The organism is Chitinophaga sp. (genome assembly GCF_035761305.1).
Classification (GTDB): Bacteria; Bacteroidota; Bacteroidia; order Chitinophagales; family Chitinophagaceae; genus Chitinophaga.
On record NZ_DASTRI010000155.1, the window covers coordinates 1 to 54,425 of the forward strand.

The window sequence follows — 54,425 nt, forward strand, 5'->3', positions numbered from 1 at the left end:
GCCCTTATTGTGCCCAAAGTAGAGCGCTACTCGCAGGGCGCCGCCATCGACTTTTTAATACAGCGGCAGGGGGAAGACTGTTACATCACCACACTCGGCTACTGGAGCTATGCCCCTTTCTTTTATGCACAAAAAGAAAAGCCCGCCAATCCCAATTCCTATAACGAAGCATGGCTGCTGCACGGCCATATTGACAAACCGGTGTACTTTATCACCAAAGTAGACCGGGTGGATATTTACACGAAAGGCAATCCCGGATTAAAAGAGCTGTACCGCAAAAATGGGTTTGTGTTTTTGAAAAGAGAGTAACCTTTCCCGTCTTTTCCAGGCATTGATAAAAATATTTGTACCTTGTTGCCACTTTCTTCGCAGCACAGCATACCACACTTATATGCAGGTACTCAGTTTAACCTACCACCTGCCGTTCATTGGACTGGCCGGTCAATAAGAATGACGAACCAATTTGAGATATGGAAAATAAAAATCTGACTATTGATCCGAAAAGCCAGGAACCGCAAAAAAATGCGGAATTAATTGCCTGGCATTGGTATGATTTCACTTGTCCTTTTTGTTATGTAAGTAAAAGCCGGAACAATATACTTAAAGAAATAGGGTTCAATTTAGTGCAGCTGCCTTTCCAGGCGCATCCCGATGTACCCGCAGAAGGCATTTATATGGGCGAACGGCAAGGGCCCATGTATGACCTGCTTGCCAAAGAAGCAAAAGAGGCCAATTTGCCTCTCCACTGGCCGGTTCGCCTGCCCAACAGCCGCTATGCTTTAGCACTGGCGGAACAGGTACGAAGGCATAGGCCCGGGCTTTTCATCAACGTAAAAGACCGGTTATATGCCGCACACTTTGCACTAGGAGAAGATTTGGGTGCAAAGGAAGTGGTTCATAACTGCCTGAAAGAATCCGGCATAAAGGAGCAGGAACTAGAAAAATGGCTGGAAGGAGATAAGGCTTTTGCAAATCTTTTGCTTTCTCAAAACAGTGCTGAAAGCATAGGTGTAAGGGGAACGCCTGCGTGGGTAATAGCGGGCCAACTGGTCATAGGATTACAGTCCCGCGCATACTTTCAGCAATTCAGGAAGCAGGTTTATGAACCGTGATCACTTTTTCCCGGACAGCCACCGCAGCACGTTGCTCACGATCTTGTCATTAGATCCCAGCCAGCCTTTTATCTCTGTATAAACGGCCACCAGGGCGTTGTCCAGCTTTACCATGTATTTCTTTTTGCCTTCGCCAGGGCGGGCCATGTAGTGGGTAGCCCTGCGGAAAGGATGCGTTTCAACCGTATAATAATACAGCGCTATGGAACGGCGGAACTGGCCTTCGGGGCAGGTCATAGGTTCCGGGTGGCCGTGGTAAGAGTCGGCATCCGTATTAAAAATCACGCAGCGGTTAAACACAGGCAGCACCTTTTTCTCGCACGCAGTCATATCCGTGTTCCACAGCTCCAGTTTACCGCCCCACTCCTCCTGCCAGTCTTTATTTAAATATACCAGCACATTTACGCGGCGCTGCCAGTTGCGGTGATGCGGGTGCACGGTAAAATCGGCATGAATGTTCAGGTAACCGCCCCTGCCCGACTGGTGAATGCCGCCGCCTTCGAGCTGGTCATCTTTCTGCAGCCCGCCAATGCCGGTAAGAGCGCCCAGGAACTGCAGGAATGCAGGCGAGTTCAGCTCGTTGATAGTGCGTTTAATGTTGTCGGGCAATATATCCAGCTTGTTCAGCCCTTTCTTTTTTTCGTTGTAATGCACGTAGTTGATCCAGCCATCGGTTTGGTTAAGCTCATTGAACTCTGTTATGCAGGCATCCAGCACGGCAGGGTTCAGGAAATTTTCCAGCACAATGTGCGGGTAAGGACTGGCCTGCTGGTATTGCCGGCTAAGAAAAGGCAGATCGCTGTTCCATTTTTCCAGGTCAATCACCTGCTGCGTATCAGTGTAGGTTGCTTGCAAGGCCGAACGTGTTAGTTTAGTAATATATATACCTGTGCGCCATTGGGCAAAACTTCAGGGGCTGAAGATATAAAAAGAAATTACCAGGCACAGGTTGTCTTTATGTTAACAAATAAAGCATTGTAATGTTCATTACAATGCTTTACAGGATGGCTGTACTTATGCCGGCCAACCACCTCCTGCCGGCGGCGGCCATGATCAGCAGGCCGCCGCGGCTTTTATAATTGAAATACAGGCAGATGAGCTGGCGGAAGGAGCTGCCTTTAAAATTTGAGGCTGAAGTGGTGGGCTGCAAGCCTGAAGCCTTTGTTCAGGTACAGGCGGTGCGCATCGTGCAGGGTAAAGCCACTGTCCAGTATCACGCTGGTTTTACCGGTTTCCCTGGCCAGCGCATGTATATAGTCGAGCAGCGCGCCGGCATAGCCTTTACCGCGGAATGCAGGCAGCGTGCAAAGATCGTCTACATAAATAAACCGGCCGGCGAATAATGAGTACAGGTTACGGTAGCCTGCAAACGCGGCCACGGTATCATTATCCGCTATGTATAGCATATGATACCCCTCTTGCTGCATATCCTTCACCTGCTGCAGGTAATCCTTTTTTTCGAGGTGCGGCCGCAGCGTATGCACCACATCCCAGCAGGCATTGATTTCTTTTTCGCTTTGCGCAAATTTAACCGGATGCATATACGGTGCTTTAAAGTTCAGGGTGCATGTTTAATGATACGCCTATACGGTTCCAGGCGTTAATGCCAATAACCGCCATAATCACCTGTGCGGTTCCTTCTTCGCCAAACAGGGCTATGGCTTTATTATACAGCTCATCGCTGAGGCCATGCTGGTGTATAAGGGTAATTTCTTCGGTAATGGCCAGCAGCAGCTGCTCTGCTTCGCTGAATACATTGGGCGCTTCCCGCCAAACACCTACCAGGTAAAGCTTTTGAGGGTCTATGCCTGCCTTCAGGGCATCGTTGGTATGTTCGTGCACACAATAGGCGCAACCGTTAATTTGTGAGGCGCGTATCTTTATCAGCTCCCGGTGTTGTTTATCAATGCCGGTAGTTTCCAGGTATTTGTCCAGGCCAAACATGGCGGTGTAAGCGGCGGGCTGCACTTTGCCCATTTTTAATCTTGACATCTTCTTTCTTTTTTAAGTGTATAAAATATTAGTGGTTTAATATGCTGACGTGTGCCGGCTGCGCAGCGCATCTATGCTCCACCGGTAGCCCGGCAGGCAGGCAAGCAGCAGGCTGGCGGCGCTGGCGGTGAACACGGAGTAATTCAGCGGCGCCTGTATGCCCAGGGCCACCGTCATGCACAGCGCAAAGGTGAACAGCAGCAGTCCGCTGCCAATAGCCGCTATGCGGGTGTACAGGCCAATGATCAGCAGCACGCCAAAAACAATTTCCGCACCGGAAGCAATGCCGGCCAGTAAAGCAGCCACGTTGCCCGGTAAAAAGAACATTAACTTGCCGGCATATTGCATAAAGTTGCTCCAGCTGCCCCAACTCACATGCGGGCTGCCGGGCGGGCCCCATACGCCAAAACGGTCGAGCCCTGCCAGCAGGTAGCTGGCGCCGGTGGCTATGCGCAGGTACAGCTGTATGTATGTGTAATTGTTTTTCATAGCACAAAACTATTACGGCGTTGGCCTATCTTTATAGTCCAGATATAACAAACACGATAGTCCAGATGCTACCCTTTTCCACCCTGCTTCCCATTAACAAGGCATCCGCAATGCCGGTGTACCAGCAAATTGCCAACGGCCTCATTGGCCTTATCCGCGACGGCGTTATAAAGCCCGGCGCCTCCCTGCCTGGCAGCCGTGAAATGGCGCAGCTGCTGCAGGTGCACCGCAAAACCATTGTAGCTGCTTACCAGGAGCTGTTTACGCAGGACTGGATCACCACCATCCCCCGCAAAGGCGTAATTGTATCGGAACGCCTGCCTGAAATAAAGCCGCGCACTTTTAAGGCAGCCGCTAAAATACCGGCGTATGCAGGCAACACCGGTTTTACCTTTAACAAAATAGGCAGCTACCCGGGCGCGCCGGCCCGCCCGGGCGAACATCGCCTGATCATCAACGACGGTTTTCCCGATTACCGCATAGGCCCTGTTGACCTGCTCATACGTGAGTACCGCAGCCTTTTTCACAGCCCCGCTGTTAAGCATTACGCCGCCTATGGCGGTATGGCCGGCCCCCTGAGCCTGCGTAATGAGCTTACACAGTTCCTCACCGAAACCCGCGGGCTGAACATAGGCCCGCAAAATGTGCTGCTTACACATGGCGCGCAAATGGCCATCTATATCGCCGCCAGGCTCATACTGCAGCCCGGCGCCACCGTGCTGGTGGGCGAGCCCAATTACTTTATGGCGGATATGATATTCCAGCAGTTTGGCGCTAAGCTGGTACGCATACCGCTGGACGAAAACGGGATAGATGTTGACGCTATCGCCCGCATCTGCAGGCAGAAAAAACCTGCCCTGCTGTATATTATTCCCCATCACCACCACCCTACCACCGTAACCCTGAGCGCCGACCGGCGTATGAAGCTGCTGGAGCTGATACGCCGTTACCGGCTGCCGGTGATAGAGGATGATTACGACTATGATTTCCACTACAGCGGCGGGCCCATACTGCCCCTGGCCAGCGCCGACCATGAGGGGAATGTGATATACATCGGCTCCCTGGCCAAATCGCTGGCTACGTTTGTACGTGTAGGTTATATGATAGCGCCGGAGCACTTTATTAATGAAGCGGCCCTGATGAGAAGGATGATAGACATACGCAGCGATAACCTGCTGGAGGAAGCGCTGGCCGTGCTTTTCAGGAACGGGGACATGCAGCGGCACCTGAAAAAATCCGTAAAGCTGTACCATGACCGGCGCAATCACTTTTGCAACCTGCTGGAGCAGGAGCTTAAAGGCATTGTGCAGTTTCAGCAGCCGGCAGGGGGCATGGCCGTATGGGCGCAGTTCCATAAAAAACATCCTTTACCTGCCATTTCAGCCAGGGCCGCCGCCAAAGGCCTGCTTATCAGCAACGGCAGCGCCTACAGCTACGGCACCGTAAACCATAACGCGCTGCGCATGGGCTTTGCATCGCTGAATGAAAAAGAGCAGCAGGAAGCAATAGCAATATTGAAAACAGTAGTGTAAATGCAGCAGTTGGGATAAAAAGGCTAAATTAGTATAATGATGAAAACGCCTACCCCTCAAATATCCACGGTGAGCAGCCGCGTTATTGATCCATCTGAAAAAGGGCGCAGCAGGCCGGCCGTACCGGTTACCCTGAACGCCAACCCTGTTATGCAGGCAGCCCTGCCGGGTAAAGCGCCGCCGCCTTTCCGCCAACAGGCCGTACCGGTAAATGCGCCTTTACAATTTGCATTACGCGATGCCCGGGATTGGGTAAAAGCGAACAGCATCCAAACCGGCTATCCTGTGGGGTGGGCTCCCAACCCTACCGCGCCGGAAATGAGGAAGTATATAACAGCTAAAAAAGCGGGATGGAAAGACCTGCAGGATGCATGGAAAGCGCCGGGCCAGGGAAACGGCACGGCCAAAACCACTAAACCCAAAGCAAAAAGCACCACTCCTAAAACAAATACCACTACCCCCTCCAACGGAACCAACGGCCTTAGCGCCGCTGCTATAAAATGGCAGGAACGTAAGCAAAAACTGAGCGATAAAGTAGATGCAGCCAATGATGCTATTAAAAAGGCCACCAAAAACGTGGATGATTTTTATGAAAAGCTGCTGAATGTTCCGGCCAACATCCGGGTAAAGATTAATGACCTGGTAGATGCGGCAAAGGTAAAGCTCGACAAGGAACATTCACGGCTGGCCTATTTCAGCACTTCCATACTGGCCATTACCAAAGAAAAATCATCGCCTGTAAAAAAAGCAACTCCTGAAATACAAACCGCTATAATAAAGGATAGCAAAGGCGCATTAAGCCTGAAAATATCGGGCAACAACAGCAATGTTAACAACTTCCTTTCTGCTGAGCTGGGCGGTAAAACCCTTGAACAAGGCTACCAGAGCACCGTACGGCCTTTTCATGTAAAAAGAAAGGCCAGCGCGCTGGAAGATGGCTTTAAACAGCAGAAACCGGAAAGCTTAAAACGGATCAAGCTAACAGAGCTGCCAAAGCAGCCGAAAGTAGGCGACTTTAAAAAAGATAAAAAGAAGGACGTATTTGTTTTAAGGGACGGGTCGGGCAAACCTTATACGCCCAAGGAGTTTAAAAAAGCAATTAAAGAAGCTTTTGCCTATGACCTGCATAAAAGCACTAAAACACAATGGCAAAACCGCCAGCGCAAAGGCGCCCGGCACTTTGTTAAAAAGCACCGCAACAAGCAGCTAAACAAAGCGCCCGTAAGCGTGCCTAAGAACGCACTGGATATTCACGCGGAATCGGCCATACTGGAAGAATTAAAAGCACAGGCAAACAAAGCCATTATTGCGGTGGGCGGCACCAAAGTGGCCTGCACCGCCTGCCAGGCGTATTACACAAAGTATAAGCACGAAGGCCTGCTGGGCGATAACACCAGCTTTGCCTGGCTGTCCGAATCATCCATTAACCAGCTGGGTTTTGATGCCGATGAAGTAACGGAATACCTGGTTGCAATAAGGGAGATACTGGAAAAACGCCTGGCCGATCTCCGTTTCTTTGAAGGTAAATCCGGCACATTCGGAGAAGAGAACCTGGTAGAGGAAAGCGATATAGACACCGACTCTGAAGATGAAGACGCTATGGAAATTGCCACCCAAAGCAGCACGCTTAATAAATTGGCAGATGACGTAATGGATTTGCTGTAGTGCTCCTGCTGCACAACATCCTGCAGCAAGACCTTAACACGACGGCACAGCCGGGGCAGGCGGCGCTGCTTACAATAGGACTTACCGCAGGTTTAAAACCAGCTTTTTATCCAGCGTTTAAAACGGTATTTGGGCTTATTGTACTTTTTCCATTTTGCCGCCAGGCCAAATTCACGGCTCATGAAATAATAATCCGCATCTTTTTCCGGTATCACATATTTTGGATGGGTAATGTTTGTTAATGCGCTAACCGGCCGGTTGGCATTATGGCTTTCTTTCCACAATGTATGCGTGGCATTTTCCCCGAAACCTATGTTGCTGATGAGGTTTACATTGGGCGTAATGCACAGGCCATTTTCAAAAAGGGTGATCAGCTGCAGCTGGTGGTCCCATGCCTGCACACGGTGCGCTTTCATATCGTCAAAAATACCGGCCCATATGTCAACCAGGAAAGGATCACTGAATATTTTCCGCAGCTGTGGCTTTACTTCTGCTGTATCATAGGCACGCAGGTCCACATCATACTGTTTCCATACGCGGCGCCAGGAGGCCCACCCCCATATACTGCTGTGCTGTGAAAAGTAATAGCTGGCAGGGCCCCATGTTTGCCCGTCCTGCGAGTTGGTGCCGGTTACAATATACATACGCGTATCATAACGGTATTTTTCCAGCATGGCGTCGCAAAAGTAAAAGAAGCTGTTATGCGGCACGCAATCATCTTCCAGTATGATCCCTTCTTCCTCCTGCTCGAAAAACCAGTTAATGGCGGCTACCGGCGCACGCATGCTGCCCAGGTTCTGATCATGGAAAAGGGTTTGCACGGTACAGGGCCAGTTCACCTGCCGGATTATATCCCTGGTTTGCGCGCAAAGCGCAGCATCCGTAGGATGTTCTTCCCGTGGCCCGTCTGCCGCTACATACAACCGGGCAGGCTGCGCTGCTTTTACCTGGTCAAACACCTGCTGCGTGGTATCGGGGCGTTTAAAAATGATGAATAAAACCGGCGACTGCACCTTGTAGTTAGACATGCTGTTGCTTTTACGCGACAAATTTAATTTTTTTAATTTAGCATTCAATTCAGCATAAACAGCATCCACTTGATCAGTATTATTATTGCCACTTTTAACGCAGGAAAGTATATACACGATTGCCTTACTTCCATTATTGAACAAACAGCGGACCTTGAAGTGATTGTGATAGACGGCGGCAGCGCCGACGATACCGTTGCCATATTAAAATCGTTTGAGCGCCGCCTGCGGCTGCAATGGGTAAGCGAGCGGGATGCCGGTATTTATGACGCCATGAATAAAGGCGTACAGCGCGCCACCGGCAGCTGGATTTATTTCCTGGGCGCGGACGACCGGCTGCTGCCGGGCTTCAGCGAGCTGGCCGCCCTGCTCAAAGATGAGCATACGGTGTATTACGGCAATAACCTGCCTTACTATGGCAACCAGGAGCCCAACCGGTTATGGCTAAACGGAAAAATAGGCCGGTATGCCCTTGCCAAACGCGGCATCAATCACCAGTCCATTATCTATCCCGCAAAAATATTTGAGAAATACCGGTATGAGCTGCGCTACCGGGTGTATGCGGACTATGCCCTGAATATAAGGGTATGGGGCGACCGCGCCTTTAAGAAAAAGCACTTCCCAATTACCATTGTACGTTACGATATGACGGGGTTTTCATCCATACCGGACGACCGTGCCTTTAAACAGGACCGGCTGAAGATCATCCGCGAGAGCATGGGCTGGGGCATGTACCTGCGTATGCTGTATAAACGCTGTAAAGAAAAATTGCAGGGCGAAGGCGGCTACTGGGATGCATAACCCTTAACCGTGAAACAGCTTCTTCCATAACTTACGCCCGGGCTTGCGGGCGTTTTTCATATCCTCTGTGCGCGCCTTGCGCAGTAAAGAATAACGGCTTTCAAACTGCTGGTAAAAGGCGTGGCCGGCTGCTTTCAGCGCTTCGTTGTAAGCAGTGTACAGCGGCTGCAGGTCGGGCCTGGCGGCCAGTGTAAAACGGTTGTAGTAGTGCAGGGGCAGCTCGTTGCCGTCTACCCTGAATGAGCTGAAGTGGTAAAACAGCAGCGCTTCGTTTTCATTTACCACGTACTTACCCTGCTGCAGGCTCAAATACCTTTCGTGCAGGTTCCAGGGCGCCATGTTTGCGCCCCTGTGCTGCAGGATGTGCGCGGTGTTGAAAAAAAGCGGCGCATGGTTCACCGGCAGCTGGTCTACAAAAATTCCTTTTTCCACTGCAATAAAACCTTCTTTGTAGGTATGCGCTTTCCACCAGCTGGTAAAGCGGTGCGCCGTTTCGCGGTTGCTTACGCCGGCAAATCCCAGGTTATAAATGCCGTAGTTGAGGAAGGTATGTTCGGCCGGTGTTTTACCGTCAATGGGAATGGGAGTATAAATATGGGGGGTTAGCAGAATATCGGCCCTATCCAGCGCTTCATATAATATGGTCAGCGGGCTGAAAACCTGTATGTCAGGATCCAGGTACAGCACTTTGTGCATATGCCTTTCGTGCAGCAGGTATTCAATAACGCGGGGCTTTATGCAGGTGTTCAGCTCTATTATATTATACTTCAGGGCCAGCTGCTGTATGGCAGGTTCTATATCCGCAATGGGTATTACCGCATCGGCCAGGCTGCTGTAATCTATTTCCGGTATTTTTTCATCACATAAGAAAATATAAAAGGGATCATCCGGCTGATGTTCTTTTAACGACATGCCCAGCACTTTGGCCTGTGCCAGGTAGTTGTTGGAGCATATGGTGAAAGCAACCTGCATATTTAATGAAATGTATTTATCTTTAACGTTCCAATTGCTTACATGAACTCAAGTATTGACGTTGTTATACCATCTTTTCGGCTGAACGAAAAGTATATTCTGCCAATGCTCCGCCTACGAAAGCCTGCGAATGTAAATATAAAATTTTACCTGGTTGCAGATAATCCTTCCCTGGTGCCTTCACCGGCCATACAATCAATGGTGAACAACGGGGAAGTGTTCCTGTTTGTAAACCCGCAGAACCTGGGCTCGGGGCTTACACGCAACAATGGTATGCACCAGGGCAGCGGCGAATGGATCCTGTTCCTGGATGATGATGTAGTAGTGCCCGATAACCTGCTGGAAATATATGCCGAAGCAGCCCTGCGCTACCCGGAGGAAATTGGTTTTATAGGGCTGGTGCACCTGCCCCCGCCGCATACTGCATTTACCAGGGCCCTCACCGTCGGCGGATCACTGGACATATTCAGTATTGCGGCCCAAAAGCCGTCGTTCGCATGGGGCGCTACCGCCAACATGATGATACGGCGCAGCGCCATGGGCAATGTGTCATTTACCGGCAAAATCCCTAAAACCGGCGGTGGTGAGGAAGTGGATTTCTTTTTAAAAGTGCGCGAGCGCAACAGCTACCGTAACTATAAATGCCTGCCCGAAGCTGCGGTACAGCATCCCTGGTGGAACAACGAGCGGCCCAATTTCAAAAAGCCTTTTTATTACGGCAAAGGCAACAGCTGGCTGGGCGACCTGAACCCCCGGTATGCCTACTACGATTTTCCCAATACACCCGAAACACTGCTGCTGTGCGCCCTGGCGCTGGTAGTGCTGCTGCTGGTAAAACCCGCATGGGTATTGCCTTTGCTGGCATTTATGGCCGGCGTTGTAATGATAGAGCTGGCGGCCAGCATAGTGCAGGCGCTTAAAAGAGGCGCCAGGGCCAGCGCACAGGAAATGCTGTATATTATTACACTGCGCCTGGTATATGAAACAGGCGTGTTATGGGGAAAGCTGTCGCGCTACAGGTTTTGGAAAATAGGCGAACGGTTCCACGACGATGGCATCATCAACAAAGTATACTTTTACCGTTCCAACACCTATAAAATTGTGAAGTGGGTATTATACCCGCTGCTGGTGCTTTATCTCCTGCAATATTTCCTTTAAACTTCGGCATAACCGTTCATGCAAAATACCAGCTTGCTGTTCAGCGTTTCGGTATAGCGCAGCTCATTTACCGTTACCTGCGATTTGTTATGGTATTCATGATACAGGTGAAAACAAACAGCCGCCAGCTTCAGGCGTTTTTTGCGCACACCGGCATGTATAAGGCGCGCGGCAAACTCACAGTCTTCAGAACCCCATCCAAAGAACAGGTTATTATACCCGTTAATGGCAATAAAATCTTTTCGCCAGAAAGCCAGGTTGCATGCTTTGGTATTATCAGAGCTGTAAGGGTTTGCTTTTACAATAAAGGAAAGCGCGGGTAAGCGCAGCGCGTTAAAACGGCTTTTGATGCCTTTGGTGAGGAATCCTAACCGCGTGCTTTTGCTTTGCAGTATGTGCCGCGTGGTGGCCTCCCCTACCATGGCGCGCGCGCCCTGTACAAAATGGCCTTTCTCCGCTTCTTTTATATGATCTTCTATAAAACGCGGATGCATTATAATATCGCCGTCAATCTCAATAATATAATCCGATGTGGATTGTTTGATCGCTTTGTTAAGGATGATGCCCTTGCGGAAGCCCCTGTCTTCGTGCCAGGCATGCTTTAAGGGGATGTTCAGGATGCTGCGGTACTTATTGATCACGCGCGTGGTGTCTTCTGCAGAACCATCATCGGCGATCAGTATTTCATCCGGTAATTGCGTTTGCTGTAACAGGCTCAGGAAAATTACTTCCAGCGCTGCCGGCCAGTTATAGGTAGCAATTAATAATCCAACTGAGAAGTTCCTTTTCACCATCCTGTTTCGGGTTTTGGTTCAATAAAGAATTTGCTAGCAATAGCGCGTTCATAGAATCGCATTACAATCCGGTTTATGCTTACAGTTACGGGCAGCTTATTAAGCTGCCTTAATTAGTACAACGTAGTACAATTTAATTTGTTACACCTGTTTTTAATTTGCGCTGAAAGTCTGCATTTCTATCAGCTTACGGTACAATCCATCCTGCTCCAGCAACTGCACATGGGTACCTTGTTCAACAATATTGCCATTATCCAGCACAATGATATGGTCTGCATTCTGGATCGTGCTTAAACGGTGCGCAATTACCAGCGATGTACGGTTTTTCATGAGATTGTTCAACGCATCCTGCACCATTTTTTCCGACTCTGTGTCCAGCGCGGAGGTTGCTTCGTCCAGCAACATAATGGGTGGATTATTCAACACTGCGCGCGCTATACAAATGCGCTGGCGCTGCCCGCCTGATAGTTTAACGCCTTTATCCCCAATATTCGTCTGGTAACCCTGCTCGGTTGCCAAAATAAAATCATGGGCATTGGCGATCCTGGCAGCAGCCTCAACCTCTTCCATGGTGGCCCCTGGCTTACCAAAGGCGATATTGTTAAAAATGGTATCGTTAAATAAAATTGACTCCTGGTTTACAATGCCCATTAACGCCCGCAGCGAGTCGGTGGTAACAGACCCGATGTTCTGCCCATCTATCAGTATGGCGCCGGACTGCGGCTCTATGAACCGCGGTATGAGGTCCATAAGGGTTGATTTGCCCGCGCCGGAAGGCCCTACCAGCGCAATGGATTTTCCTTTGGGAATGGTAAGGCTTACATGGTTGAGCACCATCCGCTCGTTATACGCAAAGCCTACCTGCTCAAAACGGATGGCTTCCCGGAACTGGTGCACGGGTTTGGCGTCCGGCGCATCTTTGATCTGTGACTGCTGGTCTATCAGCGCCAGCACCCGCTCTCCTGCGGCCAGGCCGGAGTGGATGTTGCTGAACGAGGTAGAGATGGCTTTGGCCGGCCGCATGATCTGCGAGAACAGGGCAATATAGGCGATGAAGGCCGCCGCATTCAGGCTGCCGTTGTTGGACAGCACCAGCGAGCCGCCGTACAGCACAATGCCCGATACCATAACAATGCCCAGGGTTTCAGATACCGGCGACGCCATGTGCTGCCGCCTGGTCATAGATCGCATGATGCCGGAATAGTGCAGGTTCTCTTCATGGAAACGCTTTTTTATGTAAGGCGTTGCGTTAAAGGCCTTGATGATCTTAATACCGCCCAGGGCCTCCTCCAGGTAGCTGATCATGGTGCCGTAAGAGGTATGCGCTGCGGCTGCCTGCTCTTTCAGGCGCGAAACAATCCTGGAAATAATGAACCCGGCTATGGGTATAATAACCATGGATGCCAGGGTAAGCTTGTAAGAGATAATGAACAGCATTACCAGGTAAGTAAGCAGCGTTAAAGGCTCTTTGAAAATCACCTGCAGGGTGCCGGTTACGGTGTACTGCACCACCTGCACATCTGCCGCTATTTTGGCAATGATATTCCCCTTGCGCTCCTCGTTAAAATAGCCCAGGTGCAGATCCATTACATTATTAAACACGGCTTCGCGGAGGTTCAGCAAGGTATGGATGCGCAGGTTTTCCATGGTGCGTTCGGATAAATACCGGAATATATTCCCGATCAACACCGATACCACAATGGTAAGGCACACGAACTGCAGCGTCCGGAAAAGCCCATGCTCGGCATTGATCTTCATAGAATAGTAATTCAGCATTTTAAAAACATCGTAGAAATGCTCCGGTTTGGCTATTGCCGCCGCGTTTTCATGCTGCCCGAACAGCGTGGTCAGCAAGGGGGCCAGCAGGGCCAGGTTTAAAGCGCCAAACAGCACTGCCAGCAATGTATAAATCACATACGGGATAGCATACCGCCCTATTGGCCTGGCAAATGATAATAACCGGAAATACGTCTTCATCTATTGATTATTATAAATATATATATAAAACTCAAAAATTAATAATTATTTAACCCGAAATATAAGGATAAAGGGCTGCGATAAGCAGGAACTTTCCGGCCGGGTTGTAAAAACAGGCTGGTTGCTGCAGGCGTCAGGACAATACAGCCCTGCACTTTTGGATAAAGTTACCGGAAAGCCCGTCCCTCGAATTAAACGCGTGGTAAATGGCATTGTTGTAGGTAGTGCCCAGGCCAAACTCAGGATGCTCGGGGTGGTACAGCCGCCACTTTACTTCTTCAATAGCAGTGGGCCACCAGTACCTGGTATGGCCGCCGGCGCGGGTAATATGCTCGGTAAGGTTTTGGCCCGCATCCATGTCGGGTGTGGGCCGCATGTCGGGATAATGCAGCTCTTTCAAATAAGCGGTGGATATGGCAAAAAAGAAGGGAGAAACGTACAGATTTTTCCCGTTGCGCAGGTGGTTGGCGGTTTGCGCGGCTCCCACAATAGTGCGGGGTTCCAGCAGGTCGGCCAGCAGCAGGGCCAGCCACTCCCGGCAAGTGGGAATACAGTCAATATCAAAAAACAGCAGGTAGTCTGTATCTGTTACTGTTCTGCAAATGTGGTTCAGGAAATCGCCGTGGTCCAGCTTTTTATCCATTACCTGGTTCACGGTAAAACCAAAATGCTTAAATACTGCCCGCTGGTATTCAGGCACCTCCGGGTTGATGTTATGGTTATAAAATGAGAATATTTTAAATAAAGCCTGTTGCTGCTGCGCCTTTTTTCCGAATAGCATATTATTATTTAGTGCTGTTAATAAAATCCTGATTGGGTATAAAACGCTGGTTGGCAACGTTAAGTTACTTTCAGATACTTTAAAATTTTATTTACCGGTTCCGGCAGCGGTTTATCCAGCGCCATGTAAACCCCGGCATGCACGCTGATATAGTTGATGAGCGCCGCGGTTTTAAAGAAACTGGCGCGCCACCGTGACCGGAGGAATTGCTTAAGCGCCTGGCGGGAGAATTTGGCGGCCGGCAGCAGCCGCTGCTCCAGCTGCTGCCGGTGCTCCGGGAACACCTGCAGCAGGCAGGTATCGTAACAAACCCCCGTGCCGTAGGCCAGGCGGTGCAGGTATTGATAGCTACAGCGTTTGCCGGGTATCATGTGCTTTATTTTCAGCAAGGGGGCAATGCCGGCTGCATATCCTTTACTGATGCAAAGCAATACCATCTGCGTATCGTCGCCGCTGCTAAGCAGCCTGCCTTTACGGCCCGGTAAGGTTAGCTGCCCCTCCCGGATGCCGGCTACATATGCTTTCAGTAAAAGCGTATGTATGCACAGGCCTGTACCAAAAGGATAGCAGGGCTGCCATCCCGGTAAGCGGGCATAGGCGGTTTCCCCTTCATGCCGCTCCTGGAATGCAACGCGGGCGTAACGCTCAATATCGGCCGCAATGCCGTCAATAAACTCCACCCATACGTGGCCGGGGCCCCAGGCGCCTACGTTCGGGTACAACGTGTGCAGCTGTTGAAGGCCCTGCAGGTAATCGCTGTCGGGCTCATTATCATCATCAAAGAAAACAATGTGCCGGCCGGCAGCTGCTTCAATGCCGGCTATACGGGCATATTTAAGGCCCTGCTCCGGCGCGTGCAGCAGCCGCATGCCCGGTATTTGCCGCAGGTGCGCCTGTACAAAGGGCAGACTGGCCACCGGTACGGTGCTGTTATTATCTACCAGTAAAACTTCTGTTGAAATATTATGGCGGTTAAGCTGCGCCACTGCACGCAGGCAGCGTTGTAGTAAGCGTTCGTCAGGATTATAGGTACAAATTACGATGGAGTAATCTATATCACGGTTTTCCAATACCATCTGCTGTCATTTTCCGGCGGCAAGATAGTAAAAAAACGAGATGCCGGGCAGTTTTTGCCCGGCATCCCAGCATAGCTATACTGCCGGCTTCCGGAAAAGCCAGGCATAACATTACTACATGAACGGCTATACGTTAAGCATTCTTTTTATTGGAGCCTATCAGCAATACCACGCCTACTATAGCTACAACGCCGCCGGCGTAGGTAGGCCAGCCCACCCATTTGTTCTCTTTCTTATTCACTTCCACAGGTCCAAGATCCACCACCTTTTTTTCCGTTTGTACGGAAAAACCGCGTATTACGATCATGGCAATACCGGCAATAACGAGAATAATGCCTAATGTTTTCATAACTGGTTGTTTGTTTGGCAATGTATATATCAATCGCTATGCCATAAGCAGCCTATTCCCTTACAATAGGGTAATTCCGGAAATTTCGGAAATGCTGCTTAATTTTGAAACACAGCGCTTTAACGCATACTTATGTTTGCACCACTTTTTAATTACCTGTCATCATTCCAGCCCATTCCGCCGGCAGACCAGGTGCTCATTAGCCGTTACATTCACAGCCGCAGCGTGCAGGAAGGCGGGCTATTGCTGCAGGAAGGCAGGCTGGCGCGGGAAATGTTCTTTGTTTGCCAGGGCATACTCAAGATTGTATCTGTTAACGGCAAGGGAAATGAGGTTACACAGTTTTTTGTAAATGAAAACCATTTCTGCACCATCCTGAACAGCTTTAATAACGAGGTGCCGGCCAATGAAAGCATTAAGGCCGCCTGCCCGGCAGATCTTATTGTATTTCCGCGGGAGGGCCTGTGGGAAATATACCGGCAGCTGCCTTATTTTCAAACGCTCATTCACCACATTACGCAACAAACCCTGCTGGCTAAAATAGCTGTACGCAATGCATACATGGGGGAAGATGCAGCTACCCGCTACCAGCATTTCATGGAGCGGCAGCGCGATATAGCGTTGCGTGTATCGCTTACCGATATAGCCGCTTACCTGGGCATTACGCCGCAGTCGCTGAGCCGCATTCGCAGGCAGCTGCGGTAATGCATAAAAAAAGGGGCCGTACAATAGGTACAGCCCCTGCGAATTATAATGGGTAAGTAAGGTACAATGTTTTTCCTGGCACCAAATTAATACAATTTTTGCATTTGCGTACTACTTAATAATGATAGTTGTTCATAATTGAACCTCCCCGCACCTTATGGCATAAAAAACCACGCGCAGCGATCTGCGCGTGGTATACCTGTTATTCATCTATTCAACGCTAACGGATGCGTTGCTCTTCGGCATCCGCGCCGCCTGTTGAGCGGCTACGCTTTTCATACGTTTTGCCAAAATTGTAAGTAAAGGTCAGCTGCGCAACACGGGAGTCACCTTTATTGCGGTAGTGGCCCGTGGCGTTGGTAAGGTTATTAATATCGCCGTAGTTAAGCCGGCTGTAGAAAATATCGTTTACCGACAGTTTCAGCGAGCCTTTCTTTTGCAATATCTTTTTTTCCAGCGCGCAGCCAACCGCCCAGAAATCGCCGAGCACAAACTGCAATGCAGTGATCCTGCCGCGGTAAAGCCCCTGCAGCTCGGCATTCCAGGTACCTGAAAGCTTACCCTGCAGGGTAATGTTGGTCACGTAGTTCATGCCATCCACATCCAGCACATTGCCATACAGGTTTCCTTTAAAACGGGCGTACTCCCCTATGCCAAACCAGTGCAGCGTAAGCCATTTTAAAGGCTGCAGGTTGGCATTGGCCGACAGCGATACGTAATTGCTGTTGCCTACGTTAGCCGGGCGGCTGTAAAAACGGTCGCCGCGCGCTTCTATGGTTTCCCCCTGCTCGCCGGTGTAATGGGAATAGTTGAGCTTAATGGTAAGCTCATTACGGTACACCCATGAAAGATCCAGCGAATGGCTGATAACCGGCTGCAGAAAAGGATTGCCCACGTAATACATAAACTTGTCCAGCGGGGATATGAACGGGTTCAGGTCATTAAACCCCGGCCGCTCTATGCGTTTGCTGTAAGAGAGTATAAACTGGTGAACAGCTGCGGAATCGGTTTTATACGACAGGTACACGGTCGGGAACAGGTTGGTATAGTTGCGTTTAAATGCCGAGTCGGATTTTACCGCGTTGCCCAGCTGCCGCCCCTGCATAATAGTGTTTTCCAGCCGCAGGCCTGTTTGCAGGGAAAACTTTGCCCACTCTTTACTGAAGTTGATATACGCCGCATTAATATGCTCCTTATACAGGAAATGGTTGGTTTTATCGTAGTCCGGCGCGGTAATATCTTCAATGGTAACTGAATAATCGGCCTGGTTATCTGTATTGATATAACTGGCTTTAACGCCGCCTTCTATTTTGGCGCTCTTTTGCAGCGGATGCGTGTAATCGGCTTTCACGCTGTAAATATTAATAGCAGATGGTATGCTGCCGTTCAGCTGATCCTTTCCCTTCAGGGTGCTATCTGCATAATAGCTGGCGTTTTGAAACAGCTGGTCTGTTTGCGACTGGTTGCGGATATAATCCAGGTCAACACCCAGGGTGCGGCCGGTATTGCCGTACTGGTGCCGGTAGTTAAGGTTGGCAGCACCTCTTTTAAAAGTGCGCACATCCCGGTTGTGGGCAGTAACCAGCGAGTCCAGCGTATGAACGGGGCTGTACAGCGAACTGTTATTGGTTACCAGGCCGGTTGCTTTATAGTAGCTGCCGTTCAGCGCCACACCAATGGTGGTGTTTTTATCCATATAATAATCCATTCCTGTTTTCAACGAAGGGGAACGGTTATAGCGGTTAATGTAGGAGAACTGGTTAAAGTACGACCGGGGACTGCCGTCATCATTACGGATGCTGCGGGTGATCAGCAGGTCGGAGAAATTATGGTTATAACTATAGCCTGCGCTTACAAAATAGTTAAAGGCATTGTTGCGGAAATTGAGGTTCAGGCTGTTGAAGTTCTTGGGGTAAAAGCCCTGTCCGTAAGTAGTGGAAAGGTTGCCGTTGAAGCCGCGCTGTTTCAGCTTTTTGGTGCGTATATTAATAACGCCTGCATTGCCGGCGGCATCATAACGGGCAGGCGGCACAGGCATGAGCTCAATAGCTTCGAGCGTGCCCGAAGGCAGCGACCGCAGGTAAGCCGCCAGCTGGCTGCCGGATAAATAGGTAGGCTTATCGTCAATATAAACAGTAACGCCCGATTTACCCAGCAGGCTAATGTTGCCATCCTGGTCAACCAGCACGCCGGGCGATTTTTCCAGCACATCCAGCGCGCTGGTGCCGGCATTGGAGATAAGCGCATCCACATTCACAATAGTGCGGTCAATGCGGGTTTCCACAAAAGGCTTGCGGGCGGTTACCTGCACATCTTTCAGCTGTGTGGCGGCGGCAGGCTGCAGGGTAATGTCGGGCAATACGCGGGAGGCATACAGCTGCAGGGTATCGCTGTAATAAGCAGCATAACCAATATATGTAACGGCTATACGATAAATGCCCGGCTGCTGTACCGGCAGGCGAAACCGGCCCTGCCCGCTGGCTACAGCCGCCTTTACCAGCATAGAGTCGGCGGCCTGCAGCAAGGTAACCGTGGCGCCTGGCACGGCCTGGCCGGCGGGGTTTTTCAAACGGCCGCTCACCTCAGGCATTTGCTGCGCGTAAAGGCAATATGGTAGCAGCGCCATGCTGCATAGCAGCAGGCAACGGATTAATTTCATAAAGGGCGGTTTAGCGCGGGCAAGGCAATGCCGGTTCACCCGCGGATGAATGAATGGGAATTGTAAGTAAAGGCTGTTGGTTAATTATCAATGTACACGCTTGCAGTAGTGGTGCCTCCGGACTTACTAAAGTAGATATTGTCGTTAGGGTGTTTGATATATTTTTTCTGGTAACGCCTGGTAACTGCCTGGGATTGCTTTTTACCGTTTATAATGAACTTGTCGTTATCCAGGCGAAAAGACACTTTGTTCTGTTCTTTTACCAATCCTTCGGCCGCCAGGTCATCCAGCAGCTGCTCTGCCAGTCCCTTCTGCGGTGCAACAGGCGGCTTGGGATTAAGCGGGGCCTGTGCTGTTACAATAGGGCGGGTATTTGCGTTGACAGGGGCCTGGGGGCTCAGCGGAGCTGGCAGGCTTAAAGATGTTTTTGTATTTAAGGGAGGCCGGGCCTTCAATGCCTGCTGGTTGATTGTATGTTGCTGTTTTTCGCGGTCGCGTTCCGCTGCATTTTTTTGCTGTTCCGCAGCCGCCGCGTCCATTTGCCGTTGGTGCGCCTGTTGGTTCATGACCTGTTGCTGCTTTTGGCGGTCGCGCTCCATAGCCTCTTTTTGCACTTCAACCTGCCGGCGGTCACGGTCACGCGCTGCATCATCTGCTTCCATTTTCCGGAAAATAGCATTTACATCGGCGTATTTAAAGGGCAGCTCATTGTCCGGCACTTTCACACCATCTATCGCTAAGCCGGTAGTACGGTTATCATCAACATATATTTTATACTCCTTTCCGCTGTAGGTGGTTTTAATGGTGCCGGTGTAGGTAGTGTTGGGCTTGTGCAGCACCGGTACGGTATCGTACTGCGCGTTGTATGGCTGGTAGCGCGCATCGTATGGCTGGTAGGTTTGCCGTGGCTCTTGGTAGCGCGCTTTATAATCAGTAGCCAGTGTTTGCAGGGCAGCGCTGTAAGGCGCTATCTGCGCGGGGTTGTCGCCCGCGCGGTACACGGTTTTCCCGTTCACTTTCAGCAGCACTATTTGATCAGTCGCATCTGTTTCTGCCTGGTACAGCACCTGCGCGCGTTTAAACAGGTATATCATATAGGGCTGCCCGTTACGCTGTTCCGCAAACTGCAGTGTAGTGCCTTCGGCTACTCCTTTGGGGTCCGGGGAACTAAACCGGTTCTTATCTTTTTCATTACCGGCGGCAGCGGCAACCGTACCGGCAGCAGCCTGGCTGGCCTGCGGCTGCGATGCTTTATGGTTATTATTGCGGTTATGGTTAACGGCGGCAACTGCCGGCGGCATTGCTTTCCTTACTACCGGGTGGGCAAACACGATTCCCAGTATGCCGATAAAGCTGAAGCAAACCAGCAGGAAAGATTTCTCCGCCCTGTTCAGGGTATTGTTATGCTGGCCCAGGATGCGCTTTACACGCGCCAGCAGCTGTTTCTTTTTACCGGGAAAAGCCATGGCATACGGCGAGCCGGTGGCCAGGTGCAGCTCCTGGAAGCTAACCAGCGCCTGCACATATCCTATTTTGCTTTGCGTGGCGGCAATGGCCATATCATCACAGCAATGCTCACGCTCTTCACGGATGCGGGCAGAAAGCCATAGCAGGGCCGGATTAAAAAAGAAAACAGTTTCTGCAAAATGCTGCACCAGGTTTACCAAAAAATCGCGGCGGCGAATGTGCGCCAGCTCATGCAGCAGCACGGCCTCTACCTGCTCCGGCGGCAGCTGCGCCATTAAGCCCACCGGCAGCAGTATTAACGGCTTTAACATGCCCAGTACTGTAGGTACCTTTACCATGGCCGACTCCAGCAGCTGAATGCGTTTGCGCAACCGCAGCCTGGCAGCCAGCTGCTGCAGCATGTTTGCCAAAGCTGCATCGGGAGCAGTAGTTTTATAATAGCGGATGCGCTGCATAGATACCAGTCCGCCGAACAGCCATAACAGCTTACCGGCAAAAATGATAAACCAGGCCATTACCAGCAGCGGCGCATGCTCATTAAAATAGGTGATAAACTTTTCAATAAAACCAGGTGCTGCAGGATCGTTAACAACAGGCGTGATTTGCGGAATGGCGGCGGCCGCAGGCGTTACGGGTACGCCAACCGCTGCTGTTTGCTGCAGCGGCGCAACACGGGTTTTATGCAGCTCATAAAAAAAAGTACCTGCTGCGCTGCCTACCAGCATAAAAAACAGCAGGGTAAATATATTATAACGCAGCGCAGGCTTTGCCTTACGGGTGCACAATATCAGGATGCCTGCCACCATGGCCAGTATAAACCCCTGCCATAAGGAGTGTACAAGGGTCCAGCCAATAGCGCGGACCATATCGGTTGATAAGGTGTGCATGTTATATTGATTTACAGGTTAAAGCTTATCCGGGTCAATTTTATTCAGCAGGGCCTTTATTTCATCCAGCTCACTCTTCGATGTTTTCTTATTGCCAAGCAGTTGCAGCAGCAGCGTAGTGGCGGAACCGTTAAACGTAGCTTCCATGAAACGGTCCAGCAGCAGGCCTTTGGTAGATTTCTCCTCCAGCAGCGGGCTGTAAACGTGCTTCATGCTGCGTTCGTCCCGGGCCAGCATGCCCTTTTCCGTCATGATCTGCATGATTTTCAGGGTAGAGGTATATTGTACCGCGCGCTTGCCATCATTCAGCTGATCATTCACAAAACGTACGGTGGAAGGGCCGTGCTGCCACAACACCTGCAGTATTTCCAGCTCGGAGCGGGTAGGCTCCGCAGGCGGATTGGGTTTACGATCTTCTTTCATGACCCTAAGGTACGAATACATTCGTACGAAACAAGTATAAGGTTGGTTTTTTTTAAAAAAAGTTACCCCTCTCCCCCTCCCGGGGAATTAATAATGAATAATTAAGAATTAATAATAAGAGGGCGATGTTAAACAGTGGAATAACGGTGGCTTTACAATGCGGTGATGGGGATGGGGATGGTGATGGGGATTGCTATTCCGGCGGTTTCTTAAGCGGTTTATATAAGCTGAATGCCGGATCAGGAGAGGGTCGGGTGACGATGATATGCTGGCGATGCGGGGCTGTATGGTGGTAGGCTGCCTTTTAAATGAATATAAGCCGTACTTTTATTCCTTTAACCCGGTTCTGCGCCAATGAAAAGATTATATGCCTGGCTGTTGCCGCTGCTGCTGGTAGCTGCGGCAGCAGGCGCACAGTCGAAAATAGACTCGTTTGACATTCATGTGCTGCAAAACATTGCAGCTGCCCGCACACCGGGACAAACCGGCTTTTTCAGGTTCATATCCAACACCAACGACTATATGAATGTAGCCATACCGGCCGGGCTGCTGGTAGGCGGTATAATAGACCATAATGCCGGTATGCGGCAAAATGCCCTGTACGTGGCCAGCAGCACCGCCGCCACTACCCTGCTTAATACTGCTTTAAAGCTCATTTTCAAACGGCCCCGGCCCTTTAAGCTGCATGTAAGCTTTACGCCGGTGTACATGCCCGGCGGCTACTCCTTTCCATCGGGGCACACCTCCTCTGCTTTCAGCACTGCCACGGCCCTTTCCAGGGCCTATCCCAAATGGTATGTAATTGCGCCGGCTATGCTGTGGGCCGGCACCGTAGGCTATTCCAGGATGTACCTGGGCGTACATAACCCCTCTGATGTTATGGCCGGGGCACTGCTGGGCGCAGGCACGGCCTTTGGCCTGGGATTTATACGGCCGTAGCACCGCTGAACCTGCCTAACTTAAACCAGGTGCGTAATACGGCGCTCCTGCCCTGCTTTTTCCTCCCCTGCTTTTTCCGGATCGCGCAACTTTTTTTCCGGATTGGATTAGCTGCCCCGTTTTTTCATACCCACCTTTGCGCCTTGAAATATTTCTATTACCATTCAGATGAAGCAACAGTTTTTCTTAGCATTCTTTTTACTGGGTACGCTGGCAGCGGCTGCGCAAACCGGCGCCATTAAAGGAAAAGTACTTACAGCCGACGGACAGCCGGCAGGATTTGTAACAGTAGGCATTGTAGGCACCAAAATAGGCACTATTACCGGCGAAAGCGGCACTTACCAGGTAGACCGCCTGAAGCCAGGCACCCATACCGTGCGCGTAAGCGCCATAGGCCTGGCTGCACAGGAAAAACAGGTAACCGTGGTTGCCGGACAAACAGTGGCCGTAGCAGATATTATACTGGAAGAGTCGGCCTCCAAGCTGAAAGAGGTGGTAATTGAAGGCCAGAAAACAAAGTATAAAGCCAGCGAACCCTCCAACACCTTGCGGTTAAAAACTTCGCTGCTGGAAACACCACAGAACATACAGGTGATCAGCGGCAAGCTGATTGCCGACCAGCAGATCACCGACATGCTGGAAGGCGTAACCCGCAACGTAAGCGGCGCTAACAGGGTGGAGCACTGGGATAACTACGCCCGCATTTATATGCGCGGTTCCAACATACCGGCCTTCCGCAACGGCATGAACGTATCTATGCCCTTTGGTCCCATGACCGAAGATATGAGCATGGTAGAGCGCATAGAGTTTGTGAAAGGCCCTGCCGGTTTTATGATGGCCAACGGGGAGCCCGGCGGTTTTTATAACGTGGTTACCAAAAAACCTACCGGCATTACAAAAGGTGAGGTAGGCCTTACCTTTGGCAGCTACGACCTGTACCGCGCCACCATGGACCTGGACGGGAAGCTGAGCAAGGATGGCAAGCTGCTGTACCGCCTGAACCTGATGGGACAGTCTAAAAACTCGTTCCAGCAATATGACTTTAACGAGCGCTACTCGGTAGTACCGGTGCTCACCTATAAGCTGGACGACCAGACCTCCCTCACCGCAGAATATACCTACCAGTACTCAAAGGTGCAGATGATTGGCGCCAACTACCAGTTTTCCCGCAAGGGCTATGCCGACCCGGATTTACCGCGCAGCTTCACCACCACCGCACCCACGCTGGAGCCGTCTAAAACAAACGACCACAGCCTGCTGCTGAACTTCCATCATGCCTTTAACAACAACTGGAGCATAACCGCACAGGTAATGTATGAGAACTATAAGCTGCGGGGCAGCTCTGTATGGCCCGGCGCTGCGCCTGACCTGGCCGGCAATATGCAGCGCGCCATGACCATATGGGATGTGGATGCCGTAAACCGCCTGGGACAAATGTATGTAAACGGCGAAGTGCGCACCGGCGGCATTACCCACCGCATACTGGGCGGCATTGATGTAGGTGAAAAGAATAACTACTCCGATTACGGGCAGTTTAAGCTGATAGATGCTGCCGCCACTTTTAATATTTATGACCCGGTGTATGCCGCTACCGCAGATATAACGCCGTTTGACCACAGCATACCGGTACGCCAGCGCACCGGTCCCAACACCTCTGTTTTTGTTACACAGCAATCCTACAAGGGGGGTTACCTGCAGGATGAGCTGCGTTTCCTGCAGGACCGTGTACGCTTAACCGTAGCCGGCCGCTACACCTACTCAAAAGATAATGACGGCACAGCCGTAGAGTCAAAGAAATTTACGCCGCGTGTAGGCTTGAGCGTTTCTGCAGACCACAATACATCCATTTATGCACTATATGACCAGGCTTTTGTGCCCACTGCCGGTTACGACAGTTCCAAAAGCCGGTCTTTTGTACCTGTAACCGGTGATAACATTGAAGTAGGCCTGAAACGCGACTGGTTCGGCGGCCGCTGGAACAGCACCCTGGCTGCCTACCGCATTTACCGCAACAACACGGTAACCGCCGACCCGGCTAACATTAACTGGTCAACCCAGCTGGGGCAAACCCGTACACAGGGCATTGAGCTGGACATCCGCGGCCGCCTGGCAAGGGGGCTGGATGTAACCCTTAACTACGCCTATACAGACTCTAAAATCACCAAAGACACTGATAAAGGCAAGATAGGACAGGTTACACCAGGCACTATCCGCAACATTGCCAACGGCTGGCTCTCTTACCGGCTGGAGAGCACCCGGCTCAAAGGCCTGGGCATTGCCCTGGGCGCGCAGTACCAGGCCGGCCGTTTTGCGTGGTACTCCTTTAGCGGCGAAACCCCGCTGACCGATTACTTCCGCATGGACGGCAGCATCTCTTACCAGGTATCGCGCTACAGCGTTAGCCTGAATGTAAATAACCTGCTGAACAAATACCTGTATTCAGGCTCTACCCTTACCGACAACAGCGGGCCTTACTACTTCTGGATCCCGGAAGCGCCGCGCAATTTCCGTTTAAATGTAGCATACCGCTTCTGATAGCAGGGGGTTATAAAATAAATGAGCGGGGGTATTCGATGGAATGCCCCCGCTTTGTGTTAAACCGGCCTTCATCCGTGCATTAAAAAGTAAAGGCCGGCCCTAATGGCCAGCCCTTTTGTTTATCCCCCACGATTTGCTAAAAAGTTACATGCGGTGTCGCACGTTTTCACTGTTCTATAGAAAAATAATTTTGTTCAAAGCGCTGCATAGTCCCTCGGGTGATCGCAGAACACTGCATGATAGCGTACCTGTTTGGCCGGCGCCGCCCCGGGTTGGCAGACCAGTTCTATCCACACACCCGGGCCGTCAATCCTCACATAATCGGTACTGGTGGTAAAGAACAAGCCTGCGTTACCGGTTACAGCACTCTTGTTGTTAGCGTAGGTTACATAAGTATCGGGCAGTTCACCGGCGTAGGTACGCAGCAATAAAGCTGCAGCAGCAGTGTCTAAATTACTGAGCCAGGGCTTTATAGCAGCCAGCACTTTTGCCTGCGATGCGGGGCTGAGCATTCCCACTTTCACGCCCTGCCTGATACATGGCAGGTAGCTGTTCTCACCCGTTGTCAGCAACACATCAGTAAAAGTAGTGGCTATTTTTGCATTGGTAAGCTGTTCAGGCGTAAAGGAGGCCAGCATGGCAGCCAGCACATTCTTTTCCTCTAAAAGCGGCACATTAGCCGTGTCGTTGGATGTCCATGACACCGGTTGTACAACCCTGGCTGTTCCTTTAAAAGCGTTGTTGGCATCAGCCGTGGCGGATAAGGTAACCGCACCGCCGCCCGGCGCACTCGCTGCTGCACGGTTCACCTCAGTATCACCATCCTTCTTTGAGCAGGCAAGCAGCAAAGCCATGGCAACAATCAGTGGTCCTCCTTCAAATGCCAACACGCTTTTAATTTTCATAACACCTTTTATTTAGCGTAAAACCATTCAACCGTTCACTAACTTCTAAGTACATACGCTATACCGGTTCCTAATGCCATTCAAATGATTCCGGAACAAAGATGACTAAAAAGGAAAAGCAGCTGGAAATAATTGGGGTGAATGTGCCCTATTCTGTGGTAAGGGAGCTAACGGTTCATCAGGTGCATAAAGTCGTTCTCATAATTGCTGCCCAGGGGTATCTCTTCTCCGCAATGCAGCGCAATCATTTTATTACGCACCGCGGCTACCTGTGAAAGGGGTACAATAAAGGAGCGGTGCACCCGTGCAAAGGCCGCGGGCGGCAGCTTTTCCAGGATGGTCTTCATGGTCATCCGCACTACCAGGGGCGTTTTATCTTTCAGGTGAATTTTAAGGTAGTTGTCCAATCCTTCCATAAAAAGAATATCGGCAAAAAATATTTTCACCAACCCGTAATCAACTCTTAATGTAATGTGATCGCTGCCTGGCGCAGCGGCGTTTTGCCGCAGCTGGTGAAAGGAAACGGCTTTTTCCATTGCCTGCCTGAAACGTTGTAAGGTGTAGGGTTTTACCAGGTAATCCACTGCGCTCAAGTTATAGCTTTCTGCTGCGTGCTCGCTGTGGGAGGTGGTGAATATAACCATCACACGGGCCGGCACACGCCGGTAAAAGTCGAAGCCGTTTATGGAAGGCATGTGAATATCCAGCAGCAGCAGGTCTACCGGGTATTTTTCCAGGTATTCAAATGCTTCCCCGGCTTTGGTAAAGGTTTTTTTTAGAGCTACTTCAGGAATATTGGCGCAAAAACCTTTAATAATTTCTAATGCAGGTGGTTCATCATCTAATGCTATCGCAGTTATCATAGGAGATCCATTCTCAGTTTTACCAGGTAGTGGTGCGCATCCTGGGAAATTTCAAGCAGATGTTTTCCGGGATATAGCAGCTCCAGTCGTTCCCTGGCATTGCTTACTCCTATTCCGCTGGAAAGCACCTGGTGCGGCAGCGCTACCTTATAGTTATGTACTGATAAATGTAACGTTTTTTTGTACAAATTTAAATGAACAGATATGGCGGAAGCTGCCTCGGGGTTAACGCCGTGCTTAAACGCATTTTCTATAAAAGTAATGAGAATGAGGGGGGCAATGCCCGCTGGCGCCGGCTCCTCCTGCTGCACAGTGCTGTGTATAATGGCAGTATTACCCAGGCGGAAGCGCTGCAGCGCAATGTAATGCTGAATATATTCCAGCTCGTCCTGCACGGGAATGGCCGGCTGCCGGGCATCGCTGGTAACATAGCGCATTAAGCCGGACAGGTGCACGATAGCATCCGGCGTATCGTCATCTTTCCGTACTGCCAGGGCATAAATGCTGTTGAGGGTATTAAATAAAAAATGCGGGTTGATTTGTGCATGCAGGTTAGCCATTTCCGCTGCATAATGCGCCTGTTCGGCCAGGTACCAGCGGCTGCGCACGCGCAGCAGCAGGGAGCCTAATACCACTACAACGAACAGGGAAATATGATGCCTGACGGCTGCCGGCTGTAAAGGATTGCGGCCGGTAAGCGCTGCGGGCAGCAGGCAAATCACTAAAAAACCAGCCAGCACCGATAGCACGTATAACAGCCGCCGCTTATTAAAATACAGCCTGGGAATAAGGATAAAATAATGCAGGTAAAAAAAGCCAAGCATCAGCACATTGGCAATTACCTCCCTTTGCATGGGCTTTGAAAAAAAGAAACCTGCCTGTCCTGGTGATGCATTGGATAGCCATACCGGCAGGCTTAAAAACAAAATGCAGCCGGTAATGTGTAAGATGGCATAGCCGATCGTATGCTTCATAGCACTGTAAAATGCGGCTATTCTGCGGTATTTTCCCGGTTTTGGGGTGAAATGGGGAAATGTTGGGGTGGCGGTAATTGCTGTAAATAATATAAGGCCGCACCGAATGCGGCCTTATATAACCTATTAAAACTCTACTTTACTTAGTCTGTTTATATTACAGTGCTTTCTCAAATTGCTGACGGGCGTTTTTGCCCCGAAGGTGAACAGTTGTAGCTGAAGTACAGGCTATAACAATTAGTTCAGCAGCGTATTGATACACTGGCAAAGCTGCGATTTGGTGAACGGTTTTTCCAGGAAAAGGTCGGCCCCGTTCTCAATAGCCACATCTTTTGCGGCAGCGTCCATGCCGGAGATCATAATAATTTTGGTGGCGGGATATTTATCTTTCAGGAAACGGATAAAATCCAGCCCCAAACCATCCGGCAGGCGGTTATCCAGCAATACTACAGCCGGCGGGTGTTGTTGAAAAAACTCCACAGCATCGGCAATTGTTTTTACATGCTCAATCTCCATTTCGCGTCCGTCGAGCAAAAGATTGATCAGTAAACACATTTCACCTTCGTCTTCAATAATTAAAAGCTTTTGCTTGTGTGTAACGGCAGTACTGGTATTGGTCATAAAAATGGTTTTTAGAAGTTAGCAGAAGAAGTATATAAAAAACCGTACCAATACCAACAGGCTTTAAAAAAGCCAAACCCCGTTCATCATTGCTACCCCGCAGGTAGTTTCAAAAGAGTTTACATAGTTATCCGGCGTGCGGTGCCACCACTGCCCCCACATAAGACCGTTGGAATTGCGGTAGGCCCAGGCTTGCGCGGCGTTGTAGTTCAACCATGATGAATAGGTGCTTTGATAGCCCTGGTCGTGCACAAACTTGCAGGCCCAACGCGCAAAGATGGCTTTAAAGCCCTGGCAGTCGTCCGTATCATATTCATCCGGCAGCAGGCCCTGTGCATTGCACATACTGTTTTTGGTATAGTCCATGGCTTTGGCGGCCATTGTTTTGTAGCCACCGGATGGATAGGCATTTTGCAGCAGGCTGCAGGCGCCTATAAAAGTGCCCTGGGTGTAGGTGCGCGCGCCTTCTGTAATAGTGCCTGCGGCATTTATAGCGCCCCTTACTTCCCCGGTGCCGGACGCATACAGCTTGCTCACCATCCAGTCAGTGATCATCTTCGCTTTATCGCGGTAGCCGGCGTCGCCGGTAGCCTGGTACAGGTACATGGCGCAGATGGCGGCAGGCGCATTTACACAGGCGTTCTTGGTGGTTTTGCCAGTGGTCCACCAAAGGCCGCCGCCCAGGTTAGTGTCCCATGCACGGGACCATACCATATCAAAGTTGTTTTTGGCCATATCCTTCATGCCGCCGTCGTTGGTGATCTGGAAAGCGCGTATGCACATCAGCGCTCCCCATATTACATCATCGTTATAAGTATTAGAGGTCCATAAAAGCCCATAGGCGTCGCGCATACCGTTGTACAGGTACACCATCTTGTTCCGCAGGTCCGGGTCGTTGTTAATAGTGTAGGCGTCGATCACGGTTTCAATAGCCTCTGCCTGCCGCCAGAAGTCCATACGGCCGCTGTGCGTTACGTCTGAATAAAAATAGGCTTTATAAGAAGGCCCATAGGTGCCATACTCATGGTAAAAGGCGTTGTTGTAGCATTGCATGGCCAGCAGCGCTTCTGACTTTGTTGGCTGCGCAGCGGCGGCAGTTGACGCAACTTCGCTGGCATTGCCGGCTGGCATTTTTTCCAGCTCTTTTACGTCTTTTTTTGCACAGCCAAACAGGGCAAAGATGATTAACAGGGCAGCCAGGCCGTTGCTGCAGGTGGACTTTTTTACACAATGTGGAATTTTCATGGTTTTCAATTTAAGATGTGAAGAAATGTGCTCCGTAATAAGTGCGCTGACAGTACTACCTGGTTAACAATAACGCAGTATCATAACAGTGGAACCGGGTTTTCTGGACAGTCTAACCATAAAAGACAGCCGGCAGCTGACAGATTACTTACAGGGAAAGAAAAAATTTTTCCGGTACAGGCAAACGGTCAGCTGCTGCATAATATGAATATCCTATACCGGCCGCAATATTTCTAACCGCCTGCACAGCCTTATGTTTCCGTGCCCTTGCCGGGCGGCAGGGCTGCACACCCAAACGCCATTAAACGATCCATCCAAAAAATATTTTCATCCGGCTATTGCGCAAGTAAATACTTGCGCTTATATTTGCAAGTAATTACTTGCGCATTATGAAAGCCAGAAGAGATGTGTACCAGGCCATAGCCGATCCTACGCGGAGGGCTATTATTAATATGATTGCGGCTAAGCCGCAGAATGTAAACTCCATTGCGGAGCACTTTAATGTAACCCGGCAGGCTATATCGCTGCATGTGAAAATACTCACGGATTGCGGGCTTATAGTGATCCGGCAGCAGGGCCGCGACCGGTTTTGTGAAGCGCAGCTGAACAGGCTCAGTGAGGTAGCTGCCTGGGTAGACCAATACCGGCAGCACTGGGAAAGCAAGCTGGATGCCATGGAAACTTACCTGGAAAAACTAAAAAAAGAAAGATATGGAAAACAGAAAAAGTAACACCGCCGACCGGGAGCTGTTCCTGTCACGCACACTGAATGCGCCCATAGCGCTTGTTTGGGAGGTATGGACGCAACCGGAACACATTGCCAACTGGTGGGGACCAAACGGCTTTACCAACACCATTACCACCATGGATGTAAAGGCCGGGGGCGAATGGAACCTGGTGATGCATGGCCCCGACGGAACAGACTATGACAACAAAAGCATATTCCGCGAGATCATTCCATATAAAAAGATCGTTTACGAGCATACCTCCTACCCGCATATTATCGCCACCATTGAGTTTGAGGCCCGGGGCGAACAAACGTTTCTTACCTGGCATATGCTCTTTGACTCAGCTGCAACATTTATGGAAGTGGTAAAAACCCATGGAGCCGATAAAGGCCAGCAAGAGAATGTAGAGAAGCTGAACGCGTACCTGGCGCAGCTAAAAGCCGGCAAACCTTAAACCCCTGTTATATGCACCGTATTATTCACCGCCTGCTGGCGGCATTATTACCTGTTATTACTGTACTTTCAGCAAACGCACAAACAAACACTATGGAAAAAGCAAACACCACCGGCCATGCACCGGTAAATGGCATCAGCATGTATTATGAGATTTACGGCAGCGGCAATATACCGTTGGTGCTTATACACGGCGGCGGCTCTACCATTGAAAGCTCTTTTGGCGCCCTGCTGCCGCTACTTTCAGGCTATGGAAAAATAATTGCCGTTGAGCTGCAGGCACACGGCCGCACCAGCGACCGCAATGCGCCGGAAAGCTTTACACAGGATGCAGACGATGTGGCCGCACTGCTGCAATACCTGAAAATAGACAAGGCCAACATCCTGGGTTTCAGCAACGGCGCCAGCACCACCCTGCAAATTGCCATCCGCCACCCCGAAGTAGTGAACAAAATAGTAGTGATCTCCGCCGCCTTCCGCAGGGATGGGTTTATACCCGGCTTCTTTGAAGGCATGCAGCACGCCACCCTGGATAATATGCCGGCGCCCCTGAAAGAGGCATTTTTAAAAGTAACGCCCGATAAAGACAAGCTGCTGGCAATGTTCAATAAAGACCGCGAACGGATGCAGCACTTTAAAGACTGGAGTGATGAAGCAGTGAAATCCATCAAAGCCCCCGCGCTGGTAATGGCAAGCGACCATGATGTAATAACAGTAGCACATACCCAGCAAATAGCGCAGCTGATACCGGGCGCGCAGCTGGCAATACTGCCCGGAATACATGGCGCATTTATAGGCGAGATATGCACGGCCGAAAAAGGCAGCAAGCTGCCGGAGGTGACCGCCACACTGGTAAAGGAATTTTTAAAGTAACGCACAAAAGAAACGCCGCAATAGACATTGCGGCGAATACTACACCTAGTGTTCAAATGGATCTAAACCGAAAAATTTACCGGCCTCCGGGCAGCAGCATAAACTGCAGCAGGTTCTTTTCCGTAAGGTAAAGGCTTGCTGCCTGTTGCATGGCGGCCGGGGTTAACGCATCCAGGTTCTTTTGTACATCCTGCACCTGCAGCAGATCCTCACCGTTTTCCAGCTGACCATCCAGGTAGCTCAGCCACCAGCCGTTATCTTTTAACGCCAGCTCAGTATTGCGGATCACAGCTGCTTTTACCTTCATAATATTGTCTGTTTCCACCGGTGTGGTCCTCAGCGCTTCCATTTCCCGGCGCACAAGATTTACCAGGTGATCTGCATTAGCCGGTGCGCAGCCAAAGGCAATTATAAAGGCATAGCGTTCCCTGGGCTGCTTGTTGAAGGTGAATTGCACAGTAGGGCTGTACACTTCCCCTTCTGCTTCCCGGAGGTTTTGCAGCAGCCGTATCTGCAGCACCTGCGCCAGCGCATTCAGCACCTGGTTATTTGCCGGGCTATAGCTGTAATCGCCGCTTACGATGAGCCGCACCAGGGCTTTATCGGCCTTGCCTGCCTTTACTGTTTTTACAATGCGCCCGGGCGGAATATGTATGCCGCGATCAATAGCCGTGTCTTTATGCCCGGCTGCAGGCAGCGCGCCCAGGTATTGTTCCAGCAGGGGTTGTATAGCGGCAGTGTTAAAACTCCCCACGAATACGAATGTAAAGCCGGTTGCATCTGCAAAGCGCTCGCGGTAAATATCATATACCTTATCGAGCCCTATCCTATCCAGCTTAGCCAGGGTAGGCGGCGAGCTGCGGTAGCTGTAGCCACCCATTACATACGCCATGGTATCATTAAATATGTTATTGGGCTCCGCATACCGGTTAGGCAATACGGCCCGTGAGCGGTTAATGATGTTGTTATACAACATTGTGTCCTTACGGGGATGGGTAAACTGCATATACACCAGCTGCAGCGCAGTTTCCAGGTCCTGCGTGGCACAGGCTCCATGCACGCCGGCTGTGCGCTTATCAATAAAAGGCGCTACCTGTACTACCTTGCCGTTTAATGCGCTGTTCACCTGTACGGGCGAAAGGCTGCCTAATCCAAAACTGCCGATGATGGCGGCAGCGCTGGCAGCAGCGTCGTAGTCACTATCATTATACAGGGAGGCGCCGCCCGGTGCAAACCCTTTAAAACGGATCTCATCATTCTTAAAGGTGGTAGGCTTTAATACCACTTTTACGCCGTTGCTGAGCGTGAGCATGGTTACGCCTATTGCTGGCAGGCTGTCTGCTGCGGTAACCCTGCCCCGTTGGGGAAGGACTGTGAGAATGCTGTGCACCAGCGTATCTTCCACATAAGGGTCCAGGCGCATGCCCTGCATTTCGTTCAGCCATGCAGTAACCGTGTCTTCTGCAGGAAGGCTTTGCTTTTTATCATCCGGCGCCAGTATAAGTATATCGCGGTTGATGTCCTGTATGTACGCTGTTGTTACGTTGTTGATGTCCTGCAATGTAATTGCCGGGAGCTTTGCTTTTGCAAAATTGTATTCCCACTGTATGCCGGGGGCCGCCTCCTGCTGCAGGAAAAGGCGCTGGTATTCCTTTACAAAGTCAACAGAGGGCGTGCGGTCCTGCTCATTCAGCAACTGCTCAAGGTTGCGCAGGTATTGCTGCCTGGCCCTGTTCAATTCTGTTTGCGTAAAGCCATAGCGCCTTACCTTTTCCACAACGGACCATGCCTGTTTGAATGCAGCCGGCAGTTGGCCTTCTTTAGCGGTTACAGTAAAGGAGAAGGCATCCAGCCCGCCCGGCAGCGGGGATATGGACATACCTGCGCTTACCATGGCAGGATTATGTTCGCGGCTGGTTTCGTTATAGCGGCGCGTATTCAGCAGCTGGTTAAACAGCGTTCGTTTTACCAGCGCCAGGTAATCTGCTTCTGTGCGTATGGCCGCTGCTTTGTGCTTTATGTAAATATCCAGCTCTGTGGTTGCTGTTTCGGGGTCTGTTACAACCATAAACTGGTTTTTGCCGGTGAGCGGAATGGTGTAAGCCGGCCGCGCTCTTTCATGCACCGGGTTCTTTAGCGTGCCGAACTGCGCCCTGACCATCTTTTCCATTGCAGCCGCATCTATATCTCCCACCACGATCAATGCCTGCAGGTTAGGACGGTACCAGTCGCTATGGAACCGTTTGATCACAGGGCGCTGAAAATGCAGCAGCACACTGTCGGTACCAATGGGCAGGCGGTTTGCATAGCGCGAGTTGTTCAGCAGCATAGGCAGGTAGCGGCGGCTCATGCGTTCTTTAGCGCCTTTGCCCAGGCGTTCTTCTTCCAGCACAATGCCGCGTTCCTTTTCTATCTCCTGCGGATCCAGCGTAGCTTCCTGCGCCCAGTCGCGCATGATCTCCAATGCAAGCGTAAGCATAGCCGGGTCATCAGACGGCATGGGCAGCTGGTACACAGTTTCATCAAAGGTGGTATAGGCATTGAGGTCGGCGCCAAAGCGCACGCCTGCTTTTTGCAGGTGGCTTACCAGCTCATTGCGCGGGAAGTGCCTGGTGCCGTTAAAGTTCATATGCTCCAGGAAATGCGCCAGCCCGCGCTGGTCGGCATCTTCCAGCACAGAGCCGGCCTTGTTTACCAGGTAAAACAGCGCCCGGTTGCGCGGCTGCTCGTTATGGCGGATGTAGTAGGTGAAGCCGTTGGCCAGCTTACCGGTACGCACTGCGGGGTCCAGCGGCACATGCTGTGCAATAACAGGCTGCATGGCCGCCATACCGGCAGCCGCCATCAATACATATATAATTTTCATACAGGCTTACTGGTTATAGATCTTTTTCAATTCATCGCTGAGCGCATCGCCCCGCAGGCTTCTGGCAATAATTTTACCGGAAGGGTCTATCAGGAAATTCTGTGGAATGCCCTGTATGCCGTACAGCTTTACAGCGCTGTTGTTCCAGTACTGCAGGTCCGACACGTGCGTCCATGTAAGACGGTCTTTACGGATGGCTTTCAGCCAGGCATCTTTTGCGCCCGGCTGGTCCAGCGATACGCTGAGTATATCAAACCCCTTGCTATGGTACTGCTGCCAGGCTTTAACAATATTGGGATTATCGGCCCGGCATGGGCCGCACCAGCTGGCCCAGAAATCGAGCAGCACATATTTACCGCGGAAACCAGACAGCTTTACCATGTTGCCGGCTGTATCGGGCTGCTCAAAATCAGGCGCCTCTTTGCCTATTTCCACGTTGGCGAATGCAGCGCGGGTGCTCATATGGTCAATCACGGCTTTTACCTCGGGATTAGCGGCTACGCCTGCAGGCAGCTGCCCGTACAGTGCGCGCACCTTTTCGTCATTTTTACCGCCCAGCGCCTTATCATAGCGTTTAAAGGCGTATATGGCTACCGGTGAGGACGGATGCTGCCGGATAAAGCGCACATACGCTTTTTCCAGCTGCTCATTCCTGGCAGCTTCCAGCTGCCGGAGGTAAGCAGCCACCGCATTGTTGTTTCCCATGCCGGCGGCGGCAGCCTGCTGCTGTTCCAGTATAGCTATCTTTTTCTTATAGCTGCTGTACACGGCATTCACATGCCGGTATTCCTGCATAGCCTTTGTACCAGATACAGTGGCATTTGAAAAGGTTTGGCGGTGCGTAATTGTGATTGTTTCCCCTGACAGGAACAGCAGCACAACGCCCACCATTCGTTTGTCGCTGAGGTTATACACTTCCAGGGTCGCTTCTCCCCCGCCGGCTATGGTATCGTGCAGGAAATAAGTATTATCGGCGCGCACATGCGCAGTATCTCCCTGCGGCACACCGCCGTTATCATAAGTAAGATTGATCACGTAATTACCCGGGGCAATATTCTCCAACCTGCCTTTTATTTCAAAAGGCGCCTTATCCTGGGCCATGAGCACCCCGGGCATTGCTGTCAGCAATGTCAAAAACCATTTTTTCATAATACTGTGTTATGGATTACTAAGCAAGGTTCACTTTATCACTTCTGCCAGCTTTTTCTCCAGCGCATCGCCCCGGAGGTTTTTTGCAATGATGATACCTTTTGGATCTACCAGGAAATTCTGCGGTATGGATGATACGCCGTATAGCTTTGCAGCGGCGTTGTCAAAGCCTTTGGCATCCCATACCTGTGTCCAGGTAAGGCCGTCTTTTTCAATGGCCTTTTTCCATGCGTCCTCCTGCCCCTGTACATCAAGCGATACGCCCAATATATCAAAGCCTTTATCCTTATACCGGTTATAGGCTTTCAGCACGTTGGGATTTTCTGCCCGGCAGGGACCGCACCAGCTGGCCCAGAAATCTATCAGCACATATTTACCCTTAAAGGAAGAAAGGCGCACCTGGTTGCCGTTCACATCCTGCTGTGTGAAATCATGCGCAGGCGTGCCTAAAGTGGTTAATGCTTCGGCTGCAGCTTTTGTTGCTTCGGCTGCTTTTTTGGCGGCTATCCCTTCCTTCATGTTTTCCATTACGTAAGCCTGCGTAGCGGGCGGCATCAATTGTATAAGGCTGTCTACCCGCGCTGAAGGAGTTGACTTGTCGGTTATTAATGTTCCCAGCAGTTCCGGCGCAATGGGCGATGCAGGATGGGCTTTTATATAGGCGGCAGATTCGGAAATCATGAGGTTCATGACATCGCCCAACAGCTGCGAAAAAACAATGCGCATGCCGGGCGAGGTTTGTGCTTCTTCGGACTGCATAATATTGCGCACGCTATCTGCCAGCACCAGCACTTTCTTCATAGCATCGCGGTAGTCCAGCTCCGCGCGTGTGCCGCTGCCGGAAATGGTGTTCTTAGCAAATGATCCGTTCATTACAATATTCATTTCCCCACCCTGCAAATGCACGGCGGCCTGGTCTACAAACTGCAAACCTGTATTGCTCTTTGGCCGGAAACCATACAGTGTTACATTTGCCAGCCCCGGAAACGTTCCGGTAAAACGGAAATGGTTATTCTTTACCAGCGCGCTGTCTACCTGCAGCGTTTTCTGCGCGTTCATTTCCTTATTCAGCACGCGGGCTTCCATGTACACCTTGGGCGGCGGCACTGCAAAGTTTTTCAGCGTGCCGTTGATAACATATCCTTTTTGTGCGGCAGCGTGCTGCCATATGCCTGTTAATAAAACGGCTGCTATAAGCGGTAATGTTTTCATCTTTTTCATCATTGATAACCTTCAGTTTGAGTGAGATGCGGGTTTGCAAAAATATCATTGGTGGGTATGGGCCACCATTGCATGAACGGCTGCCAGCCGGCGCCGCCTTTCTGCGGCGTCAGCGGCGTCATTACTGCATTTAGCCGGCCGGTACGCCTGAGGTCAAAAAGGCGGTGCCCTTCTTCTGTAAACAGCTCGGTGCGGCGCTCTTTCATAATAGCGTCCAGCAGGGCATCAGCGCCGGCTGCAGTAACGCCTCCCAGGCCGGCGCGGGCCCTTACGGCGTCCAGGTCCTGCTTGGCTGCGGTTAGCTTGTTCAGCCGCACACGCGCTTCTGCACGTATGAGGTATTGTTCCGCCAGGCGCAGCATCACTATATATTCGTCGCCGTTAGTTCTTGATTTGTATTTGTCGGGAAAATAATAGCTTACGGGTGCAGCAGCAGTGTCGGTTGCTTTACGGGCCCAGGTAACCAGTCTTTCATCGCCGGGCTCAAATGCATTTACCAGGCTGCTGCTCATAGCTACGCTAATATTGCTGGCGGGGAACGCGGGTACTATGGCTGGCATACCGTTATTGTACACGTTATAGTCCCTTACCCAGCTGTTGGCAAGCGGCGCCAATGCATACACGGTTTCGAGGCTTGTGTGCAGGAAAACATCTGCCGGCCGCGGCAGGCTAAACACAGGTTGCGCTATTACCAGGCTGGCCTGTGTTTCTGCATTGGCCCAGTCTTTTGTGTACAGGTATACCCTTGCGAGTAAGGCGGTGGCTGCAGCTTTATTAGGCCGGCCGCGTTCCGTGGTGGTTAACCCGTTACCGTCTTTATATTCATCTGTTAACAGGCTTTGCGCCTGCTGCAGATCTTTAATGATCTGCACGTACACATCTTGCGGCGTGCTGCGGGGCAGGCTGTTATTTACGGCATAGTCAGAGCTGGTAACTATTACGGCGTCGCCATACAGGTTCACCAGGTAAAAATGCAGCAGGGCGCGTATAAAATAGGCTTCACCCAGCCATTGACTGCGATAACGCAGCGTAGCAGTGGTAGTGGGCGTTACGCCTTCTATCACCAGGTTGGTGGTGTACAGCTGCTTGTACAAGAGCGTCCAGAGGGCGCCGGTATTATCGCTTTGCACGGCGTTCTGGTAATATACCCTGTCTGCGCTGGTAGGGTCGCCTATGCTCTGCAGCTCGTCTGCATACAAGCTGGTGCTAAAGCCAATGCCGCTGCCATCAAACAGCTGTGGAGCGCCCATTAACCTGGCGTAAATGCCATTAAGCACAGCGGCGCTTGATTTATCGGTAGTATAGGCGCTGCTGCCGGCAATAGTGCTCAGCGGCAGGGGCAGGTCAAGGTACTTTTTACACCCGCCCGTCAGCAGCGCAGCCAGGCAAAGCAGGCCGGCTGCACAACAGCGTAATGATCTATAATAATGGTTTTGCTTCATGTGCGTTAAGTTTACAGGTTCACGTTAAAGCCGGCGGAAAAAGTGCGCAGGGGCGCCAGGCCTGCTCCGAGGTTCTCGGGGTCCAGGTCTTTATACTTTGAAATAGTGAGCAGGTTCTGGCCGCTCATGAATATGCTCAGATTGCTGATGCGGTTATGAAACCAGCGCGGCGGCAGCGTATAGTTGATATTCAGGTTACTGAGGCGGGCATAGGTAGCATCTTCATACGCCCCTGTGCTGAAATTGAAATTGTTTTGCTGCAGGGCTGCTGTAAGCGCCTGGCTTACCCGCTGTACCGGCGCTATATCGCCCGGCTTCTGCCAGCGCTTTAACACCACGGAGGAGGGGTTTATGTTAAATATACCAAACGGCAGGTTCTGAGATCCCAGAAAATTTTTTCCGGTGCGGCTGGTATAGGTGAATACGAAGCTAAGCGTTACGGTCTTATAAGTGAATGAGTTTACAAGGCTGCCGAAATATTTAGGCGCCAGGTCGCGGAACGCAGTTTTGTCTTTCAGCTTGTCCAGGGCGCCGCCGGACAAAAAGTTCCACATGCCTTTTTCCCCGTTCTTGTAAAAGGTATAATAACCTGTTTCAGGATCAACGCCGGCATAATCAAACAGCTTAATGCCCTGGGTGGATTTACCTAAAACATAATTCTCACTGGTGGGTATCTGCGATTCGGGGTACGATTTCAGGATATTGCGGTTAGCCGAGATAATGAAAGTGCTGCGCCAGCTGAAATTCTTTCTTTGAATATTGGTAGTGTTAAGCGTAAGCTCATAACCGGTGTTGCTGATCACCGCAGGCCAGTTGGCAGGAATGCTGTTAGTGCCTGTAACCGTGGCCAGCGGCTGGTTCACCAGCTGGTTGCTGCTGCGGTTATTGTAATAGGTAGCATCTATGCCCAACCTTCCTTTAAAAAGCTGCAGGCTTAATGCTATTTCCCTTTTCAGCATGCTTTCCCAATGCAGGTCCGGGTTAGCCAGGAGGTTGGGTATCAGCGATACCCCGTTCATATAGGAGGTATAGGAAGAATAGGTATTTAAATATGCATAGTCGTTGATAGCATCACCACCGGAAACGCCTATACTGCCTCTTAGCTTGGCAAAGCCGATCACCGGCAGCAGGCTGCTGAACCAGCTTTCGCTGCTGAATATCCAGGCGGCGCCTACGGAGCCGAACTTGCCGTAGCGGTTACGGGGCCCGAATTTGGTAGACCCGTCGTAGCGGCCGTTCAGGTTAATGATATACTTGTTATCCCAGTCGTAATGCAGTATGCCGAAATAAGACAGGGTTCTGCCAGGCACCTGGTTATAGGTGGTGGTAATATTATTGGCCGATGTAAAGGTGGGATTGTACAGCAAATCATCGCTCAGGAAATCAGTGCCGGTGGTGTTCTGGCTGTATTCCAGGCGGTCAACCAGCGTCATGCCGGTAGTAGCGCTTAAACGCCCCCTGCTGCCCAGGTTCACCTGGTAGCTGATGTTGGGATCAATATTCCATACGCGGGAAGTGTACAGGTTCAGCTCTGCCTTGGTAGGCTGATGGGTAGAGGGGTCAAAGAAAGTGGACGGGTAACCGATATTTTGCCTGCCGGAAATATTGTTATACCCAATGGTTGCCCGCAGCGTAAGCCCTTTCAGCGGCATATATTTAAAATCGCCGGTAAAAACGAGGTTATTGGTCTGGTTCCTATTGATCATTTTAAAAGCGGCAAATTTCGCGTTAGACCGGCTGGGCTCCCAGTTGATGCTGCCGTCCGGGTTAAACACGGGTGGCGCATTGGGCGCCTGTAAAGCGCCGCCTGTAAAGTCAATTGGCAGCAGATTGTTTACGGTAGAGGAAAAGGAGCCGCTCAGGGATGCAAATACTTTTTTACCGGGTGTAGTGGTATTGATATTAAAGTTCATACCCCCGGTTTTATTAGCGCCGGTATTTCTTTGCACGCTTTGCAGCACATTATAGTTGCCGCCCACCAGGTAGTTCACGCTGCCGGTGCCGCCGCTGTAAGTGGCGTTGAGCATGGTAGTTTGCGAGTTGCTGCCCGCGGCAAATTTCTGCCAGTCGGTATAGCGGTCTTCGGGCCAGGTTCCATTCACATCAAAGTCGGTGGATCCCGGCTCCACGCCATCGTTCTTAAGCGCTTCGCGGCGTATCATTAAATAATCCTGCAGGCTAAGCAGCTCCGGCGACCGGCCCCTAACCGTTACGCCTGTTTGCGCGCTGATATTGAGCATAGGCTTTCCTGCCTTTCCTTTTTTGGTGGTGATCAGCACTACGCCGTAACCGCCGCGGGAGCCGTAAATGGCGGTAGCATCGGCATCTGTAAGCACGTCAATACTTTCTATCATAGCGGGCGGCAGGTAGTCCAGCACATTGCCGCCCTGCAGGTTGTTGTTAAAACCGCCTACTTCTGAACCGGGATAAATAAAAGGCAGCTTGCCGTTGGGATAAGGCACGCCATCTACCACGTATAAAGGCTGCGTGCTGGCAGCCAGTGAGCTTCTGCCGCGGATCGTTACTTCATAGGGATAACCCGGCTGCCCGCTCATTTGCTGGATGAACATGCCGGGCACACGGCCCTGCAAAGCGCTCAGCACATTCACTACGGGATTTTTCGCAATCTCCGCTGCTTTTATAGTGGTAATGTTACCGGTGCTTAAACGGCGCGTGGTAGTGCCGTAAGCAATTACCTGCGTTTCATCCAGCAGGGAGTGTGAATGATGAAGTATAATATACAGCAGGTTACCGTTAGTGATCTTTATTTCTTTCGGCTCATACCCGATGAATGACACCTCCAGTATATCACCCCGGTTGGCTTCAATGCTGAACAGGCCTTTGGCATCTGTTACCGTGCCTTTGGTAGTGCCTTTTACCCGTACAGACGCACCTACCAGCTCCTGCCCGGTAGTATCGCGGATCATGCCGCGTATTGTCATAAAACGGGGCGCTTCAGGCAATGTTTGCACGGGCGCCGGCGGTGGGGAGGTCTTAGGTACCAGCACAATGGTTTGCCCTTTTACCAGGAAATTCAGCGGCTGGCCGCGAAAAACCTGCTGCAGGAAATCCTTCAGTGGCATCTGCTTTGCCGCCACTGTAACCGGCTTCATGGCAGCCATTGCATTTTTGGTGGCAAATACCACGTACCCGGTCTGCTTTTCAATTTCGTTAAACACCTGCCTGGCAGGCAGCTCCCTGCCCGACAAGGTGATCTGCTGCGCTACGCCGGTAGCGTGTAGTTGCAGGCAGGCAGCAGTCATTAAAAGAATGGCTAGTTTCATCGTGTTCACCAATAATTTTCTGTTGGAGGCAAACGGTCCCCTAAACCGAAATGCATTTTTTTGCATACATTGCGTTAGTTTGGTTGGTTAAGAATAGCATCTATGTTACTTTCCAGGATCAGCCGGACATTCACCGGGAGTGGTACCAGCACTTCCGGTTTTGTTTTTATTGATCCTGCTTTGCTGATCTACAGCATGCATTGTTTAAATCCGCGAACTATTACATTATAAAATGATTTTGGTTGGTTTTTGACCGGGCATACGCGCCCCGGCAGCCGTTCTGCAGAAACAGCCGTTATTTTAAAAGATATTCTTTGCTAACTATTTTCCCCCTGTTGTGATTATGGTTGAACTATCAGCTTTTTACCTTCCAGCCTGAAGTGCACATTCGTTTTTTCAAGTATGGTCAGCAGGTCGGCCAGCGGTGTTTGTTTACTGATCTTACCAACGAAAACAATATCCGGTACGCCTTTTTCATACACTACCTCTATGTCGTACCAACGTTCCAGCTGCCGCATCACCTCTTCCAGGCGCGCATCTTCAAAATTGAAAAACCCGTTCTTCCAGGCTATTACCTTATCTGTATTTGCATGCGCTACTACTTTAATACCAGCCGCTACCCGGGCCTGCTGGCCAGGATGCAGCACTGCATTGCTGCTGCCGTGTGTTACGCGTATGGCACCTTCCAGCAGGGTTGCATCCAGGCTGCTCTCATTATCATAGGCATTTATATTAAAGTGTGTGCCCAGCACCTCAATATCCGCCCGGCCGGCAGCCTTTACCCTGAAAGGCTTTTGCGCCAGCTGCGCCACTTCAAAATATGCTTCGCCGGTGATCTCCACTACCCTTTCATTACCTGTAAATGCGGTAGGATAGCGAATGCTGCTGCCTGCATTCAGCCACACGGCCGTACCATCGGGCAGCAGCAGCCTGAATTGCCTGCCTTTGGGCGTATGCATGGTATTATATAATACCATGCCGGTGCTGCCCGCATTGTTGTACTGCAGCCGGCCGTTTTGCAGCATTACCTGCGTATTGTTTTGTGTAGCTACCACCCCGTTGGCCATGCTATCCAGCACCAGCTGCGACCCGTCGCCCAGCGTAAGCACTGCGCCCTGTTTCCCAGGCGTTATTTGTTGTGCTACCGCCATTGGGGGCGGTGTTGTTACCTGTGCGTGGCGCTGCTGCTGCCATAGGTAAGCGCCTGCCATTAGCACCACCACTGCGGCAGCAGCAGCGGCAATGGCCCACCTGCGGCGGTAGCTTACCTGTAAAGGCGCAGGCTCCAAAGGCCGCAGCCGGGCAAGCCTTTCTGCAAACGCCGCAGCGGCAGTATGATCCGGTGCTGCATCGCGCATTACCTCATAATAAATATCCATCCAGCTGTCTGCGGCAACGCGCGGCGCCGTTTGCAGGTATTGCAGCAATGCCTGCAGCTCCGCTTCGGTATGCTGCCGGTCCTTTATCTTATGAGCCAGTATGTATGCCTCTTCTGTAGTCATTATTGCTGATCGTTATAGAAAGACGTATGTGAAATTGAAAAGGGGAAGTAATTCTTAAAAAAAATATACCAGCAGGAGCAGCAGCCATTCCCCATGCTTTTTGAGGTAGCTGCGGATGAAGTTACCGGCCAGGTACAGCCGCTTTTTAACGGTTTCTTTCGGGAGGTTCAGCGCGTTTGCTATTTCGCCAACCGAAAGGTCGTGCTGGGTGCTTAGCAGGAAAACAATGCGCAGCTTTTCCGACAGCTGGCTGATGGCTTTTGCAGCCTGGGCGCTGTACTCGGCATACAACACCTGCTCATAGGGAGAAGCCGCGGTATTCAGCTCTCCGGTTTCCTGGTAGCGGTCTATTAACCGGAGGCGGGACTGCTCTTTGCGGAGGAGGTCCAAGAAACGGTTTTTAGTCATACGAAACAGGTACTGTTCTATGGAACGGATGAACAGCAGGCTTTCCCGCTTCTCCCATACAGCCAGGAAAACATCCTGCAGAATATCTTCTGCCCTGGACTGGTCGTAACGGGTAAGCGGCATAAGGTAAAATAACAGCCGGGAGGAATACTGGCGAACAAGTTCGTCGTAGGCGGCCCACTCTCCTGCAGCAATCCGCTTCAGCAATGCGGTATCGTGGTATGTTTCACTGAACGACAAAAGGTTTGCGTAGTTTCAATTACGCTTGTAATCTATAGCAAAAATTCAAAAAAGAAAAGAAGGGGGTTATGGAGGGGGATGGGCGCTTCCCCCATCACATGCTGCAACATAAAGAGTCAATCTTTTCCAGCATGCTGCGTTGATAGTTGAAATGCAGCGCCCTGCTGCCAAACAGCCGGTGCCTGAAAATAAAATCCAGCTCCGGCGCCTGTTTAATTTCTTTTTTATCAAAGCCAACAAGGTATACTATTCCCCCGGCATCTTCATTAATGATCTTATGGGCATATAAAGCGGGTATCGTATCGGTTGCTGTTACCAGTATAAAGAAGGAGTCCTGTTCATGCGTATCATTGCCTGTTACCGGCAGCGGCTTGGCGTCAAACCGGGGATGTATGCCTACCCTGAATACCATTTCGGCGGTATCGGCCTCCATAAGCTGCTCAACATCTGACATATGTTGCCAGCAGAAGGGCATATAAGCCACTGTTATTTCATTTTTGTTCACTTCTTTTTCTTCGATAATGCTGTTACGCAAGGCCGTGCCCAATAGCTTTGTTGCCCGGGGCTTGCAGGCAACTATACCACAGCAGCACATAAGCCAAACAATGCTTCGCATATAGTATGGGATAATAGGTTACTGATCTTTAAATAAACTTAATATTGATTTATTATGGGCCGATGTGTGCTGTCACATGACATACAAATATGTAAAAAAGCCTGAATAATACTACGGTAACAAAATAAAGTAATAGAAAATTAAAAAGCAATTTTTTTTATACCTTTTCCCTGCCGCTACCCGAACCATTTTCCGGCAGGCGGGGTAAAGGGTGCATAAAGCCTAACGGCGTGGCCCCTACGCGCCGCTGCTCGCATGCCGGCACAACCCGCCCGTTAATGCGCCAGAAGATCCTTCAGCACCAGCGCATGATTATGTTCTTCATCCTTTGATGCATACAACAGCGTTAGGGCTTTATGTTTCCTGGCATTGGCCCGCAGCTCGTCAACGGCACCGGACTCTTTCAGCTCGGCAAGATATTTTTTCCGGAACTCTTCCCAGGTTCCCTTCCCTTCGTGGAACCATTTCCGTAAATCTGTGGACGGGGCAATTTCTTTCATCCACTGGTCAATCTCCGCATCCTCTTTTTTAATGCCGCGCGGCCATAAGCGGTCAACCAGTATACGATAACCATCGCCTTTTGAAGCAGGCTCATATATTCTTTTTACGTGGATAGCCATAACACGGAAGTTTTTACAAATGTAAGCAGTTCCGGGATTACCTGTTTGCGCGCACTGCTGCTACAAATGCTGAAAGCATGCGCCGCCAGTATTAACGGCGCATGCTTTCCATAAACTTATGGGCTGCGGGCGGGCCTATTGCTGCATAATATTAAAGTAGTTGATGGCGGGGTTACCGCTCACAATCTGCAGCCTTACGGTATGCAAGCTGTTGACGGAAAAGGAAATGGCGCCTGCATCTTCCGCCGCATAGCTGCCGTTGCCGGTTACAGGCAGGGTAACCACCGGCTGGTTTACACCATCCACAACAAACCGCACCGTCGATGGCTGGTTAGAGGAATACCGCACCTGGAAACGCGTAGCAGCCGGCAAAGGCAGCTCTTTCCATTCCAGCCACTCCCCTGCCTGCGTATTGGTAACATGCCAGCCGCCGTTTACATCGCCCGTTTTTACAACATCCAGGTCGCCATCACGGAAGGTGCCGCCGCTGTTGCCGGCAGAAAGGTCATGGTAGCTGTCGCACCCTTCCGCTTCTACCTTTAAATTGCCATAGGCTTTATGTGTATAGCGCCGCAGGATGTTAATGCGCTGGTTGGGATAGTCATAATAGGTAGTATCAGGACTGCGCCACATCGACGTGTTCTCCGGCCAGTCGGTAAACCCTTCCACCAACGTGATCAAAGCGCCTGCGCCGGTTACGTTGCTCAGGCCCGTAGTAAATGTTTGCCCGTGGTTGGCGTCTATGAACATATTGGTGGTGCTGGTCACCACCCGGAAGCCGGGTACCGCCGTGCCTACCGTTACATTATTAAAGGTGCTCACCCGCCAGGGATTAGCCATATTAAACCAGGGGTTCACGGCATCTATCACCGCGGGGTCGTTGCATTGCTGGTCGAACTGCAGCCAGGTAGGATCTACCACTATGTACGGATTAAACCCGAATACCGATTGGCATTTTGCCCGTACAAACTGCGCTATCTTTTTAAGGTTGCCGTTGCCCTGGTTTGTGCAGAAAGCGTTGGCCACGCTCCAGAACATAATAAGCGGCCGCCCGTTTATTTTAAAACGCTTAGCGTCCGGCACGGCCGTAAAAGTGGCTTTAAGGTCATAGTCCCATATGTACTTATAGTTGGCCGTGTCACCGCAGTCAAACAGCGGCGTATAGTCATAGCCGTCGCCGTTATCCAGGTTGCGGGCAGCCGTCCACGATGCAGGGTTATCGTCAAACACCGCAATCTTGAATGCGTTGCTTAACCCACGCCGGTCCATGGCGGCTACCAGGCTGGCGAGCCGGCGCGGGTCGCCGGCATCGCGGCTGTTGTTGGGGGTATATCCCCGCAGCGTGGGCGCTACAAAATCTACCCCGCTGTAGGCAATCTCCTCCGCAATATTATCCCACCAGTCATTATCATTGGTGGTGGATTTAAACAACGACAGATTGTAAATGATGTTACCGCCGGCGCCAGGGTTCTTTCCGCCCAGCCGCGCATCATGGTCAAAGCCCATGGTAACGCCAATATACTGGCCGGGGGCCAGCTCGGTAACCGCATGGCGGTCAGGGGCATCGGCGGTTAAGGGATGTTCTTCAGGCGCGTCTTTAGTACAGCCTGCAATAAGGGTAACAGCTGCCAGCAATAGCAGCGCATTCATCTTTACCATAAGATAGTAATTAAGGGTGAACGATATGGTTTATATCAGATAAGGTGTAAACGTGGAATGAATATTTGATGCATGTGCAATATAGGCGGGGGGTAATTAATTTTTGATTAATAACGCATTAATGGGAAGGGAAATGTTGTTTTTTTTTATGAAAATGGAAAAGGCGCATCATTCCATACCGGCCTCAAAAGCGCCAATGTCAATAGTCCGGCCGCTTGCGGGAAGGCCGGTTTTGCCATGATAAACCACCTCCGGCAATGCAACGCCTTTATTAATATAAATATGCGGTGCGGGAGCAGCTGCATCCAGGTGCATGAATTTTATACGGGGTAAATTGCCCGCTACATCCCGCATGCCGGTTACGCCGGTTGTATCAAACGACCGTATTTCCCGGCTGAAGGTGTCCTTTGAGAAAACATTGTGCTCCATTACCAGCCGCCGCGTTGGGGTGCTTTCCGCGGGAATGTTCACGCCCCTGGCGCCTAGCGACATATTGTTTTTTAAAACCAGCTCCGCCCCTGCCTTGTAGATAGCTTTGCCGCTTTTGAGCGCATAATCATTGCCGCCATTCCGGTAAGCGGAACAATTGTATAGGTAAATAGACCCTGCATTGCTGTTCTGGTCAAACCCTCTTTCCTTGTTATAAAAGCTCAAACATTTTATTAAAACAAAATTATGGGCTTCATCTTTGGTGTCGCTGCCGCCCAGTTTAAAGCCGTTGCCATTCTGTACCTGCGTGGTGCTGCCATCCAGCCAGTAATAACCATTACAAAATGCCCAGCAGTCTTCCAGGGTGGTTGTGACATTATCTTTTCCCCCGCGCTTTTTAGTGCGCAGGTAACCATCCCACCCGTCATCTGAGTTCATCCACGCCCGGCAGCCCCTGAATAAAACAGAGTCGCCTACGTTTATTTTAGGGGCAAAACCATCGGCATTACCACCGGCGGTGGTAGTACCGGGGCCCCTGTCGGCATTTTCATAAGCATCGCAATTAATAATGGTCACATGGGCGGAAAGATCCGCGATCTGCAGCCCGCTATCGTGGTTCTGCAAAAAGCTGCAGAACTCAATTGTTACGTGGTTGCTGTGTTCTATGCTCATGCCGTTATCGCCCGCACCTTTGATAACAATGCCGTAAATAACCCGGTAGCCGGCATTGTCTAAAACAAACCCTTTATTATTGCCGCCAACTGCCATGGAGGAGCAATCAAAAACCGGCCGGGAGCCCGCATCTTTCATATCGGGCTTATATACCGTAATTACAATGGGCTTACCGGCTGCGCCGGGGTGTGTGATCTTCACAGGCGTGTTTACCGCATAGGTGCCGCTGCGTACAAAAACAGTATCGCCCGGCGTTGTTGCTTTTGATACTGCTTTTGCAATAGTGGCAAAGGGCGCCGACAGGGAAGTGCCGGCGTTTGCATCGTTTCCGCCCTGTGCGGCAGCAGCCACGTAATATTTTAACTGCGCCGCCGCCGCTGCCGGAAACAGCAGCGCGATGAAACAGCTATACAGTAAGCGCGTTGCGGGTTTCATGGGATAAGTATTTAAAGGGGGCGCCAGTGATCGGCGCCTCCTAAAATGTTCTCAATAGTGTATTGTTTAGCCTCTTTTTTTGTCAGCTGCTTCGACCACGCCACGCGGTCGTTTATAGATGCGCCCGGGCCGGTATTTTCATACTCCGCATAGTAGGCTGTTTTCTCCTTATCCGGGAACATGCGGTCGCCTTTCCAGGGGTCCCAGCCTGCCGGCGCAATATGGCCGCCTAATTCACAATGTATGAATACTGTTTTTGCAAAGGGCCTCCAGGGGCGGCCCAGGAAAACCCTCCGGGCAGCGGTATCTGCCACCAGCTTACAATCCATCAGCACAAAGCCGAACAAATGCCCGCGCCTGGTTGCCGCTGCTGTTATGTAAGAATTGGTGAGGCTTTTAATGGTACAGCGCCGGAACACGGCAGTGGCCTCCCCGAAAATAAAGTCCGTGGTGCCTTCAATGTAACAATCCTGGTAGTACTGCCGGCTGTTTTCCTTAGCCGCATACAGGGTGTCCTGGTTGCCCAGCAAACGGCAGTTTTTTATGGTAACGCGGTCGCCTTCCACATGCAATGCCACGGCCTGTCCAACACGGCCTGCTGTATTTTGTATGGTCAGGTTTTCCGCGCTGAAGTCGTTGCCCTCCACCAGCACCGTGTAGGTGGTGAAGGTCATGAACTTTTCCCTGCCGCTGGCGTCTTTTCCCGGGTAGTCTTTACCGGTATAATCGTTGTTGGTAATGATGGTGCTGTCCCTGCTTTCCCCTACCAGCGAGACGTTGGTTTTCCAGGAGGGAATGACCAGCTTTTCGTTATATACGCCCTTCTTAATAAATATCCTCACCTGCAACATCGATAAGTCGCGGACAGAGTTAACCGCTGCCTGTATGGTGGTAAAATCGCCGCTGCCGTCCTTTGCAACGGTTATAGCAGCAGGATGAACAGTTGTTTGGGCGCGCAGTTCGGCAGCAGCCAGCATACAACATAACAAATACAACACACTTCGCATTAACCTGTTTTTTTTGTTTATCAATAGCCCGGGTTTTGAAGCAGCCTGCCCTGGTAAGCATCCAGGGTGGCCTGGTCAAACGGGAACAGTTCGCTTTTGCCATGCACAAAAAACCTGGCAAGCCCCTGCCACAATGGTAAGTTATCAATGGCCTTTGCTACTGCCAGGTGCTGCGCCCAGTCGGTCCTCTTCCACCCGGTAATCGGGTCCGGCGCCTGTGTTGGCTGGTACCAGGGCACGGCGGCGGGGTCCGTACTGCCGTTAACGTAATACTGTATCTCTTCCCCGTTATTTTTCCAGTAAATATACTGCGGCACAAAGCTATAAGCGCCGGTACGGTCACGTATCTGCTGTATTTTTGTACGGGTTTCTTCCAGCTTTTCCGCCAGCAGGTTCCAGCGCAGCAGGTCAAATTTACGGATGCCTTCATGCCCGAATTCAAGATAACGTTCATTTACAACGGCGTCGAAAAAGCCTTCTTTGGTGGCGGGGGTAACGCCTATCTTGTCTTCGTTGCCTTTATAAGCTCTTTTGCGCACTTCCTCAAAAGCAGCAATGGCTGCTGCTGTAGGACCGCCGTTCAGCTCATTCTCCGCTTCCGCAAACATCAACAGCACATCGGAAAACCGGATCAGCACCCAGTTATAGCCTACGTTCAGCACATTGCCCGGCAGCAGCGGCACTCTCCAGTCGCGGCGGTATTTACCGGTATTCAGCTCGCCTAAACGGCGCTGTGATTTAATGTTGGTTGCATCGGGCACCTGGTACGATGTAATGGTTACATCCCTGCGGGTATCTACAGAGTCAAAGGCATAAAAATAACTGGGCAGCATAATAATGCCGCCGCCACCCGCGCCGTAGCGCGATGCGGCATTCACATTAGGGCCGTCGTAGTTGCCCATGCGGCTGTCGCTGTTGCCGTTGCCACCGCCCGCGCCTACTTCAAACAATATCTCTCCCTGCGGATCGTAGGTAAAGGAGGTTACGTTCCTCCAGATATTTTCAAAGCTGGGGTTCAGGGTATGCTCTTCCCGTTTTGCCATTAATGCCGCACATTCGTCCCGGGCAATGGTGTAATATTTTTTGTAGTCGCTGCGGCGTTCCATTTGCCCGTTCTGCCGCAGCGCATACCCGCCCCTGTACAGGGCAATTCTTGCGCGCAGGGCCATGGCGGCGCCTTTGGTAATGCGTTCGTTGCGCGGCACTTCTGAACGCCAGGGCAACAAGGTTTCCGCAGTGGCCAGGTCGGCCAGTATTTTATCGTAGGTAGAGTCGCGGTCGTTGCGGCCAATGAATAAATCCGACTGCCTGTAAGCCGGCGTCATGGGCGCAGGCACATCTCCCCAGTTACGTATCAGCTCCAGGTAAAACTGTGCTCTCAGGGTTAATGCCTCCCCGTATAAACGGTGCAGCTCTTTTTTCTCTTCGTCGGTGCCGTTATTGTACAGCGGCATTAATGGAATTTGTTCTATGCACAAATTCGCTTTTTCCACTCCCCGGTACAGCTGCCGGAACGGGTTGGCAATTTCCGCATTGGTAAGCAGCAGCTGGTAGCGTCCTATTCCACGCCGGCCGTTGTCGATATTACCGCTGACAATGCCTTCGTCCGAGTCGTAGGGGTAGTACATGCTGATGCGGATGCCGTAACCGGCGTCGCCCTGCAGCTCGTCATACACGCCGATTACCGCGGATGTTGCATTGGCAACGCCTGAAAAAACTTCGTCAATATTATACTGGGAGCCGGGCTTTACTTCTGTCCATTTTTTACAGGCCGGCAGGATCAATAAAACGGCTATACATGCGGCGCCGGTTAAGAAGCCAAGATATTTATGTTGCATGAGAATGATCTGTTTTGCGTTTAAAAAGTAAGGTTTACACCAAACACCCAGGTCCGTGAATGCGGATAGGCGGCAAAGTCAACACCCGGCGTCAGCGGATCGCTGCGGCGGGCAGTAACGTCAGGGTCATAGCCCGAATAGCCGGATATAACCGCCAGGTTATTTACGGTGGCGTATATACGCAAACTGGCGATTTTAGCCCGCTCCGTAACATGCTTCGGTAAGGTGTAGCCCAGGGTCACATTACTGAAACGAAGGTACGAGCCGTCTTCAACCGCCCATGAATGCAGCCACCAGCGCTGCACCCTTACGGGCGACCATATTTTTGCGTTGGCGTTCAGCGCAGCCAGCTCCTGCGGGTTTGTTACCACCTGCCCCTGGCTGTTGATATTGGTCCAGCGGTCTTTCATGATGTTAATCATGTTCAGGTTGGGGAAAGCGCCGTCTGTCCATTCCAGCTTATTGGCGTTATAAATATCATTGCCCACTACAAAATTCACGAATATGCTGGCGTCAAAATTTTTCCAGGTAAACTGGTTATTCCAGCCGCCCGTAAACTTGGGATTGGCGTTGCCGATTACCGTCCGGTCGCCGTCTGCCGTAATAACGCCGTCGCCATCCAGGTCTTTCCACTTTAACATGCCCGGCTGCGGCGTTCCGTAAACGCCGTTCACGGGAACGTGTGCGTTAATATTGTAGGTGCCGGTGGCGGCATCATAGGTAAAATCCTCCAGCTTATAATAGCCGTCGGTTACAAAGCCGTACATTAAACCAACGGGTTGCCCTACCTTCACCAGGTAATCATCTACCCCGTCAGACCCCTGCCAGCCGGAGTTACGGGTAATCTGCGCCGGACCGCCCAGGTTCTCCACCCGGTTTTTATTGAACGCGATATTGAAACTGGTGTTCCAGGAGAAATTTTTTCCCTGTACCGGGTTGGCATTTATCTGCACTTCAATACCGCGGTTTGAAGTGGCGCCGATATTTTGTATCTGTGTGGTATAGCCGTTTGTTGGCGGTATCTGCACGGCCAGCAAAAGATCGTTGGCCGAATTTTTATACGCATCTACTGTTACCTGCAGCTTGTTGTTGAAGAAGGCCAGGTCCAGCCCCAGGTTGCGGGTAATATTCCGCTCCCAGCGAAGATCCGGGTTGGCCAGGGCCGATGGCGCAAATCCCGGCAAAATGGAATGGTTGAATGCATACTGGCCGGTAACGCCGTACAGCTGCCGGTACAGCAGGTCGCCTATACGGTTATTGCCTACCGCGCCATAGCCAAACCGCAGCTTACCATCTGTAAGCCATTTAATGCCGCTCATGAACCGCTCACCGGAAAAGCGCCATGCTATGGAGCCGGAAGGGAAAACCAGGGTGCCGTTCTCCGAAGCAAATTTCGATGACCGGTCGGCACGCACATTTACCGTAGCCAGGTAACGGTCGTCATAAGCATAGCTCACCCGCCCGAACAAAGAAAAGATACGGCTGGGGGCATTCTCCGTGGATGACGGCAGCGGCTGCGACGAGCCTGAAGGCGCTGAACCCAGGCCCATGTTGGCCAGCGCCTTACCGGCGCTTATATCTGCCGGGAAATACCTTGTTTCCACATAGTTGCTGCCGGATAAAAGCTGCACGGTTTCCTCACCCGCCAGCACGGTTATATCATGATGGCCTTTGTATTTGCCAAGGGTGTATTGCAGCACATTTGAATTGTTAAAGGTGCTGTTATGCTGATCGCCAATGGAGGCAATAGGCAGCGAAGCATATTGCCGGGCCGTGCTGGTAATTTTCCCGTGAAAAAGCGACTCCCTGATAGTCGTATAGTCGTACCCGAAGGTTGACCGGAAAGAGAGGTGCTTAAACAGGCTGATATTAACATAGCCGGTAAGGTAGGTGCCTCTTGTTTGCTGGTTGCGGTATTCCGCCTGCGTAAGCAGCACCGGGTTGGTGGCGCCGCTGGAAGCCAGGTAATAATCTTCGTCAAAATCGTCGATACCGCCGCCTGGTATCGGCAGCTCAAACGGGCGGTAATTAATGGCGTGGCGTAAGCGGTTGGTGGCACGGGTACCGGAGCTGGTAGTGCCGGCGCCGTGAACGCCCTGGTCCAGGTACCGCATATTAATGCCTGCCTTCACGTGTTCCGAAACCTTATGCTCCAGCTTAAAGTTGGCGATCTTACGGTCAAACCCTGACTCCAGCAATATACCGTCTTCCTTGTTTGCGGTAAGGCTTAAATTAAAGTTGGTAGCAGCGGTGCCGCCGCTCATAGATACGTTATGGTTCTGGAACATTGCTTTGCGCCCGAACACGCGGTCCTGCCAGTTTACAGGCGCAACGTTCTTGTAGTTCTGCAGGGTGTCCCAGGTAGTGCCGTACAGGTGTGCAAAGTTGGAGCTGTCCGCTTCACTGCTGCGGCTTCTTTCATATTGCCACAGCACAAAGTCATACGGACTTAACACCGGTACGGTAGCAGGCAGCTCGCGCCAGCCGGCGGCGCCGCTGTAGGTTACCTGCGTTTTGCCCGAGCGCCCGCTTTTAGTAGTGATGATTACCACGCCGTTAGCGCCTCTTGCCCCGTAAATAGCCGTGGTAGAGGCGTCTTTCAATACATCTACAGCAGCAATATCCTGCGGCGCAATCACAGACAAGGCATTTTCTACCTGCACGCCGTCAACAATGTATAAGGGCGAGTTATCCTGTGTGATGGAGCCGCCTCCGCGCACACGTATCACCAGTTCCGCGCCGGGCGCGCCTTCCGACGATACTACCTGCACACCGGCCAGGCGCCCCTGCAGCACTTCTGCGGCGGACGACAACGGCACATCCTTGATTTGCCGGGCGCTTACGGAAGAAACAGATCCGGTAACATCTTTTCTTTGCACGGTGCCGTACCCTACTACTACCACTTCACCCAGGTTGCTCTGCTCTTGCCGGAGCTTTACCAGCAAAGGCGCTGCGCCGCCGGCGGTAATGGTTTCAGTACGGTAGCCAATGAAAGAGAACACCAGCTTTACAGGGCCTGTTCCGGTTACGG

At 51.1% G+C, this 54,425-nt stretch carries 45 protein-coding genes; 12 read left to right on the forward strand and 33 right to left on the reverse strand.

Annotation, left to right across the window (positions count from 1 at the left end; translation table 11 throughout):
* Positions 1-309: hypothetical protein (locus tag VFS25_RS13465; protein ID WP_326462673.1), on the forward strand; the 309-nt coding region annotated here is incomplete at its 5' end.
* Between the two features lie 161 nt (positions 310-470).
* A complete protein-coding gene (locus tag VFS25_RS13470) occupies positions 471-1,112 on the forward strand; it encodes a DsbA family oxidoreductase (protein WP_326462674.1) in 642 nt (213 codons plus the stop codon).
* Here VFS25_RS13470 and VFS25_RS13475 read toward each other — a convergent pair whose 3' ends face one another.
* The 4 genes from VFS25_RS13475 to VFS25_RS13490 form a co-directional block, all read right to left on the reverse strand.
* Positions 1,113-1,967 (reverse strand): 2OG-Fe(II) oxygenase, encoded by an 855-nt coding sequence (locus VFS25_RS13475; protein WP_326462675.1) that lies wholly within the window; start codon positions 1,965-1,967, stop codon positions 1,113-1,115.
* A 263-nt stretch (positions 1,968-2,230) separates the two neighbouring features.
* Entirely contained in the window at positions 2,231-2,653 is a 423-nt protein-coding gene (locus VFS25_RS13480; RefSeq protein ID WP_326462676.1) for a GNAT family N-acetyltransferase, read from the reverse strand.
* A gap of 10 nt (positions 2,654-2,663) precedes the next feature.
* Complete coding sequence (locus VFS25_RS13485) at positions 2,664-3,104, reverse strand: carboxymuconolactone decarboxylase family protein (RefSeq protein WP_326462677.1); 441 nt, start codon at positions 3,102-3,104, stop codon at positions 2,664-2,666.
* Between the two features lie 36 nt (positions 3,105-3,140).
* Entirely contained in the window at positions 3,141-3,593 is a 453-nt protein-coding gene (locus tag VFS25_RS13490; protein WP_326462678.1) for a DoxX family protein, read from the reverse strand.
* Positions 3,594-3,658: 65 nt separating this feature from the next.
* Between VFS25_RS13490 and VFS25_RS13495 the strand changes: the two genes are divergently transcribed.
* Entirely contained in the window at positions 3,659-5,125 is a 1,467-nt protein-coding gene (locus VFS25_RS13495) for a PLP-dependent aminotransferase family protein (RefSeq protein ID WP_326462679.1), read from the forward strand.
* Between the two features lie 36 nt (positions 5,126-5,161).
* Positions 5,162-6,790, forward strand: a complete 1,629-nt coding sequence (locus tag VFS25_RS13500; RefSeq protein ID WP_326462680.1) for a hypothetical protein — start codon at positions 5,162-5,164, stop codon at positions 6,788-6,790.
* 92 nt (positions 6,791-6,882) lie between these two features.
* Here the strand turns inward: VFS25_RS13500 and VFS25_RS13505 are convergent, their stop codons facing one another.
* The gene (locus VFS25_RS13505) at positions 6,883-7,818 is read right to left on the reverse strand and encodes a hypothetical protein (protein ID WP_326462681.1); all 936 of its coding nucleotides are present in this window, start codon (positions 7,816-7,818) and stop codon (positions 6,883-6,885) included.
* 69 nt (positions 7,819-7,887) lie between these two features.
* On the opposite strand from VFS25_RS13505, the gene VFS25_RS13510 reads away from it, so the two are divergent.
* On the forward strand, positions 7,888-8,619 hold the full coding sequence (locus VFS25_RS13510) for a glycosyltransferase family 2 protein (RefSeq protein ID WP_326462682.1): 732 nt from the start codon (positions 7,888-7,890) through the stop codon (positions 8,617-8,619).
* Between the two features lie 3 nt (positions 8,620-8,622).
* Here VFS25_RS13510 and VFS25_RS13515 read toward each other — a convergent pair whose 3' ends face one another.
* Positions 8,623-9,591, reverse strand: coding sequence for a hypothetical protein (locus tag VFS25_RS13515; protein WP_326462683.1), 969 nt, complete (start codon positions 9,589-9,591; stop codon positions 8,623-8,625).
* A 42-nt stretch (positions 9,592-9,633) separates the two neighbouring features.
* Between VFS25_RS13515 and VFS25_RS13520 the strand changes: the two genes are divergently transcribed.
* On the forward strand, positions 9,634-10,749 hold the full coding sequence (locus VFS25_RS13520) for a glycosyltransferase family 2 protein (protein ID WP_326462684.1): 1,116 nt from the start codon (positions 9,634-9,636) through the stop codon (positions 10,747-10,749).
* Here VFS25_RS13520 and VFS25_RS13525 read toward each other — a convergent pair.
* The 5 genes from VFS25_RS13525 to VFS25_RS13545 all read right to left on the reverse strand — a co-directional run bounded on the left by VFS25_RS13525 (position 10,746) and on the right by VFS25_RS13545 (position 15,726).
* Entirely contained in the window at positions 10,746-11,543 is a 798-nt protein-coding gene (locus VFS25_RS13525) for a glycosyltransferase family 2 protein (protein WP_326462685.1), read from the reverse strand. The two genes, VFS25_RS13520 and VFS25_RS13525, sit on opposite strands and share 4 nt — an antisense overlap.
* A gap of 153 nt (positions 11,544-11,696) precedes the next feature.
* On the reverse strand, positions 11,697-13,520 hold the full coding sequence (locus VFS25_RS13530) for an ABC transporter ATP-binding protein (protein ID WP_326462686.1): 1,824 nt from the start codon (positions 13,518-13,520) through the stop codon (positions 11,697-11,699).
* Positions 13,521-13,653: 133 nt separating this feature from the next.
* Positions 13,654-14,301, reverse strand: coding sequence for a hypothetical protein (locus VFS25_RS13535; RefSeq protein WP_326462687.1), 648 nt, complete (start codon positions 14,299-14,301; stop codon positions 13,654-13,656).
* 59 nt (positions 14,302-14,360) lie between these two features.
* On the reverse strand, positions 14,361-15,377 hold the full coding sequence (locus VFS25_RS13540) for a glycosyltransferase (RefSeq protein WP_326462688.1): 1,017 nt from the start codon (positions 15,375-15,377) through the stop codon (positions 14,361-14,363).
* A gap of 133 nt (positions 15,378-15,510) precedes the next feature.
* Positions 15,511-15,726: a hypothetical protein gene (locus tag VFS25_RS13545; RefSeq protein ID WP_326462689.1), complete on the reverse strand. Its 216-nt coding sequence runs from the start codon at positions 15,724-15,726 to the stop codon at positions 15,511-15,513.
* Between the two features lie 132 nt (positions 15,727-15,858).
* Between VFS25_RS13545 and VFS25_RS13550 the strand changes: the two genes are divergently transcribed.
* Positions 15,859-16,431 carry a Crp/Fnr family transcriptional regulator gene (locus VFS25_RS13550; protein WP_326462690.1) on the forward strand — a complete coding sequence of 191 codons (573 nt, stop codon included), beginning with the start codon at positions 15,859-15,861 and terminating at the stop codon, positions 16,429-16,431.
* Positions 16,432-16,651: 220 nt separating this feature from the next.
* Here the strand turns inward: VFS25_RS13550 and VFS25_RS13555 are convergent, their stop codons facing one another.
* From VFS25_RS13555 to VFS25_RS13565, 3 genes are all read right to left on the reverse strand, one after another.
* Positions 16,652-19,090 carry an outer membrane beta-barrel protein gene (locus tag VFS25_RS13555; protein ID WP_326462691.1) on the reverse strand — a complete coding sequence of 813 codons (2,439 nt, stop codon included), beginning with the start codon at positions 19,088-19,090 and terminating at the stop codon, positions 16,652-16,654.
* A gap of 80 nt (positions 19,091-19,170) precedes the next feature.
* On the reverse strand, positions 19,171-21,444 hold the full coding sequence (locus tag VFS25_RS13560) for a M56 family metallopeptidase (protein ID WP_326462692.1): 2,274 nt from the start codon (positions 21,442-21,444) through the stop codon (positions 19,171-19,173).
* An 18-nt stretch (positions 21,445-21,462) separates the two neighbouring features.
* A complete protein-coding gene (locus tag VFS25_RS13565; protein ID WP_326462693.1) occupies positions 21,463-21,867 on the reverse strand; it encodes a BlaI/MecI/CopY family transcriptional regulator in 405 nt (134 codons plus the stop codon).
* Positions 21,868-22,221: 354 nt separating this feature from the next.
* Here VFS25_RS13565 and VFS25_RS13570 point away from each other — a divergent pair, with 354 nt between their 5' ends.
* A complete protein-coding gene (locus tag VFS25_RS13570; RefSeq protein WP_326462694.1) occupies positions 22,222-22,806 on the forward strand; it encodes a phosphatase PAP2 family protein in 585 nt (194 codons plus the stop codon).
* A 168-nt stretch (positions 22,807-22,974) separates the two neighbouring features.
* On the forward strand, positions 22,975-25,341 hold the full coding sequence (locus VFS25_RS13575; RefSeq protein ID WP_326462695.1) for a TonB-dependent siderophore receptor: 2,367 nt from the start codon (positions 22,975-22,977) through the stop codon (positions 25,339-25,341).
* Between the two features lie 197 nt (positions 25,342-25,538).
* On the opposite strand, the gene VFS25_RS13580 is transcribed toward VFS25_RS13575, so the two are convergent.
* The 5 genes from VFS25_RS13580 to VFS25_RS13600 form a co-directional block, all read right to left on the reverse strand.
* Complete coding sequence (locus VFS25_RS13580; RefSeq protein WP_326462696.1) at positions 25,539-26,249, reverse strand: DUF3500 domain-containing protein; 711 nt, start codon at positions 26,247-26,249, stop codon at positions 25,539-25,541.
* A 167-nt stretch (positions 26,250-26,416) separates the two neighbouring features.
* Positions 26,417-27,112: a LytTR family DNA-binding domain-containing protein gene (locus VFS25_RS13585; RefSeq protein WP_326462697.1), complete on the reverse strand. Its 696-nt coding sequence runs from the start codon at positions 27,110-27,112 to the stop codon at positions 26,417-26,419.
* Positions 27,109-28,086 carry a histidine kinase gene (locus VFS25_RS13590; RefSeq protein WP_326462698.1) on the reverse strand — a complete coding sequence of 326 codons (978 nt, stop codon included), beginning with the start codon at positions 28,084-28,086 and terminating at the stop codon, positions 27,109-27,111. The genes VFS25_RS13585 and VFS25_RS13590 overlap by 4 nt, the downstream gene beginning before the upstream one ends.
* A gap of 237 nt (positions 28,087-28,323) precedes the next feature.
* Entirely contained in the window at positions 28,324-28,707 is a 384-nt protein-coding gene (locus tag VFS25_RS13595; RefSeq protein WP_326462699.1) for a response regulator, read from the reverse strand.
* A 63-nt stretch (positions 28,708-28,770) separates the two neighbouring features.
* Positions 28,771-29,952 carry a glycoside hydrolase family 76 protein gene (locus tag VFS25_RS13600; protein WP_326462700.1) on the reverse strand — a complete coding sequence of 394 codons (1,182 nt, stop codon included), beginning with the start codon at positions 29,950-29,952 and terminating at the stop codon, positions 28,771-28,773.
* Positions 29,953-30,341: 389 nt separating this feature from the next.
* Between VFS25_RS13600 and VFS25_RS13605 the strand changes: the two genes are divergently transcribed.
* Genes VFS25_RS13605 through VFS25_RS13615 form a run of 3 tightly spaced genes read left to right on the forward strand, consistent with a single transcriptional unit; the run spans position 30,342 to position 32,006 of the window.
* Complete coding sequence (locus tag VFS25_RS13605; RefSeq protein WP_326462701.1) at positions 30,342-30,683, forward strand: metalloregulator ArsR/SmtB family transcription factor; 342 nt, start codon at positions 30,342-30,344, stop codon at positions 30,681-30,683.
* Positions 30,664-31,134, forward strand: a complete 471-nt coding sequence (locus VFS25_RS13610) for an SRPBCC family protein (protein ID WP_326462702.1) — start codon at positions 30,664-30,666, stop codon at positions 31,132-31,134. The genes VFS25_RS13605 and VFS25_RS13610 overlap by 20 nt, the downstream gene beginning before the upstream one ends.
* Before the next feature lie 11 nt (positions 31,135-31,145).
* On the forward strand, positions 31,146-32,006 hold the full coding sequence (locus VFS25_RS13615) for an alpha/beta hydrolase (protein ID WP_326462703.1): 861 nt from the start codon (positions 31,146-31,148) through the stop codon (positions 32,004-32,006).
* A 76-nt stretch (positions 32,007-32,082) separates the two neighbouring features.
* On the opposite strand, the gene VFS25_RS13620 is transcribed toward VFS25_RS13615, so the two are convergent.
* From VFS25_RS13620 to VFS25_RS13685, 14 genes are all read right to left on the reverse strand, one after another.
* Entirely contained in the window at positions 32,083-34,872 is a 2,790-nt protein-coding gene (locus tag VFS25_RS13620; protein ID WP_326462704.1) for a M16 family metallopeptidase, read from the reverse strand.
* A gap of 6 nt (positions 34,873-34,878) precedes the next feature.
* A complete protein-coding gene (locus tag VFS25_RS13625; RefSeq protein WP_326462705.1) occupies positions 34,879-36,021 on the reverse strand; it encodes a TlpA disulfide reductase family protein in 1,143 nt (380 codons plus the stop codon).
* Between the two features lie 30 nt (positions 36,022-36,051).
* Positions 36,052-37,233 (reverse strand): TlpA disulfide reductase family protein, encoded by a 1,182-nt coding sequence (locus VFS25_RS13630; RefSeq protein ID WP_326462706.1) that lies wholly within the window; start codon positions 37,231-37,233, stop codon positions 36,052-36,054.
* Between the two features lie 8 nt (positions 37,234-37,241).
* A complete protein-coding gene (locus VFS25_RS13635; RefSeq protein ID WP_326462707.1) occupies positions 37,242-38,684 on the reverse strand; it encodes a RagB/SusD family nutrient uptake outer membrane protein in 1,443 nt (480 codons plus the stop codon).
* A gap of 11 nt (positions 38,685-38,695) precedes the next feature.
* Complete coding sequence (locus tag VFS25_RS13640) at positions 38,696-41,968, reverse strand: SusC/RagA family TonB-linked outer membrane protein (RefSeq protein ID WP_326462708.1); 3,273 nt, start codon at positions 41,966-41,968, stop codon at positions 38,696-38,698.
* 341 nt (positions 41,969-42,309) lie between these two features.
* On the reverse strand, positions 42,310-43,470 hold the full coding sequence (locus tag VFS25_RS13645; RefSeq protein WP_326462709.1) for a FecR family protein: 1,161 nt from the start codon (positions 43,468-43,470) through the stop codon (positions 42,310-42,312).
* A 54-nt stretch (positions 43,471-43,524) separates the two neighbouring features.
* A complete protein-coding gene (locus VFS25_RS13650; RefSeq protein WP_326462710.1) occupies positions 43,525-44,118 on the reverse strand; it encodes an RNA polymerase sigma factor in 594 nt (197 codons plus the stop codon).
* Positions 44,119-44,212: 94 nt separating this feature from the next.
* Positions 44,213-44,734, reverse strand: a complete 522-nt coding sequence (locus VFS25_RS13655) for a hypothetical protein (RefSeq protein WP_326462711.1) — start codon at positions 44,732-44,734, stop codon at positions 44,213-44,215.
* A 275-nt stretch (positions 44,735-45,009) separates the two neighbouring features.
* Entirely contained in the window at positions 45,010-45,354 is a 345-nt protein-coding gene (locus VFS25_RS13660) for a DUF488 domain-containing protein (protein WP_326462712.1), read from the reverse strand.
* Positions 45,355-45,489: 135 nt separating this feature from the next.
* Positions 45,490-47,013 (reverse strand): DUF5010 domain-containing protein, encoded by a 1,524-nt coding sequence (locus VFS25_RS13665; RefSeq protein ID WP_326462713.1) that lies wholly within the window; start codon positions 47,011-47,013, stop codon positions 45,490-45,492.
* A 168-nt stretch (positions 47,014-47,181) separates the two neighbouring features.
* Positions 47,182-48,549, reverse strand: a complete 1,368-nt coding sequence (locus tag VFS25_RS13670; RefSeq protein ID WP_326462714.1) for a right-handed parallel beta-helix repeat-containing protein — start codon at positions 48,547-48,549, stop codon at positions 47,182-47,184.
* Positions 48,550-48,560: 11 nt separating this feature from the next.
* Positions 48,561-49,556 (reverse strand): pectinesterase family protein, encoded by a 996-nt coding sequence (locus VFS25_RS13675; protein WP_326462715.1) that lies wholly within the window; start codon positions 49,554-49,556, stop codon positions 48,561-48,563.
* A 20-nt stretch (positions 49,557-49,576) separates the two neighbouring features.
* Positions 49,577-51,394 carry a RagB/SusD family nutrient uptake outer membrane protein gene (locus tag VFS25_RS13680; RefSeq protein WP_326462716.1) on the reverse strand — a complete coding sequence of 606 codons (1,818 nt, stop codon included), beginning with the start codon at positions 51,392-51,394 and terminating at the stop codon, positions 49,577-49,579.
* A gap of 20 nt (positions 51,395-51,414) precedes the next feature.
* Positions 51,415-54,425, reverse strand: a 3,011-nt coding sequence (locus VFS25_RS13685) for a TonB-dependent receptor (protein WP_326462717.1), incomplete at its 5' end; no start/stop codon positions are given.

Coding starts and splice junctions, on each gene's coding strand:
- VFS25_RS13470 (WP_326462674.1), top strand. CDS start 471: ATGGAAAATAAAAATCTGACTATTGATCCGAAAAGCCAGGAACCGCAA.
- VFS25_RS13480 (WP_326462676.1), bottom strand. CDS start 2,653: ATGCATCCGGTTAAATTTGCGCAAAGCGAAAAAGAAATCAATGCCTGC.
- VFS25_RS13485 (WP_326462677.1), bottom strand. CDS start 3,104: ATGTCAAGATTAAAAATGGGCAAAGTGCAGCCCGCCGCTTACACCGCC.
- VFS25_RS13490 (WP_326462678.1), bottom strand. CDS start 3,593: ATGAAAAACAATTACACATACATACAGCTGTACCTGCGCATAGCCACC.
- VFS25_RS13495 (WP_326462679.1), top strand. CDS start 3,659: ATGCTACCCTTTTCCACCCTGCTTCCCATTAACAAGGCATCCGCAATG.
- VFS25_RS13500 (WP_326462680.1), top strand. CDS start 5,162: ATGATGAAAACGCCTACCCCTCAAATATCCACGGTGAGCAGCCGCGTT.
- VFS25_RS13505 (WP_326462681.1), bottom strand. CDS start 7,818: ATGTCTAACTACAAGGTGCAGTCGCCGGTTTTATTCATCATTTTTAAA.
- VFS25_RS13515 (WP_326462683.1), bottom strand. CDS start 9,591: ATGCAGGTTGCTTTCACCATATGCTCCAACAACTACCTGGCACAGGCC.
- VFS25_RS13520 (WP_326462684.1), top strand. CDS start 9,634: ATGAACTCAAGTATTGACGTTGTTATACCATCTTTTCGGCTGAACGAA.
- VFS25_RS13525 (WP_326462685.1), bottom strand. CDS start 11,543: ATGGTGAAAAGGAACTTCTCAGTTGGATTATTAATTGCTACCTATAAC.
- VFS25_RS13530 (WP_326462686.1), bottom strand. CDS start 13,520: ATGAAGACGTATTTCCGGTTATTATCATTTGCCAGGCCAATAGGGCGG.
- VFS25_RS13535 (WP_326462687.1), bottom strand. CDS start 14,301: ATGCTATTCGGAAAAAAGGCGCAGCAGCAACAGGCTTTATTTAAAATA.
- VFS25_RS13540 (WP_326462688.1), bottom strand. CDS start 15,377: ATGGTATTGGAAAACCGTGATATAGATTACTCCATCGTAATTTGTACC.
- VFS25_RS13545 (WP_326462689.1), bottom strand. CDS start 15,726: ATGAAAACATTAGGCATTATTCTCGTTATTGCCGGTATTGCCATGATC.
- VFS25_RS13550 (WP_326462690.1), top strand. CDS start 15,859: ATGTTTGCACCACTTTTTAATTACCTGTCATCATTCCAGCCCATTCCG.
- VFS25_RS13555 (WP_326462691.1), bottom strand. CDS start 19,090: ATGAAATTAATCCGTTGCCTGCTGCTATGCAGCATGGCGCTGCTACCA.
- VFS25_RS13560 (WP_326462692.1), bottom strand. CDS start 21,444: ATGCACACCTTATCAACCGATATGGTCCGCGCTATTGGCTGGACCCTT.
- VFS25_RS13565 (WP_326462693.1), bottom strand. CDS start 21,867: ATGAAAGAAGATCGTAAACCCAATCCGCCTGCGGAGCCTACCCGCTCC.
- VFS25_RS13570 (WP_326462694.1), top strand. CDS start 22,222: ATGAAAAGATTATATGCCTGGCTGTTGCCGCTGCTGCTGGTAGCTGCG.
- VFS25_RS13575 (WP_326462695.1), top strand. CDS start 22,975: ATGAAGCAACAGTTTTTCTTAGCATTCTTTTTACTGGGTACGCTGGCA.
- VFS25_RS13580 (WP_326462696.1), bottom strand. CDS start 26,249: ATGAAAATTAAAAGCGTGTTGGCATTTGAAGGAGGACCACTGATTGTT.
- VFS25_RS13585 (WP_326462697.1), bottom strand. CDS start 27,112: ATGATAACTGCGATAGCATTAGATGATGAACCACCTGCATTAGAAATT.
- VFS25_RS13590 (WP_326462698.1), bottom strand. CDS start 28,086: ATGAAGCATACGATCGGCTATGCCATCTTACACATTACCGGCTGCATT.
- VFS25_RS13595 (WP_326462699.1), bottom strand. CDS start 28,707: ATGACCAATACCAGTACTGCCGTTACACACAAGCAAAAGCTTTTAATT.
- VFS25_RS13600 (WP_326462700.1), bottom strand. CDS start 29,952: ATGAAAATTCCACATTGTGTAAAAAAGTCCACCTGCAGCAACGGCCTG.
- VFS25_RS13605 (WP_326462701.1), top strand. CDS start 30,342: ATGAAAGCCAGAAGAGATGTGTACCAGGCCATAGCCGATCCTACGCGG.
- VFS25_RS13610 (WP_326462702.1), top strand. CDS start 30,664: ATGGAAAACAGAAAAAGTAACACCGCCGACCGGGAGCTGTTCCTGTCA.
- VFS25_RS13615 (WP_326462703.1), top strand. CDS start 31,146: ATGCACCGTATTATTCACCGCCTGCTGGCGGCATTATTACCTGTTATT.
- VFS25_RS13620 (WP_326462704.1), bottom strand. CDS start 34,872: ATGAAAATTATATATGTATTGATGGCGGCTGCCGGTATGGCGGCCATG.
- VFS25_RS13625 (WP_326462705.1), bottom strand. CDS start 36,021: ATGAAAAAATGGTTTTTGACATTGCTGACAGCAATGCCCGGGGTGCTC.
- VFS25_RS13630 (WP_326462706.1), bottom strand. CDS start 37,233: ATGAAAACATTACCGCTTATAGCAGCCGTTTTATTAACAGGCATATGG.
- VFS25_RS13635 (WP_326462707.1), bottom strand. CDS start 38,684: ATGAAGCAAAACCATTATTATAGATCATTACGCTGTTGTGCAGCCGGC.
- VFS25_RS13640 (WP_326462708.1), bottom strand. CDS start 41,968: ATGAAACTAGCCATTCTTTTAATGACTGCTGCCTGCCTGCAACTACAC.
- VFS25_RS13645 (WP_326462709.1), bottom strand. CDS start 43,470: ATGACTACAGAAGAGGCATACATACTGGCTCATAAGATAAAGGACCGG.
- VFS25_RS13655 (WP_326462711.1), bottom strand. CDS start 44,734: ATGCGAAGCATTGTTTGGCTTATGTGCTGCTGTGGTATAGTTGCCTGC.
- VFS25_RS13660 (WP_326462712.1), bottom strand. CDS start 45,354: ATGGCTATCCACGTAAAAAGAATATATGAGCCTGCTTCAAAAGGCGAT.
- VFS25_RS13665 (WP_326462713.1), bottom strand. CDS start 47,013: ATGGTAAAGATGAATGCGCTGCTATTGCTGGCAGCTGTTACCCTTATT.
- VFS25_RS13670 (WP_326462714.1), bottom strand. CDS start 48,549: ATGAAACCCGCAACGCGCTTACTGTATAGCTGTTTCATCGCGCTGCTG.
- VFS25_RS13675 (WP_326462715.1), bottom strand. CDS start 49,556: ATGCGAAGTGTGTTGTATTTGTTATGTTGTATGCTGGCTGCTGCCGAA.
- VFS25_RS13680 (WP_326462716.1), bottom strand. CDS start 51,394: ATGCAACATAAATATCTTGGCTTCTTAACCGGCGCCGCATGTATAGCC.